Source organism: uncultured Agrobacterium sp. (assembly GCA_913777615.1).
GTDB lineage: Bacteria > Pseudomonadota > Alphaproteobacteria > Rhizobiales > Rhizobiaceae > Agrobacterium.
This window is the reverse complement of record CAJYTK010000017.1, coordinates 113,844-167,899: the sequence shown is the minus strand read 5'-3', so window position 1 is coordinate 167,899 and position 54,056 is coordinate 113,844. Positions and strand designations below refer to the sequence as shown.

The window sequence follows — 54,056 nt, the reverse complement described above, 5'->3', positions numbered from 1 at the left end:
TTTAGAGGGCCTGGCTTGAGGTAAGCACCTGGCCCCCTCGCGTCACCTCGGCATAACATCCTCCGCCTCTCTTTTTAACCTTCTCTGCCTGCTCTGAACGAGCCCGGCCATGTGATGCGATCCATGAGAATGGAAAAACAATCTCTCGATTTTGAAAAAATTATAGATAATTTTGCATTTTTACCTCCGATTTAGCCTCTTGACTCTCCGTAGAGTCTGATTACCCTTATCATCATCGATAAATTATCTATAATTTAGAGAGCTTGATGCATAAAGTTGAGACTGCCTTTTTCAGCGCCAAAAACCGTAGCTTGCCGTTCCGGACGGTTGCCGTTGTCGCTGGTGTCGTCCTGATGACGCTTGCCGCAAAAACGCAGGTACCGTTCTGGCCGGTACCGATGACGCTACACACCATGGCAGTGATGGGTTTTGCGATCATCCTTGGACCACGAATGGCCGTTACGATCTTCGTCGCTTATCTGTCGGCGGGCGCTGTGGGCCTTCCAGTCTTCTCCGGCTCTCCCGAGCGCGGCATCGGAATTGCCTATATGATGGGACCGACGGGTGGTTACCTAGCCGGTTTCCTTGTTGCATCCTGGCTTACAGGCTGGCTGTCGCGGAGTGGAACCCTGCTGCGGAGAACCGTTGCCATGATGGCGGGCCTGGTCGTGATCTACGTCTTTGGCATGGCATGGCTGCTCGCCTTCCTGCCCGCAGAAAAAATCTTCTCTATCGGCGTTGCGCCATTCATTCTGGGCGATCTCGTCAAAATCGGAATTGTTACTGCCGCGTCGCTTCTTCTGCCCAAAGTGAAGACGGTGGAGAATGCTGCCAATGACTGAAACGCTGCCAGCCGACGGCAAGATACGGCATGACTGGAGCGTTGAGGACATCGCTGCGCTCTACCGGCTCCCACTTCTCGAACTGGTGGGGCGCGCCAATGCTGTCCATCGGCACTATCACGATCCAAACTATGTGCAGAAGGCCAGCCTTCTCTCGATCAAGACGGGCGGCTGCCCGGAAAATTGCGCTTATTGTCCGCAATCGGCCCATCACCGCGAGGTCGATCTGACACGCGACCTGCTGATGGACCCTCGAAAGGTTCTGGACATGGCGACCACGGCGAAGGCGGCTGGCGCAGAGCGCTTCTGCATGGGAGCCGCTTGGCGACAGGTCCGCGACGGTAAGGAATTCGACGCTGTCATCGAGATGGTGGAGGGCGTGCGCGAACTCGGCATGGAGGCCTGCGTCACGCTCGGCATGCTGAAGCCGCATCAGGCCGAGCGATTGGCGAAGGCTGGTCTAACCGCCTATAACCATAATCTAGACACCAGCCCGGACTTTTACTCCCGCATCATCACCACGCGCACATATCAGGACCGGTTGGAAACATTGTCTACCGTGCGCGCCGCCGGCATCGAGCTTTGTTGCGGCGGAATCATCGGCATGGGAGAAGGCGTCAATGACCGGGCGGCGATGCTGCAGGTGCTGGCGGGCTTCGCGCCTCACCCAGAAAGCGTACCGATCAACGCACTCGTCCCCGTCGAAGGCACACCCCTTGCGAAACGTCCTCGAATCGATCCGCTGGAACTGGTGCGTATGGTGGCAACCACGCGCCTCGTCATGCCGCAATCCACTGTGCGCTTGTCAGCCGGTCGCTCACGCCTGACGCGGGAAGCGCAAATCCTCTGCCTTATGGCAGGCGCGAACTCCATCTTCTATGGCGATACACTGCTCACCACGCCCAATGCCGGCATCGGCGAGGATGCCGAATTGTTGACCGCCATCGGAGCTGTGGAAGAGACGGTTGAAACCGCACTGGCGTCGTGACGCAACGCGTGTCGACAGGGCAGCGTTTTCGCTGCCCTGCGCTTCAGCTGGCCGCAAAAGCAAACCCCTCATCCGCCCAACCAGTCATGCCGCCGATCATGATCTTCACCTTGCGTCCCAACCGAGCAAGATTGAGCGCTGCCCGGTCCGCTCCATTGCAATGTGGACCAGCGCAGTAGACGACAAACAAGGTGTCCTTGGGCCATTCCTGCATCCGCTCTTCAGTCATATCCGCATGGCGAAGATGGATCGCTCCGGGGATGTGGCGCCTAGCGAAGACCTCGGCCGACCCCACGACATGAAGAAGCACGAAGTCCTGCTGGCCTTTCTCCATTGAAGCCCATACGTCCCAGCAATCGGTTTCCACTGACAGTCGCATAGAAAAGTGGTCGATAACAACGTCTGCCGGGGCAGCAGAAATGTCAGTGACATAGCTCATGGTTCATCTCCTTTTTGTCGAGTGTCCCGAACTTAAAACGTCACTTGCTGACTTGGCAGGTGGCAGGATTGCCATATAGCGTAAAGATCATGACAAACCCTGCAGAAATTGCGAAGCCTCCCAATCGGCTCGTCGTAGCCATTGCCTATGATGGACTTTGCACGTTTGAATTCGGTGTTACGGTGGAGGTCTTCGGTCTGGCGCGTCCAGAAATGGGTGACGATTGGTACCGCTTTGCGGTGGCGGCGGTGGATGATGGGGAGATGCGCGCAACAGGCGGTGTGCGCTTCGTTGCCGACGGAGGCATCGAACTCATAGAACAGGCCGGAACGATCATCGTGCCTGGTTGGCGTGGACTTGACGCCGACGTGCCGGACGCGCTTCGCCTCGCCTTGCGAAAGGCGCATGAAAATGGCGCCCGGCTTCTTTCCATCTGTTCGGGCGTCTTCGTTCTGGCGGCCAGCGGGGTTCTCGACGGCAGGCGTGCGACGACACATTGGCGCTATACACAAGCGTTGCAGGACCGCTATCCTGCGATCACGGTGCTGCCGGATGTGCTGTATGTCGATGAGGGCAATGTCCTGACCTCTGCCGGAAGTGCTGCTGGCATCGATCTTTGCCTGCACCTGATACGCCGGGATTTTGGAACCAGGGCGGCTAATATGGTGGCGCGCCGTCTCGTGGTTGCACCACACCGCGATGGAGGACAGGCGCAGTTCATCGACAAGTCCGTGCCGGAGCCGCATGAGAAGGCACGGCTTGGGCCTCTGTTGGATATGATGCATGCCGATCTGTCGAGAGCCTACACAGTTGCAGACCTGGCTAGAATGGCTGGCATGAGCGCGCGCACGCTGCTACGCCGCTTCGAAGCGGCGACCGGAACGACGCCCGCCAAATGGCTTCTGTCGCAGCGACTGTCAAAGGCGAAAGACTTGCTGGAAAGCTCGGCATTGACGATCGACGCTGTGGCCGAAACATGCGGGCTGGGATCATCCGCCAATCTTCGTCACCACTTCCGCCAGCATTTTTCCACGACCCCTGCCGCCTATCGCGGTCGGTTCGGCTCTGAAAAGCTCAAGAAGGAACCCTGAGCTCCATTGTGGTCAAGTCCAGCCAGCGTCCGAATTTCTTGCCGACTTCCGAATATTGTCCTGCGATCCGAAAGCCGAGCTTTTCATGCAGCCGGATGGATGCGACATTTTCGGATTCGATAGCGCCGATGAGCACGTGGACGCCAGCTGCCTTGGCGTGTTCGATGAGCGACAGCATCAGCAGCTTGCCAATCCCATGACCGCGGGCTTCCCTATGCACATAAACCGAATGCTCGCGCGTGTGCCGATAGCCGTCGAAGGCACGCCAGTCACCGAATGAGGCATAGCCTGCGACCACGCCATCCTTGATCGCGACAATCACCGGAAAGCCGCGCTCCTTGCGCAGCTTGAACCACTCCTTGCGGTTCTCGAGATCGACGAGGACCTCGTTCCAGATAGCAGTCGTGTTCTCCACGGCGTCATTATAGATGTCCATGATGCCGCTAAGATCTTCGACTGCGGCGTCGCGTAGTTCAATGCTCATTTCCGATATCCATTCACGATGAATCTGTGCCGCGACCATAGGCACGGCTGCGGAGCCTGTGAAGCAGTTTCAGGGACGTTGAGGCATTAAAACGAGATCAAGAGCCGACGCCGGGCGTGATGCTGAAGCTCGTCATCACGGCCGAGTAATGTACGGCTGCCGCAGTAACTACGAAGCCATGCCAGATGGCATTCTGGAACCGCAGGCGCTCCCAGACGTGAAAGATCACGCCCATGGAGTAGATCACGCCGCCAATCACGATCAGCCACATGGTGATAGGTGCGAGATGATTGGACAAAGGCTGCGCAACCATGACCCCACTCCAGCCCATGCCAAGATAAAGCAGGATAGCAAGCCGGTCGTATCTACCTGGATAGAAGCATTTAAGAAAGATGCCGCCCAGCGCCGCCACCCAAATGCCCGCCAGCGTCAGAGCAATCAAAGGATCTTCGATTCCGCGCTGAAGAAAGGGTGTGTAAGTGGCTGCAATCAAAATGAAGATGGCAGAGTGATCGAGCCGGCGCAGCAGCCATTTCGCTCTCGAATGTGGCCAGATATTGTAGGTGAATGAAATGGAGAGGCAGAGAACGAGGCCAAGCGCGTAGATCCAGGCTGCCGCAATTGCGCTAAGACTGCCCCAGAGCGTTACATAAAAGATGAGCGCGGTTGCGCCTACAAGCGCGAAGGCGATGCCGATGCCATGCACGATGCCATCGGCCACAATTTCATGCAGATCGTACCGGCGGCCAAACGGCCAAATCTCGCTCATTTCATCTTCCCATCAGTCGTCATGTTATCATGGCGGCAATATGAGACAGGAACAAGACGAGCGATCGCCTTGAACTTCACTTTCCGTTCACGGCCGTTGCAAAAGAGGAGACATATCTAACGGTCTACCAACACCGAGCACTTGGCATGACGCACGACACGGTCTGCCGTAGCGCCGATGAAGTAGTTGGTGAAATCTGGCGTGTGCGAGGCGATGATGATGAGATCCGCGCCCGCCTCTTCCGCAACAGCCAATATTTCGCGAGCGGGCGCGCCGCTTCGAATTTCAGTGGAAGAGATTCGAGCCGATTTTTCCTTCAACACGGCAAGCTGGCTCTTGGCATCTCGTATGGCATTTTCGATGATGTCCATGGGCACGTCGATGGCTAGATAATTCGGAAGGTCTTCCACCACGTTCATCAGCACGATCTGGCCGCCTTGGTCGAGAAGCGCTTCGGCTTTCCTGACCATGCGCTCTGCCTTGTCGGCGTTGCTGAGATCGACCGGCACCAGGATTTTCGCATACATAGGTTGCTCCCTTCGTTTGGAAGCAAATGCGCTGCTTCCTCACCGGAATGATAGCCCCTTACACCGCAGCCAGCCATAACGGACGTCAAGTCGGCAAGACTTACCGTCAACGATTATTAGACAGTTTATCGCCAATCGATGAGCTTTCGCGAACGATCTCTTCGCCGCATATTGACGGCAACGGGCTCGCAATATGAGCAGACGACATGGAGATTTGCCAATGAACACAGAGAAGCAATTTGCCTTCACGCGTCCAGGCTATGTGGGCCAGGCGCATTTGGTTGTGAAGGACCTTGCGCAGGTGTCAGGGTTCTATCAAAAGATTATCGGCCTTTCGGTGATTGAGCAGAGCGCAAGCGGCGCCGTTCTAGGCGTCAATGGTCTGCCGCTCCTTACTCTCACAACCTCGAGAAACGCTGAAAAAGCTCCGGCCACCGCAGCGGGACTGTTTCACACCGCCTTTTTGCTCCCGAGCCGAAACGATCTTGCCCAGTGGCTTGCCCATGTAGCGCAAAACGGCGTCCCGCTCGAGGGCGCGTCGGATCATCTCGTCAGCGAGGCGATCTATCTTTCCGATCCGGAAGGAAACGGCATCGAGGTCTATCGCGATCGCCATCCAGACGAGTGGAACTATCAGGAAGCGGGCACGGTGCAGATGGCGACGAACAGGCTGGACCTCCAGGCGCTTTACGAAAGCGCGCCCAAAACTCAGTTCACACAGGCAATGGAGGGAACGGCCATCGGCCATATTCACCTTCAGGTCGGCGCACTGCCGCAGGCGGATGCTTTCTACCAGGACGTTCTGGGATTGAAGATCATGGCGCGTTATCCGGGCGCAAGTTTCTTCGGCTACGGCGCCTATCATCATCACGTCGCCGCCAATATATGGAACAGTAGAGGTGCTGAAGCGCGTAAGAGCAACATGACCGGCCTTTCAGGTTATTCCCTGAAATTCAACGAGCAAGCTACGCTGGATAAGGCCCTCTCCGCATTGGATCGCCTGGAAATCCCATCCGAACGCCAGGACGAAGGGATTGCCGTGAAGGACCCGTGGGGTATCGGTTTGAAGCTCTCGGCCTGACCGAACAAGGGAGGGTCTCAGATCCGCTCTGGCATATTTTAGCGACACTGGAACTGCGCTCTTCACGATGAGTTATAGCTCATCACGAGGGGTCGGGAACATGAACAGTCACGTTTTTAGCCGTAAGAAAAAGAAAACGGAGCCGCCAACGGTCGAGCAGAATCGCGATCCCGCCCTCAAGAGCGCGCTCGCGACTGCTCAGGACGACGCGCGCAGCCAGCAGCCGCTTGGACGTGAAGCGCTCGATGTCGCGGTCGCCTGGTCCGTCGTCGGCCTCTTCGTCATCGTGCTGATGGGCGTGATCCACATGCTTTCGCTGGTCCTCATTCCCATCGTCATGGCGATCGTCGTCGGCATGATACTTGGCGTTGCGGCAGAGAAGCTCGGCTCCTATGGCATCCCGGGGTTCGCAGTCGCACTCCTGTTGTCTTCCGCAGTGGCACTCGTTCTTTTTCTCGTCATCAACTCACTTGTCGGCCCTCTTTCGTCGCTAGCAAGCGAAGGGCCTGAACTTCTCGAGCGAACACTCAACCGATTTCTCCCCTATCTACAGGGCTGGCGTTTTATCAACATCACTGCATCGACGTTCAGCCTGGGCAATATGTCGATGGAATCGTTGATGTCACGCAGTGGCGAAATCATTTCGGTCGTGGGGGCTAACCTCACCCCTGCCATCATTCAGGGCTTGATCTTTTTCGCAGCGCTTCTGCTCTTCCTCTACAGCCGGCTGCGACTGCGTAAAGCCGTCATCATGGCCTTTCCGCAGCGCCATCAGCGATTGCGAACCATCCGCACGATCGCCTCGATCGAAACGGTACTGAGTTCCTATTTTACCACCGCGTCCCTGCTTTATGCCGCTCTTGGGGTGTCTATGGCGCTGATCGCCTTTCTGGGCGGCCTTCCCATGCCGTTCCTTTGGGGGCTCTTTGCCTTCCTGTCTAGCTTCGTGCCCTTTCTTGGCATCACGGCGATGACGCTGTCACTCGCCGTCGCAGGCATCATCACCCATGACAGCCTTTTTCTGGGGCTGCTTCCGTCCATCGTTTTCTTCACCATCCATCTTCTGATGGAAAATCTGGTGTTTCCGGCAGTGGTCGGCAAGAATATGGAAATCAATCCATTCCTGGTTTTCGTGGCGATCATTTTCTGGACATGGATGTGGGGAGCAGCAGGCGCAATGCTGGCACTTCCTCTATCCCTGATCGGCATGACCATCGCCCGCGAACTCTTTCCGTCGCGTCGGGTCGTACCAAACCTTCCGGCGTAGTGCGCTGGCCAGACTGATCCGATCAATTGGAGGGCATATTGAAGGCTGGATCGTCCAGCCTGACGAATGTCACTCCGCGCGCCTTCAGTGCCATCAGGCCTTTAACCACACCCTCGCCGGCCTCATGCGTCGGCTGGTTGATGTGGGAGATCACCACGTCACCATCCTTGGCGGAAGCAATGTGCTTTGAGGTGGCCGTCGCGCCGAGCAAGGAGCCGCCATCGCCGTTGATAGAATAGCCGGCGACGCGTTCACCCATCCTATTAATCGTCGTCATGGAGGTGGTGGTGTATTTTGCCGTGGCCCCACGAAACCATTGCGGCTGCCTGCCGGTCGAAGCGACGATGGCCTGCCTGCCGCCCTCGACCTCCTGAACCACGGCTTGCTCGGAACCGGCTGCGGCAATGCCATAGATCGACACTGGCTTATCGACTGCGGGAATGTGGTTTTCGCCGTGGTTTTCGATTTCGAACAGATCGGGATGCGCCAACAAAATCGCCAGCGCATCGCTATTGTGTTTCAGCCAACGGGCTGTGACGAAAATGGTCGCAGGGATTTTTTCCTGAACCAACGTATTGAGAATGCGAAAATCCGTTTTGCCCATGCAGGCATCGAGAGTGATTGCCACTCGAATGGGAGCACCTTTGGTCTGAAGCTTCTCGCCGTGCATCTTAAGGCTCGGCTCCAGAAGCCCGGTCCCCGCGAAAGCAGGAATGGCGACCGTCGCGAACATAGCGGCAAGAGCAATGGGCTTTATCATCTCACATACTTTCCATCGAAATCTCAACGGCAATGCCGCTTGTAAAACGCCAGAATTATGGCGTTGCGGCTGGCAGCGCGTCGAGTTCGGCGAGCTTTGCCAGCGCTTCCTCTACACGCTGGGTATCGCTGACGCCAAGCGGCATGATGGGCAGTGGCGGCTGATGATGGGTCAGCGACAGCAGGTTTGCAGCCGCGTAAGTGACGCGATAGCTACCGAAGGACTTGTAGAGCGTCCACAGCGGATCGAAAAACGCCTGCAATCGTTGGACTTCCGCTTTATCCCCCGCCTTCGCCGCAGTGTAAAGCCGTTGCGTCGGCGCAGGCAACAGCCCGCCGATGACGCTATACCAGCTATCCGCGCCCTGCAGCACGGCATCGGCGCAGCCCCAGTCGCCGCTGTAGCCGATGGCGAAATCGTCTCTCAGTCGAAAACGCAGTCGTTCCAGTTCCGCCTTGATATGCAGATCGGCTGGAAGCGGCATCTTCACAGAAAGAATGGTTGGAATATAAGCGAGCTTCACCAACAGTTCTTCGCCGAAAGTAAAGTGTGTGGTGGATGGGTTGTTATAGGCGCAGAGCGGCAGCGCGGTTGAACCGGCGACCGCTGCGAAGTGATGATAGGCTTCCTCCTGCGTCAACGGCGTGTATGAGACAGGCGCTAACAGAAGCGCGTTTGCGCCGGCCTTCTCCGCATCTTGCGCCAGGGCGAGAGACTGATCGGTACGCAGTGCGCCTGCGCCTACCATCAGCGTGCGCCTGCCACTCAGGCACTCGACAGCGGCCTGAACCGCACGCAATCGTTCCTCACGACTAAGATAGGCGTAACTGCCGGTGCTCCCCAGGAGGCCTATGGAATCAACACCCGCCGCATCCAGTCGCTCGATGAGACGAGATAGCGCCTCGACATCTACTCTGCCATTTTCATCTGCTGGCGTCAGCGGAAATGCCGAAAGTCCGTGAAACCTGCTGCTCATGTGAAGTCACCCCTGAAATCCCTCTTTGGACAGGATTAGGGGGCAAACGATAAAACGACAATAACGATTTGAAATCACTGAGATATCGTTGCCGATCAGCAACTGTCGCTTTGGATGTCTGCTTAGGTTCCGCAGAATGTACGGAAGACCCGCTCGTGGTTCATCGGGGCCTGCATGTAGACGGCGTAGTCGGGTCGCTCCTCGAAAGGGCGCGCGATCGCCTTCACCATTTCATGGAACGGCTCAAAATCGTCATCCTCTACGGCCGCTGCGATGACTTCCTCGATGCGATGATTGCGCGGAATGACGGCAGGGTTGACAGCACGCATGGCTTTAGCCTGCTCATCGCCAGAACGCCCCTCCTGAGCAGAACGCGCTTGCCAGCGTTTCAGCCATTCATCAGCGGCGGCAATGTCGATAAACATGCCACGGCAGGCCTCCGCTTTACCTTGCGCTGCACTGCAAAGGCTGCGGAAGGTCAAGGTGTAGTCCACCTCGGAACGCTGCATTAGTGCCAACAGATCCTGAACCAGTTGCTCATCGCCCTCTGCCTCGCTCGCTAGACCGAGCTTGGCGCGAATACCGGCAAGCCAGCGCTTTGGAAAAGCCTTGGCAAAATCGGCAAGCACGCTGTTTGCAAGATCGACGGCCTTGTCCTGATCTTCATCCAGAAGCGGTAGGAGGCACTCGGCAAGCCGTGCGATATTCCATTGGGCTATGCCTGGCTGGTTGTTGTAGGCATAGCGCCCCTGGGCATCTATCGAGGAAAACACCTTGTTGGGATGATACTCATCCATGAAGGCACAGGGGCCGAAATCGATCGTCTCGCCGGACACGGCCATATTGTCCGTGTTCATCACGCCATGGATGAAGCCTACCATGAGCCACCGGCAGACGAGATCGCACTGCCGTTCGGCGATCGCCTGCAACATGGCAAGATAAGGCCTTTCAGCCTGGCGTGCTTCTGGATAATGCCGATCGATGACGTGGTCCGCCAGTGTTTTCAACCCTTCGGCGTCTTCCCGCGCTGCAAAGAACTGGAAGGTCCCGACGCGCACATGGCTTGCCGCCACCCGGGTAAATACGCCACCGGGAAGCCCGATCTCACGCTGGACACGCTCGCCGGTCGTCACAGCAGCAAGCGCCCGCGTAGCGGGAATGCCGAGCGCAAACATAGCCTCTGACACGATATACTCACGCAGGACAGGTCCAAGAGCCGCACGTCCATCGCCTCTGCGAGAGAAGCGCGTTGGGCCGGAACCTTTCAACTGGATATCACGCCGCCCGCCCTTTCGGTCCAAGACCTCACCCAGAAGAACGGCACGGCCGTCGCCCAACTGGGGCACGAAATTGCCGAACTGGTGTCCGGCATAGGCCATGGCCAACGGCTCGGCGCCCTGAGGCACCGCATTACCGGAGAAGATTGCAGCCAGACGCTCATCGTCCACACCATCCAAATCGATCCCGAGTTCTTCCGCCAAGGCGCGATTGAACGCGATAAGCCGCGGCGCCTTGACCGGCGTCGGAAGAACCGCAGCACTGAAACGTTCAGGCAGACGGGCATAGGAATTGTCGAATTGGATCACAGGCTTGCTCCCTTTGCCCTTATATTGTGTCTGGGTGCCGCTTTTGCCAGTGTCGTGGTCGACGCGGTTCAAGACCTTTTGTAAGCACCTGGTGTCGGCGTCTTCGGGAAAATGCCCGTCAAATTGAGCTGTTTCTTGGTCCACACCAAGAGAAATTTTGGCGGCTGACACCGAGAAATCAGAGTGCCCGCCCCCTGCTGATGCCCCGTCGCCCCGTTTCGGCCAGTGAACTTTACCCTGCCATTTTCATTCCTATGATTGAGGCTGATTTGGTACAGGAAGGATATTGGAATGAATGACATCGCTGCTCCTGCCGAAAGCGAAAGCGCAATCCGCACCATTCACACCGATCTTCCCGTCAATGCCATTTTTCATGTCTGGCTCAAGGCGAAGAAACCGGAAGATCCGGGCGCGGTTTCGTTTTCCAACGCCAATGGCAAGTTCGGCGAAGTTTCGTCCTCCAATTTGGAAGAGTACAGCTTTCGCATTTACCACGTCTTCGGAGGCGGGCGGGTCGATATCAGCTACGACACGATGACGACAGCTGTTTCGGTGATCTACTGGTTCATCGCGTCCGATGTGCTGGAAACGGGCATCACCGTCGTCCATACCAAGCCTGACAATGCGCCACCGGATTTGCCCGACAGTTACCACTTCCGCCCGCCCTTCGGCTGGATGAACGATCCGAACGGCTTTGGCCGCTTTGAAGGGCATCCGCATCTTTTCTACCAGCACTACTCCCACGGGCTGCGCTGGAACACCATGCATTGGGGTCACGCGATCTCTTCCGATTATCTGCGGTGGCGGCACCTGCCGATCTTTCTGTTCCCATCGGAGGACCTGACCACCAGGCCAGACAAGCGCGGTGGCGCTTTCTCGGGCTCGACAATCCCTCTGGTTGAAGGAACGGGCATCCGCGTCTTCTTTACCGAACAGGTTCAAGATCGCATTCCTGAACAACAGATTCAGCTGACAGCAACCTCCTCCGATCTGATCACGGCGGGTCAGGCGCAGGTCATTTTGGGCAACCGTCCCGACGGACAGGGATTGACGCCGGACTTTCGCGATCCCTACGTGCTGCGTGGTCCGGACGGCAAATGGAAGATGCTGCTCGGAAGCCAGAGCGATAGCGGCGGCGTCATTCTCCTTTACGAAACACAGGATCCGACAGCCGCCTCCGGCTGGACTTATGTGGGCAAGCTGTGGGTGGAAACGCGCTACAAGACCACCGCTATCGAGTGCCCCTGTCTTCTTCCGCTGGATGGACCCGCCAATGCCCGCTCGACCCGCTGGGTACTGACCTATGGACTGATGCATTCGGAAGACCCCGCGACGGGGCGCAAGAACCTCACTATGGCCGATGTTGGCTGGTTCGACGGCAAGACCTTTACCAAGGAGTTCGGCCAGGAACTGGACTTCGGCACTGACAATTATGCCTTCCAGGCCTTTCTCGATGGTGACAGCATCGTCGGCATCGGTTGGCTGGCGAACTGGGCGGATGCCACACCGGAGATCGACTTTCCCACCGCCATGACCTTGCCAAGGCGGATGCATTTTTCCAACGGTGCGCTTCTCACACCCCCGATCGGCGCTGCGGAAAGCCTGCGACACCGCATTCTCGACCGGACAAGGCTGGCAGCGGGCGAGCGTGTCGACCTGTCGACGGGCGCCGTCGAGTTGCTGTTCGAACTGAACAAGCCCGGCCTGCCGTTCGAGTTGGAACTCGATCATCCGGATGTGCGTCTTGGAGTGGTCAGCGACGAAAGAGGCCTTTGGATTCGCCATGAAGACGGTCGAGATGGGACGAAGCCCCGATATCTTGCTGAGGGCGCTCGACCCTACAGGCTGCGCATCTTCATCGACTATGGCTCCATCGAGGTGTTCGCCGACAAAGGGCGTTACGTCGGCACCAAACGTATCGCGAGCTTCAAACCGGTGCGAGCGGCACATCTGAAAACGAGCGAAGGCGTGGTGTCGCACGCCACTATCTGGAGCCTGAAACAGTAAATTCAGGAACCTTTGTCGAGCTCACGTCTTTCCTGAACGAGCCTATCAAAAGGAGACTTATGATGACGCGGATTCAGGAAACCGACCCCGTTCACTTCCCAACTCAGCCTAATGAGAACAAAGGCGAGAAGCGCCGGGCGGGCAAAGGTATCGTCCTGGCGGTCGTCGGTATCGGCATCATGGCTTTCGTCATCTATATGGCGGCAATTCTGATTGCTACCGTCCAGTCGTAAAAAGACACGCTTTAAAACGGAGGAATACCATGGACCCGCGAGCCCCGCTTCTGGAAAGTGAAGATGCATTGGATCAGGCCGTAACAGGCATCGATGTCGAGGAGCTTCCGGCCAAGGGAGAAATCCCGCAGAAGCTTGAGCACGACATTCAGGATGCCGAGCTCGAAACCGAAGACGATCCCTATCAGGAGAGTGATGAGGCGCTGCCAGACGACATGGAGGAGCGGGTCATCGATCGCAACCCGTCTCGCGAAGGCGGCGCTTTCGACGAGGTTTAACCTGCCTACAGGGCTAGAATAAAACCGCCCGGAGCCGATCAACCAATGCGCTTCGGGCTGTACCCAACTTCCTCCATCGCCGCCATAGCTTTCTCACCGTCTTCCTCAACGATCACAGTGTGAGACGCCAGGTCGACACTGACGCCGACCCCCGGCATAGCCTCCGATAAGGCGCCCCGAATGGTCTTCTCGCAATGCGCGCATGTCATGTCCGCAACGTTGAACGTGGCCCTAGTCATGATTTGTCCTTTCTGTGGTTTGCACTGATAAACTGGCTCCTGCCAGATCGTCCAATATCGGGCAGTCGGGGCGGTGGTCGCCTCCGCAGCAGTGTGCAAGATGAGACAGCGTCTTCACCATGCTCTTCATCTCGTCTATTTTGCGCTCAAGATCGGAGATGTGCGCCAACGCTATGTCCTTGACCGCAGAGCTTTCCCGCTCCTTGTCCTGCCACAGCTTCAGGAGTGCCTGAGTTTCCTCCAGCGAAAACCCTAAAGTTCTCGCGCGTTTGATGAAGCGCAGATTATGCACCTCCTGTTCGCCGTAGAGCCGATAGTTGTTATCTCCGCGCGTGGCGGGAGAGATCAGGCCGATCTGCTCGTAATAGCGGATCATCTTGGCAGAAACGCCGGAGGCCTGGGAGGCTTCACCGATATTCACGACCGGTCCTTTCCGCTTGAGACACGGGCGCCTTTAAGACGCAGCGCATTAGCGACAACGAAGACGGATGAGAGAGCCATTGCTCCCGCTCCGATCATCGGCGACAATGTAATGCCGAAAGCCGGATAAAGGGCGCCTGCCGCAAGCGGGATGAGAACGACGTTATAGCCAAACGCCCAGAATAGGTTCTGTCGAATGTTGCGCATCGTAGCGTTACTCATTTCGATCGCGTGAACAACGCCCATCAGATCGCCGCCGACCAGCACCACATCGGCACTCTCGATGGCGATATCCGTTCCGGTGCCGATGGCGATGCCGATATCGGCTTCGGCAAGCGCGGGTGCATCGTTGATGCCGTCACCTATGAAGGCGAGCACCTTGCCCTGCGCACGGAGGTCGTGGATCGCCTTCACCTTACCCTCGGGCAGCACGCCCGCGACGACCTTGCCGATTCCAACTCCAGCAGCGACAGCATTCGCCGTGGCTTCATTGTCGCCGGTGACCATGACGACCTCGACCCCCATGCCGTGAAGGGTCTTGATGGCATTGGCACTTGAAGGTTTCAAAGGATCGGCGACAGCGATCACCGCTGCCAAAACACCATCGATTGCAGCATAAAGAGGCGTTTTACCCTGCCTGGCAAGGCTATGTGCGGCTTCAGTGAACGGTGTGACGGACAGGCCGAACCTCTCCATATATCGATCCGCACCGATCTCCACCTTGCAGCCGTCCACAACGGCGCTGATACCGTAGCCGGTCACGCTCTCGAAATTTCGAACATCCAGTGGCTTAAGCCTTGCAGGGATCGTAACCTGTTCTTTGGCTGCACGGGTGATTGCTTCGGCAATAGGGTGTTCGGAATGGGCTTCGACCGCAGCGACCATTTGCAGGACGTCTTTTTCGTCAAACCCATTTGCTACAATCAGGTCGGTCAACTCAGGCCGACCCTTGGTGACAGTGCCGGTCTTGTCGACCACCACGATATCCGCGCTGCGCAACTGCTGAAGCGCTTCCCCTTTGCGGAATAGCACGCCGAGTTCCGCTGCCCGCCCGGTGCCCACCATGATGGAGGTGGGTGTTGCAAGGCCCATGGCGCAGGGACAGGCTATGATGAGCACAGCAACGGCATTGATCAGAGCGAAGGTATAAGCGGGATCTGGACCAAAGATCGCCCATATAATGAAGGTCAGCACTGCGATGGCAATGACGGCGGGCACGAAAAGTGCCGTTACCCGGTCTACAAGAAGCTGGATGGGTAGCTTCGACCCCTGAGCGTGCTCCACCAGCCGGATGATCTGGGACAGCATCATGTCGGCACCGACCTTCGTCGCCCGATATTTGAACGCGCCGGTCTTGTTGATCGTGCCTCCCACGACGCCAGCGCCTGCGACTTTTTCCACCGGAACCGGCTCGCCGGAAATCATCGATTCATCCACATAGGAATGACCTTCGATGACCTCCCCGTCCACCGGTAGTCGCTCTCCGGGACGGATAACAACAATATCGCCTTCCCGAACCTCTTCTACCGCGATCTGACTCGTCTCGCCGCCACGCTCTACTCGCGCAGCCTTGGCTTGAAGGCTGGCAAGCTTGCGGATTGCATCACCGGTTTTGCCGCTGGCACGCGCTTCAAGCAATCGGCCGACAAGGATGAGCGTAACGATGACGGTAGCCGCTTCGTAATAGACATGCCGGGCATTTTCCGGCAGCAGGTCGGGGGCAAATGTCGTGACGATAGAATAGAGATAGGCCGCGCTGACGCCGAGCGCGACGAGCGAGTTCATCTCCGGCGCACCATGAGCCAGGGCCGGAAAGCCACTCCTCAGGAAGCGCCGACCTGGTCCGAAGACAACCGCTGTCGCCAGAAGGAAATAGAAATAATAAAGGTTTTGCGTGTCGATGACACCCATCAGCCAGTGGTGCATCGGGGGATACACATGCCCGCCCATTTCGAGCACGAAGAGCGGCGCAGTCAGCACGGCGGCGATCGTCGTGTCGCGCTTCAATGTCGCTTCGTCACCTAAGTGGTGATTATGATCGTGCGCAGAGCCGATCGAATGGGAATGGTCGCCGTGTGCGTCTTTGTTGGCGGAGAGCGTAAAGCCAGCAGCCCGTATGGTTTCGATCAGCAGATGACGTTGATGCGGGCCGCCCATTGTTTGCACAACGACCTTACCGTCGGCATCGACATCCGCATTGACGATGGTTGCCAACGCTTCGAGCTCGCCTTTCAGACGCTGGGCTTCTTCGCTACCTTCTACGCCATCGACAAAGAATTCGTGCCGCTCGGGCTCGATTTCATAACCGATCTTTTTCACCGCGGCAGCCAAAGTCCGGGCAGAAAAACCTTCTGCGGGCTCCACCGTCAGCTTCTTCGTTGCGAAGTTGACGGAGCTCGAAGCGACACCCGGAACCTTCGCTGCTGCGGTTTCCACACGTCGAACACAGGACGCGCAGGTCATGCCATCCACTGGAATGGACAGAGGCTCCTGCAACTGGTTCTGTCTCACGGTCTTGTTCATCGCACTCCCCTTTCGAGGCATTGGCTCAAGCGTCGCGGGCAAAACAGGGGTTGTTTCCAACCGGCGCAGCACCAATCTAGGGCTTCCCATTATGGGAAGGTCAAGGGAGAAAACAGTCTTTTGTGATGAGGCTATTGGATAAGGCCCCGACGGGTTAGCTCTGCCTTGGGCCAGGCGTCCTACCGGTGTGTCGCGTAGCGCTGGATATCGCGGAGAAATTCTGCGCGCACCACCTGCCCCATGGGCTGATCGGAGGGCTTGTCGCCGACACGCAGGCGAACGAAGACGATATGCTGGCCCTCCCGCTCCGCCCAGCCGACGAACCAGCCGAAGGGCCGGTTAGGATCGGGCTTGCCATCCGGCCCCTTCAAATTGCCGGTGCCCGTCGTGCCATGCGCACTCCAGGCTTCCGCGCCATCGAATACCGGTACGATAGCCTTTGTCTTATTCTGTGCATCGCGCGAAAATGGCAGGTTATTGGCCAGTAGACGGCGCATGAAACCCACTTGCTCTACCGGCGAGATTTCCAGTGATGTGCCGACCCACGCATCCGTCATGCCGTTGTCCTTGCCCGGTTCACCTGCAACGTCGCCATTGCCGAAGCCAAGCCGCCGGACGTAAGACGCAAACTTCTCCTGGCCGAGGCGACTGGTGATCTCGCGCGAGTACCAGCGGATCCCCTCCTTCTGCCATGTTGTGGGATCGACCTTCTTGCGCTCCTGAGGGGCTGCCTCCATTCCCTGCTGCCAATCCCACGCAGGGTTGAACTCATCCTGTAAAATACCTGCATCGTAACCGATCAGTGCCAACGGGACCTTGAAAGTGGATGCGGGAGAAACCCGCCGGTCACAGGCGCCCTGTTGATTGATGACTGCGCCGGTTTCCACCGATGTCACGAGCGTACACTCGAATGGCTGCTGCACGACTTGAGCACGCGCCGGCTCGAAAACCGCTGCAATAAGGCAGATCGGAAGAAGAAGCGCTAGGCTATGGCGCATGCGGGGTCCTTGGTTGTCCGGCAAAGCATCATAACCATAACCGGGAACGGGTAGAAAAGAGAAGCTAGCGCAATACAGAGGGGATGCGGCAGGAATAGGACGGAGCGTGCGTGCAGGCACGAAGGAACCTCAGCGTCCGGCTCCCTACGCTCAACGTGGTTTCTGCGCTTCCGGACGCTCGCCCACCGTCAACGGCCAATCCACCACATAGTCTTCGAAGTCTTCTACATCGACGTCCTTCTCGTTGATCGTGCGATCACGCGCAGAGATACCCGCGACATGCACCGTTTCAGGATCGCCCGAAACCAGGTGATGCCACCAGTAGAGATCGTGTCCGTCGCGTACCAGCGCATAGGCGCAGGTCGGTGGCAGCCAGCCAATTTCGTCCACCAACTTGAGATTAAGCTGGATGCAGTCCGGCACGGTGGCGCGCCGGTTGTCATAGTCGGAGCAGCGACAGCTTGTGCCATCCAGAAGCTGGCAGGCGACGGAGGTGAACACGACCTCGCCCGTATCCCAGTCTTCCAGTTTGTTGAGACAGCAAAGGCCACAGCCATCGCACAGGCTCTCCCACTCGCTGTTACTCATTTGCGCCAGCGATTTGGTTTTCCAGAACGGCGCGTCACTCATCGTTAAGATTTCCGTTTCATTTTGCATCGTCGGGCCTCAAATAGAAAAGCCCGTTTTGTCTTATCGCCATTGGCCCGATTATAAGATAATTCTTAAATCCGGCGGAGTGGTGGTGAGGAATGACCCGCGCAAGGTTACCGCGTCAAGCGTTCGCTCGCCACATCGAACAGGAATACGTTTCAGGTGCAGGAAGACAACAACAAGAAACCGGCGCGCCGTAAACGCCATATTCTGCTTCGGATCGATTCATGGATCGATTCCAGCCTGTGGACTGCTGCATCTCGCGCATTCGATTTCTGGGAAGAAGTGACGATCGCCTCCCGCAAGCTGCATGTGCGCGGATGGAAGAAATTTGTCGTCAACATGACCTGCAACGCGCTGACCGTCGGCACGGCTGGGTCCGTCGTTCTGTTGGCACTTGCCCTGCCCGCCTTCGAGGAAACCAAGAAGGACTGGCGCTATCGCGGCGACTTTGCCGTGACTTTCCTTGATCGCTACGGCAACACTATCGGCCATCGCGGCATCATTCACGAAGATTCCGTTCCGATCGACCAGATGCCGGATCACTTTATCAAGGCTGTTCTGGCGACCGAAGACCGTCGCTTCTTCGACCATTTCGGCATCGACTTCATCGGCCTTGCGCGCGCCATGAGCGAGAATGCCCGTGCAGGCGGCGTCGTTCAGGGGGGCTCGACGCTGACGCAGCAGCTTGCCAAGAACCTGTTTCTTACCAATGAACGATCACTGGAGCGCAAGATCAAGGAGGCCTTTCTGGCATTGTGGCTGGAAGCCAATATGTCGAAGAAGGAAATCCTCGCGCTCTATCTCGACCGCGCCTATATGGGCGGTGGCACCTTTGGTGCAGCAGCAGCGGCACAATTCTATTTCGGCAAGAACCTGACGGATGTGACACTGGCGGAATCCGCCATCCTCGCCGGCCTGTTCAAAGCTCCGGCAAAGTACGCGCCGCATGTCAACCTGCCGGCGGCACGCGCACGCGCCAACACGGTTCTTTCCAACCTCGTCCAGGGCGGATTGATGACTGAAGGTCAGGTCGTTGGTGCACGTCGCAACCCTGCAACCGTCATCGACCGCGAAGAGGTGCAGGCACCCGATTACTTCCTCGACTGGGCTTTTGACGAGGTGCAGCGTCTGGCCAAGGACGGCAAGATCAAGGACCATACGGTCGTGGTCCGCACCACAATCGATACCGGCCTGCAACAGGCTGCAGAGCAGGCGATGGAAGGCAGTCTTCGCGAATTCGGCGAAGGCTATAAGGTCAAGCAGGGCGCAATGGTGATGATCGAAAATGGCGGTGGCATCCGCGCCATGGTCGGTGGTCGGGACTATGGCGAAAGCCAGTTCAACCGCGCGACAGCGGCCCTTCGCCAACCGGGATCGTCATTCAAGGTCTATACCTACTCCGCCGCCATGGAAAAGGGCTACAAGCCGGAGACGCTGATCTCCGATGCGCCGGTCACATGGCGCGGCTGGTCGCCGCAGAATTACGGCCGCTCCTATGCTGGCAAGGTAACGCTGCAGACCGCACTGGCGAAATCCTACAACACCGTACCGGTGCGTCTTGCCAAGGATGTGCTTGGCACGCAGATCATCGTCGACACGGCAAAAGCCATGGGCGTTGCAACGCCGCTTCGCAGCGACAAGACCATTCCACTTGGTACCTCAGAATTGACGGTGCTGGATCAGGCTACGGGCTACGCCGTCTTCCCGGCCAATGGCATGCAGTCGCGCCGTCATGGAATCGAGCAGGTTCTCGATTATGAAGGCAAGGTGCTCTACGACTTCGACCGCGACGAGCCGCCTGCGCATCGCGTGCTTTCAGAAGAGGCGACGTCCAAGATGAACCGCATGCTGGTGACCATTCCGGTGGAAGGCACCGCACGGCGCGGCGCGCTCGACAACGGCATCGTCTCCGGCGGCAAGACCGGCACGTCGCAGGCCTACCGCGATGCCTGGTATGTCGGCTTTACCGGCAACTACACGACAGCCGTGTGGTTCGGAAATGACGACTTTACGTCAATGAACAACATGACAGGCGGCGCCCTTCCCGCCATGACCTTCAAGCGGCTGATGGACTACGCCCACCAGGGCATGGAACTGCGCCCTATCCCAGGCATCCAGAACCCGCTGCCGACGGGCTCTCGCCCGCAACCCGGCGCGAATGGGGCGCAGATTGCTTCCTCCGATGCAAGCGCGCTTCCGGCGCTTACACGCCCTCGCTCTCTTTCGGCCGAAGCCACGCGAATTCTACGGGCGGTTGGCAAGCAGCTGAAAGAGGCCTCGGCCCCTACTCTTGCACCGCAAAAGGTGGCCGAAGCCGGAAACTAGTGTGCCGGTCACACCTGAAGAAGCAATGTCACACCGCGGCCCAATCGGGGGATGCGAAAGTCTTTAAGTATGGCGTGATGTATTCCCTTACACGCCTCATGCCTTGTCCTGCTTGAAGTCGCATCGCGACGCCATCTGACACCTTTGCACGACACGCTGCAATAAGTCTGAACTCAAGCAGACCCGAGTATCTTTCTCTTCTCTGTCTCAAACTCTTCCTGTGTCAGCGCGCCACTCTCACGTAGCTTCATGAGTTTTTCGAGCGCTTCAACGGTATCCTTGCCTGGTTTGACGGTCGTGCCTCGCGTCAACGCAGCTCCATCGGGTGCCGGCGTGCAGTACCACACGATCAAAACCACCCAGCCGATAGGCAAAATGAGCCAAAGAAGCTGATGCCATCCACTGCGATTGATGTCGTGAAGGCGCCGGGTATTTTGCGCTATAGTCGGCGTAATCGTGGCGAACGAAAATACGATGCTAAGAAGCCCGGACCGATCGATTACGTTAAGGACGGTAGAGGCCAAAATCAAAAACAAGACACAATACCAGAATTCCGACCGGCTCGCACGCGTCGAAAAATTGGTGTAGTTTTTGAAGAAGGTCGATACCGCCGTTCCAAAATCCATGGCGTATGGCAAGCCACCGAAGCGGTTGGGACCTGGAGGTGGACTTCTCATCGCGAAAATCACCGGAATGATGGCGATAATGCCGAGTGCGATCACCCAGTGCCAAATCGAAAAACTACCCATGCCAAGCCCTTGAATGCGTCTGCAAAGCCTTGCTCATGCAAGCAAAAGCTTCGCTCTACATCTCCATCTGCGGCCCTTACCTTCGCTAATCGATCTCGATTGTTGGGTGGTGCTGCAGATACCCAAAAATGCAATCTTGGGGCTGTTCATGTGGGGAGTACAACACTCGATCGTGTGATTTTTGTATTGAGCGACGTTTTTCCACACGAATAATCGACAGACATCTCTGGGTGTGTCTGTAAGTACGACAATTGCAACCAGATGACCTCTTGAACCGTTCGCAATATCATAGTGGCGCTCAAAGCCTATTGGAACGAGAGCGCTCCCTTCAATACCGGTTGGAGCAATGACATGAGTGATGCATCCCACAGGGAAGCTTCCGCCTATCCTTTCCAGTTGCTGTTCGTGCCTTTTCCGTTCGTGTGCTTTTCTCTGGCGCTTGGAACGGACATTGCCTACTGGCGCACAGCCAATCTGATGTGGTCAAATTTTTCATCATGGCTTTTATTTGCGGGACTGGTCGCTGGCGGCATCGCAATTCTCGCCGGTCTTATCGATCTGCTTCGCCGGCGCACGCGGCCCATGCGCCCGTCCTTTGCTTCCATCGTCCTCTTTATCGTGATGCTGCTGCTCGCTTTCACCAACAGTCTCGTTCATGCCGGTGACGGCTGGACGGCAGTGGTCCCTTACGGACTTTTGCTTTCGGCCATCACCTTTGTCGTGTCGCTGATGGCGGTTTCCGCCTCTTCCCGAAAGTACACGCGCCTGGCCTGGAGAGTATAATCATGGTTTCTCGCATTCTCACACCCGTCCTAGTGCTTGCGGGCGTTGCACTTGTCCTTCCTGCGTGCAGTGACCAGAACGACAATTTCGACATCTCGCAGCAGATCGGTCCCGATCCTGTTTTGCCGGAGCCAGCCATGAGCCTGATTCCCGACCTGAAGGTCGCGGAGGTCGTCGGTTGGAAGGATGGTGAAATGCCGAAGGTGCCGGAAGGGCTGAAGATTTCCGTCTACCAGAAGGATCTCGTCAACCCGCGCACTGTTCATACCTTACCAAACGGCGATGTTCTTGTGGTGCAGTCGCGTGGGCCACAAGGCGGACAGTCCTCGTCGCGCCCAAAGGACATCATTCGCGGCTTCATCATGTCGATCGCGCATGGCGAAACTGGCGGACCGCCGAAGGAAAGCAATATCATTACCCTGCTTAAGGACACCAACCGGGATGGTACGGTGGACGAGCGCCACGATCTTTTGAAAAAGCTCGACTCCCCCTTTGGGCTGGCCTTCGCCGACAATACGCTTTACGTGGCGACCGCCAATGAAATCCTCGCCTATCCGTATCAACTCGGTCAGAACGAGATAACCGCAGAGCCGCGTGTGCTGACTCAACTTCCGGGCGGACCGATCAACCATCATTGGACGAAGGACTTGGCGCTTAGCCCAGATGGCAAGTTCCTCTATGCGTCGGTCGGCTCGAATTCCAATATCGTCGAGAACGGGCTTGAAGCGGAAAAGAACCGCGCCGCCATTCTTCAGGTCGACCGCCAGACAGGAGCGTGGAAACTCTTCGCCTCGGGCCTGCGCAATCCCAACGGCCTTGCCTTCAACCCGCAGAGCAAGGAGCTTTGGGCCGTCATCAACGAACGAGATGAACTCGGTCCCAATCTTGTGCCGGACTATATGACATCCGTCAAGGAAGGCGGATTTTACGGGTGGCCATGGAGTTACTATGGCAACCATGTGGACAATCGTGTCCATCCGCTGCGGCCCGACATGGTGGAAAAGGCGATCAAGCCGGATTACGCTTTGTCCAGCCACGTCGCTGCGCTCGGACTTACTTTTTCGCTCAACTCCGCCTTGCCTGCGCCGTATAAAAACGGTGCCTTCATCGGAGAACATGGCAGCTGGAACCGTACTGCCTTCAATGGCTACCGCGTCACTTTCGTGCCGTTTGACAACGGCAGGCCGGTCGGGAAAACGCAGGACGTGGTGACAGGATTTATCCAGGGTGACAAGGCCAGGGGCAGGCCTGTTGGCGTCGGCATAGACGGCACCGGCGCGCTGCTTGTGGCGGATGACGCAGGCAACACGGTTTGGCGTGTGGCAGCCGCCGACGGCACTGTCACTGCCGCGCCTATCGCGACGGACGATGTCTCGGGCTCCTCTGTAAGCGCAGCACCACCTGCAGCGCCTGCGGGCTCTGCTCAGCCGGCACAACCCTCGATGCCTGCGGCTACAGGACAGCCAGCACCCGCCAATTAAAGCGCTGCGCGTCCCCTGGTGCGCATAAATGACGCTCCGTCTTCTTTAACACCGCATCATCCCGAACGATGCGGTGAGACAGCGACAGTCAAGCGTTTCGCGCCCGCGACATAATACCGTTGAGAACGCCTGCTTATCGTGTTCGACCGCGTTCTGCGGCGTGCGCCTCGTTAAACGCTATGGCGCGCGCTATGAGCGCACTCAAAGCCTCTTCATCGACCTCCTCACCTTCGCGAATGTCGATGGCTCGACGCGTGTCGCCTTCAAGCGACGCGTTGAAAAGACCCATTGGGTCTTCCAAGGACGCACCGTGAGCAAACGTCATTTTGACGATGAAGCGATATGTCTCTCCGGTACAAATTATACCGTCACGAGACCAGACCGGCACGCCCCGCCACTTCCAGTCCTCCGTTACCCGTGGATCCGCGGCCCGGATGATCGACCTGATCTTCGATAATACCTCCGCCCGCCAATCGCCCAACTCCGCAATGCGCGCGTCGATCAAACGGGACGCGGGAGAGCTGTCCTCATCCCCCTGCATCACGTCCGCGGCAAGACCGGAAAGTTCAGCAGAAATCATATGTTTTCCTTCGCTCCGAGAACGCCGCCTCTTTCAGCATTAGCATATACGAACTCTGCCAGAGTCAACAAACGGCTTAAGGTAGCCTCTAGTCAGAATAGACGCCTGCCCGATGGCAAAATCCCAAAAAAGGTTCGCCCATCAATCGCGAAATCCAGAGGCTTCGCGGTAGGATGGCTTGAAACTCCAATACGAAACCGTCCAATGGAGTTTAGTGATAACATGGCTTTCGGGGGGACAATCATGAAAAAATTGAACACGATACTCACCGCTGTGGCAGCTCTTGTGTGCGCGTCCGCAGCGGCACATGCAGACGATCTGACGTTCACGCTGAAGAACGGCACTAACTCGGTTTTGACGCGGTTCTATACATCACCGGTCGGCGTCAACGAATGGGAAGACGACGTCTTTGGCGAGCAGGTTCTGGAGCCTGGCGAAAGCATCGAGATCACCATTGCAGATGGCCGCACGGTCTGTCGTTACGACATGCGCTTCGAGTTCGAGGAAGGCTCCGATCTCGATACGACCGAGGATAGACAGGACCTGTGCAAACTTGGTTCCTATACGATCCACGAGTAAGCCTCACCTGGTTAACGGCCAGCATGTCGGCAGCTTTGCGCTGCTTCCTCGTGCATCGAATGGTTCGGTATATGTGGGACCTGTGTGTCATGCGGCATGCGTCTTTGAAGGTGCGGAGGTGACGGCGAGATTGCCGCCGTCACCTCCGCATCGCCTGGTTTCCGCATCGGTCGCGAAAAGCTGTTCATCGCGAGGTTGAAATCGAGACCGATGAATTTTCTCTCTAGCGTTCATGATCCTTTACGCTGAGCCATTTCCCCGCGTCGAAATCAATGCTAACCGTGGCGCTGCTCCAAATCGGGAAAGCAGCGTGTTTCGAGTCCCATTTCTTGTCGCCCTTTCATTGGTCATTGCCTTTGGCGGTGGCATCGTTTCCACGCTTGTGGCACTGGAAGCCACGTCCGGCTTCGGCTCCATCAAGATCGGCGCCTGGGACGCCTTTCCAGAGTCGCAGACGATCGAAGCAGACCCTTATGCGAAAGCGCACCGGGCTGATGCGGGAAAATTGCTCTACGGGACTGCAGAGGGCTTGGCTTTCACCGCAGCCATGGACAGCGGCGGTCAGCGACTGACGGGTCAATGCCGGTATACTCTGAGCGGAAATCTGCCGCCCGCGCGCTTCTGGACACTGTACATAGCCGATCAACAAGGCAATCTGCTGGATGATGGCTCAGGCCGGCCAATCGCTCTCAACTCGCGCAACCTGCTGCACGGCCCGCAGGGCGGCGTATCCGTGACGCTTTCGGCGACTGCCACTCCGTTCAACTGGCTGGCAGTGCCGCCTGCTGGCAATTTCAAACTGGTTCTGACCCTGCTGGACACGCCGATTGCAGGCAGCACCGGCCTTATCGACATTACCATGCCAGCCATCGAAAAGATGGATTGCAGTCATGCTTAGGCTCCTCCTGTCTATCTTCACGGGTCTGGTCGGAGCCGCCGTTCTGCACCTCGTCATCCTGTTTTCCATCCCGCATTTTTCCAACCGCGACGCTTATACGCGTGCTGTTGCACAGGGTGTGCAAAACCGTTTCCATATGGTCGAGCCCAAAATTGACCGGCCCGGCCAGAACAAGGCAGAACTCGTGAGCGAAGACCCGTTCATGCGGGTGGCTGTCTGCACCTTTGATATCGAGGAAAAACCGGTTAGGCTCTCGGCCTTCGGCGCTGTTCCCTTCTGGTCCATTGCGGTCTTCGACAGCGCATCGAATGAGATTTTCAGCATGAACGACCGCACGTCGGCGGGTGGAGAGCTGGATATTGCCATTGCCAACGCCGAACAGAGCGGCGCCATTCGCAAGACGCAGGTTCAGGCGCTGTCGAAATCCATTCTGGTAGAAGCAGGGCATGAAAAGGGCTACGTCGTTTTACGAACGATGGTCCGGCAGGCAAGCTTTCTCGAAGAAGCGGAGCGGTTCCTGGGAGCGGCGACGTGCGAGCCGACAGCGATCAGATAGACGGCATGTCGATGCCGCGCGCTGAAATATCGGTTGTCCTTTCGATAAGGACGTCTGGGTGTGCGCAAAAGCCAAAGGCCGGTTGAGAATATCAGACTGCTCCACGCAGGTTTTAAGTGCTCAAGAATTTATCGCACTGTCCTGTCCTGCAACTGCGCTGACTTTGCGTTTGCGTGCCTTTACCGTTTTGGCTGCGTCTGTTCGTTCATAACGCACGCCGGTGAAAAACAGGATCTGCGCTGGTCCACCAGCACTGATATGCGCGTCGTCCGGCTTTCGTGGACGGCGTGTTGCCGTCGAAATCGAAATTATGTCTGCCATTGCCATCTCCTTCCACTCGGCACGACGGAACTTGTTGACCGGATTGCCATATACATTGTCGCATGCGACCGTCCGGTATGAGCAGGCGCCATATCGAGCTTTCAGCAAAAATCTGTTTTTGATCTTTGTGCCGGGTCTTTGAGACAACGGCATTGAGCCGATATGGAATGCCAAGTACCACTACATCGGGCATTACCAGTCCACGGACTGGGCAGAAACACGGGGTCCGGGATGCTTCTCCCGCCCTCATGGGCTTTGCTTCGCTTCAGGACCATATCACCGAATGCTGCACTTGCCCACGCTATAGAATCACGAGAAAGTTAAGCAAGCGTTAATCCTAATATGCCTTGTGCAGAACAGCTTTACTTTCGCACGGCGACCTATTTCTTCCGATCGACCTTGGCAAACGCGAAACGTATGAGCTCGGTTCCATCGGAACGAAAATTCCTTTGGTTAACAAAATAGCTGTGAATTATCGAAAAAAGCCTCTTCTCGGGACCCGTGGTTAACAGGGCGTCAACGCATTCATTCTATTTTGAGTGCTCCTGTAGTTTTGCGTCTTGTTGGGTATTGCGTTGACAGACCGATTTCGAGAACTGGAACGGCCAAGGGCCGAGAGGAAGAAAGACGTGGTATTGATGGCGACCGTCTCGAGTTTCGAAGGGCTGCCTCATCCATCCAGATCAGAGCTGCGACAATTTGCAGAGCTTTTTCTGCCGCTCTTTTCTGCCTCCACCACCGAGGCGAAGCGAGAGGCGATCGCTGCCCTTTCACAGAACCCTCATGTGCCTTCAGCCGTCGCATTCTTTATCGCTAGCCAGCCGATTTCGCTGTCTGCGCCCTTCCTCGTGTCCTCCAAGGCGCTGAATGACGAGACATTGATCGCGATCGCCCGAACGCAAGGTGGCGCGCATGCCAGAACGATCGTCCGGCGCGAAGATCTGTCCCCAACCGTCATCGATGCGCTGGTTGGTTTGCGACATTCACGCCATGGCGCGGGCGTCACAAACGAGGATATCCGCACCTCCCAGTCAGATGCGGCGAGAGCCGAGCGCGAGGAGAAGCTGCGAAGCCAGCTTCGCACGATGGCGCGTCAGCTCAACCGCCCTGCGGGCGATACGCTCGGCGTCCGCCGCCTGACCGAAGTGCAGGAAGCACTACTGGTCCGGTTCGCGCGCGAGCGCGATGCGAGCCGGTTTGCCGCAACCCTTTCGGATTCACTCTCCACCAGTCACTGGCTGACGGAGCGCATCCTCCTCGATATCTCCGGACGCCAGTTGGCCACGACACTTGTGGGCATCGGCATGGATATGAACGACGCAATCTTCATTCTGGAATGTTTCTATCCGCATATGAGGAAGCTTGCCGGCGATACAAGCCGTGCCGAAGCCATGCTCGAGTCACTCGACACTGTCGAATGTGAAGAGCGGATCGAAAGCTGGCGCCGCGCGGATCGTTACACAACAAATCCGCAGAGCAGTGACAGCGCGCATTCGCCTGAACCTGCCGCAGTTCACAAACTGGTTGTACGCCGCTAAAGAGCCGTGCGTCTCGTTGCAGGCGTGAAGGGCACTTCGCCGATTTGGATCTATGCAGCGTGCTTTGATGGGTCGAGGCTTTAATGCGTGCCAAAACGCAGTGGTTTCCGATCACAGGAAGCATTCCGGCGCATCCAAGGAACGTCAGGCCACAAGGGTGAAGAGGTCGTCAACGCTCTCGGTTTCCAGTTCGACGACCCAGAGGTCCTCGTCGAACCGGCGTTCCTTGTCCAGAAGACTGTCCACTTGTAGGGCGGTCGCCTCTTTAAGCCGCTGTTCGAACCGACGTTCTGAACGGATCTCATCATCTTCTGCAAAGCTTTGAGGGGCCGGGCCAAAGAGATTTTCGCGACCGTCGCGCAGTCGCTGGCGGATGAAGATCGCGCCCGCCTCCTCCGCTCCCTTTCGCTCAATGGCGGCAAAGTCGCCTGCTGCGAAGACGCGACGCATGAGAGCGGATATGAAGATTTCGGACTTGAGACGCATGAGGAGACTTATAGAACGCGCAATATTGCCAAGCTATTCTTTTTCCGGATGCAGAACCAAATCGGCGCGAGAGGTTGGAAAAAGAGCGTGTCCACCCAACGCTTTGACCAAGAACGCTTACAAACTGATTCACAAAAGCCGGGTTGTGTCGACGAACCTTCAGAAAAAGATTCCGTTCGCTCTTACAAAGCCCCGATAGATTTGAGCTTTTTCAACACCGCTTCACTCGGCTCTCCTGTCTCGGGGAGGCGATAGTGCTTCTCGAAATTGCGGATGGCCTGGCGCGTCTGTTCACCAGCCAAACCATCTACTTTCACATCGGCGTAAGCAATGTTGACAAGGCCCTGCTGGATTTTTGAAACAAGATCCTTGCCCGCAGGATTGGTGCCGCTTGTCGAAGACAGAGAGACATTTTGCGGCTTGAGCGGCTTGGCCTCCGCATTGCGGATTGCGGCAGCGACCGGATCGAGCGCCACCCCTCCGCCATTGGCCGCAGCGGGGCGATCTTTTGGCAAAGCCTTAGGGATGGCTGCAACGGTCGTTGCGCTATCTATTCTCAGCGCGGACAGGACCCGGCTCGTCGGTTCCCCCGTCTGCTCCATGCCGACGGTTTCTTCGAAGAAAAGGATCGCCGCTGTTGTGCGTGGGCCCGTCAAGCCATCGGCAGGACCATCGTAGAGGCCGCGGCGCGCAAGCTCACGCTGGATTTCCGCAACCAGCTCGGAAGGTGGATGGCTGGCAGGCTGTTGACCTTGTCCGGCGGTTGCTCCCTGCCCTGCTTCTGGCTGAGCCGAGGCCTGTTGCGCATCGATCTCCTGAGCATCCGCCTGTCGTTCTATGCGGAAGGTCGTAACGTTACCGTGCTGGCCGAGCGTCGACGTCATGCGGTAACCCGCGATACCATTTGGATCATCCTCATCTCGGGTGCGCAGGAAAGGTGCCGGATGATGGCCGGGTTGGTACCAGAGGGCGTTGGCGGAAACGAAGCCGAAAACAATCAGGAACGCGGCGGAGCCGCCAACCAGTTTCGGATGAGACAGAACCTGTTGGCCCATGGCGCGCGCAGCCACAGACAGCAAGCCAGGCTCCTTCCGGACAGTTTTTTTCCTAGGCGATTTTCGCTTTGGCGCGGCCATCCGCAGTGTCCTTCCTCTTTCTCATGTCGGCGCCACCCGCATTCTCTCTCAAGCGCGGCGGAAACTCCACAGGCGCACCGGCATCTTCGCAAGTACTGCGCGGCTCGCCGGAGCCATCGGCAGGCAGCAGGATCGTGACGACTGTTCCTTCGGCCTGCTTGCTGGTGATTGCAAGTCTGCCGCCATGAAGTTCCACAAGTCCCTTCACTAGCGATAGTCCCAGCCCCGTGCCCTCATAGCGACGGGTATAATCATTCTGGACCTGCATGAAGGGCTGGCCCAGGAATTCGATCTTATCGGCGGCAATGCCAATGCCCGTGTCGCTGACCGTTAGCTTTAGCATATCATCCTGCATTGATGCATCGATGACAACCACACCACCGGATTCGGTAAACTTGATGGCATTGTTCGCCAGATTGATCAGAACCTGCTGGACGGCCCGCTGATCCGCGACGATCTCGCCAAGATCGCGCTGAACGCGGCTCGTCAGCGTCAGACCCTTCTGTTTCGCCTGGAGACCAAGCATGCCTTCGCATGACGCGATGACATCGCTGATGCGGAAAGGCTCCATCATCAACTCGTAACGTCCCGCCTCCAGCTTGCTCATATCCAGCATCGTGTTGACGACGGAGAGCAGATGGCCGCCAGACTGACGGATCAGCTTAACATATTCGCGCTGACGATCGTTCTCCAACTTGCCAAAATACTCGCCGGCAAGAATGTCGGAAAAGCCGAGTATGGCGTTGAGTGGCGTGCGCAATTCGTGGCTGACGGCCGCCAGAAAGCGCGATTTTGCCTCGGTCGCAGATTCCGCCTCTGCGGCCTTTCGGGCCATTTCGCGGCGTAGAACTTCCATTTCGCTGACATCGCTGAGCTGGCCGATGACGCGCACGAGCCGGCCGGTCTGATCCCGCTCCGCCGTCATGTCTATGCGGGCATAGATGAACTGAATCTTGCGACTGACGTGACCGTTCTCGAACCGCAGGTCGGCAACCGCATGATCTTCTCCTTGACGCAGTGTATCGAAAGCCTGCATCAGGCCAATGCGGTCGGAAACATGCACCATTTCGGCAAAGACATGTCCTGCGCTGTTCTGGATCTGCAACGGAAAGCTCCGCCGGTCGCGACCCGATACGGCCTCGACGACGCCCTGTTCGGTGAAGAACAACAGTAAACCCGGAACCTGCGAGGATGCGATTTGCTCGCGGTTGATGACCGCAGCTGCGATCTCCCTGGTTGGCTTATAAATTGTCAAAAGCACCGCGCACGATGCCAGGAATACCGCGACCACCAGCGCTACGCCGAGCGGCAGTGCAACCGATGCCGGGAGAATGAAGCAGATGATGGCAGGAGCGATGAATAGCGCGACGAGACCAAAGGCGGCAAGACGACGAACTGCGGCAACGACTGCCAGTCTTTCGCTGGCATCGTCTTCCATGCGCGACAACCACATGCCCGCGACATGATCGACAACCGCAATCGCTTTTTCCGCTATGTTACGCAATACCAGGACACCGCACTCTAAAACGCAGCAGGATTAACACCTGCCTTCAATCATGCCTGACAATAGAAGCACGCGGCTTAAGGAATGGATAAAAGCGAGGGTGACGAAGCCGCTCCAGTCACCGCGAAATCCCATTTCGGCGCAAATATCCGGTCCTTTGCCAATCATGGTTAACGGTGGGTAAGCGAAGGATTTTCTTGTATTTTTTTGGTTGCGTTAATATTTGAGGCGAGGGATGCGTGCCCAATCGCCTGCATTGTCGCCCCACTGCCGCAATTATGCTTAACATCGACCGTTAAAATTCCTGAGATCAGGGTTTCATCGACTTTTGGGGGGAACAAGTCGTTACAATTTGAATTAAATCTCGCGGTTTTCAGCAAAGGGCTGTTGGGCTCTCGCCGCTAGGGTGTTTGCAAGCCCGGACAACAGGGCAACAACGGATGATCCGAAAAGGACGCCGGTCAAACAGGGTAGTCTTGCAATGTGGTTTCTCATCAAAGGAACGGTCTGGTTTTCGCTGGTGCTCGTCGCACTGTCCTACTTTGGCGGCAACAGCACAGACAGCCAGAACTCGCAGATGAATGTCGCTGGCGCGATGTCCGCCGCCAGCGAAGCATACCGCTATGTCAGTGCCATCTGCGTCGAAAAGCCTGACGTCTGCATCAAGGGCGCCGAAACATTCCATGCGCTTGGTGAGCGAGCCCGCGAAGGCGCCAAGGTTGCCTATGAACTGATCGATTCCCATCTCAACGCAACCGATGAGCCCAAAATCGCCAACGCGAACGTTCCTGCCACAAAGGTCGAAACGGTGACAGCCGGCGACGATATCAAAACCGGCACCATCAAGGTCGAAAATACCATTCCCCTGCCGCAGAAGCGTCCTGCCCTCTGACTGAATAGCCAGACGCGCAACGCCACAGCAGAACCGATACAGATTTGAGTGACACTCTCAACATCCCTTGCGGCGCATCCCGCTATAGATGCGCTGCCTGACTGCCCGACTCCTGACGCCCTGCCCGAAGTGAAAGCTTCGCCGCAGGGCTTTTTTCTTAGCGGCAGCGGTTCAATTTACCCTGCCGTTGACCTATATCGGTGCAGCAACATGGATGGCAGGCAAATGGCTTCTCTCGACAAGATCATGGACGACTTCTCCTTTCTCGACGATTGGGAGGACCGCTACCGCTACGTGATCGAGCTTGGGAAGGAACTGCCGGATCTGGCAGAGGACAAAAAGACGGCGGAGAACAAGGTACAGGGCTGCGCCAGCCAGGTATGGGTCGTAAGCCATAGCGATGGCGCGCCTGATCCGGTGCTGACATTCGAAGGCGATTCAGACGCCCATATCGTCCGGGGACTCGTCGCTATCGTCCTTGCTACCTATTCCGGCAAAAGGGCCTCGGAGATCGCCGCTCTCGATGCCATCGACGTGTTCGGCAAGATCGGCTTGGTGGAACACCTGTCCTCCCAGCGAGCCAACGGCCTTCGCTCCATGGTGAACCGCATTCGCGAGGAAGCGCGGCTCTTGTCGGCGTGATCGCGGCGGTCACCCGGGCCGCCGCGCCGATTTTTTTGCTCAGTCGTAGAGATAGTGCTTCGCCCACTGCGATTCCGGCACCTTGTCGCCCACCTTGTAATCGAAGTTGCGGATGCCGAGCGTTGAGGGTGCCACTTGGCACTTGTATTTGAGGCGATACCACTCACCAGCGCTGCGGAACACCGCGCCCGAAGCCTTGATCGAATCCTTGGCAACATCGGGATCGCCGAAGGCATAGGCAATAACCTTATCGGGCTTCATGCCTTTCTGTTCCTTGGCAATCCGCTCCATCGCCTCGATATCGCAACGCTGCTCCAGCCGCTCCTCGGGCGCAAGCTGGTTCAACTGTCTTATGACATTTGCATCGATGGCGTAGGACGGAAGCGAGAACGAGAGGACGGAAAAGGCGGTCAAAAGTGCGATCGATAGTGGCTTTTGCATCGGATTTTATGAGGCTTTCTCAAGTCTTCTTGTCATTCTTTGCAGGGAGGTATCTGCAGCGGCTTCTCGACGCAGCAGACTGTGTCGTCGTCTAACGCCAGAATGTGATCGAAACCTGACCAAAATGTGCCCTGCCGATATTCGGTCGGGGACAATAGAAACTTGATAGCGCGGCAGGGGCACTTTACATCATGAAAAAGCAGAGTGATTTTCTTACGAAAGCGAGTTTGTCTTGACCATTTTCAAGAACCTGCCCACCCCACCCCATGCGCAGAAGAAGCCGGTGACGGATACCCATCACGGCATTACACGCACGGATGACTACGCCTGGTTGCGGGCGGATAACTGGCAGGCGATGTTCAAGGACCCCTCCCTGCTCGACCCGGCGATCCGCACGCATCTGGAGGCGGAAAATGTCTATATGGAAGCGGCGATGGCGGATACGAAAACGCTTCAGGAGAAGCTTTTCGAAGAAATGAAGGGCCGCATCAAGCAGGACGATTCCTCGGTGCCGGTCAATGACGGGCCCTATGCCTATGGCACACTCTTCGTGACTGGCGGCGAGCAGCCGCATTATTTCCGCACCCCGCGCAATGGTGGCGAGAAGCACGTTCTGTTGAACGGCGACAAGGAAGCCGAAGGCAAGGACTATTTCCGTCTCGGCGGCCTCGATCAGTCCTCCGACCACAGCCGCGGCATCTGGAGCTATGACGACAAGGGCTCGGAATTCTACACGCTGCGCATCCGCGATCTTGCCACCGGTAAGGATCTTGACGACGTGGTGGAAAATACCGGCGGTGGCGGCGCATGGGCGCCTGACGGAAAGAGCTTCCTCTATACGCTTCAGGACGAAAACCACCGACCGTCCAAGGTCTTCCACCACATCGTCGGCCAGCCACAATCTTCCGACCGTATCGTCTATGAGGAGAAAGACCCGGGCTTCTTCATGGGCGTCGGCGCCTCAGTCCTTGATGACTTCATTTTCATCGATATTCATGATCACGAGACCAGCGAATACCGTCTCCTCTCCACCAAGGATCTGCTGGCCGAGCCGCAGATCGTCGCCGAGCGCGAAGAGGGTATCGAATATTCGATGACGGAAGGCGGAGACGTCTTCTTCATCCTCACCAATGACGGCGACGCCAAGGATTTCCGCATTGTCGAAGCCCCTGTTGGCGCGCCGGGCAAAGAGAACTGGAAAGAGGTCGTGCCGCATGAAGCGGGTCGCCTCATTCTCTCGGTCGATGCCTATGCCCACCATCTGATCTGGCTGGAGCGCCGGGACGGACTGCCGCGCATCGTCATCCGCGATCGCTCGACAGGTGAGGAGCATGCGATCGCTTTCGAGGAAGAGGCCTACTCGCTCGGGCTGCATGGTGCGGCGGAATACGACACCGACGTCATCCGCTTCAGCTATTCCTCCATGACGACACCAAGCCAGTTGTTCGACTACAACATGGTGACACGCGAGCGCACGCTTCTCAAAACTCAGGAAGTGCCGTCCGGGCATAATCCGGACGATTATGTGACACGACGCGTCATGGCGCCTTCGCATGACGGTGCGCTGGTGCCAGTGTCCCTGCTCTACCGCAAGGATACACCACTCGATGGTTCGGCACCCTGCCTGCTCTATGGCTACGGCGCGTATGGCATTACCATTCCCGCTTCATTCAGCACCAACAATCTGTCGCTCGCCGATCGTGGGTTTATCTATGCGGTCGCGCATATTCGCGGCGGCAAGGACAAAGGTTTCGAATGGTATGAAAACGGCAAGATGGAGCACAAGCAGAACACCTTCAAGGACTTCATCGCCGCCGCCGACCACTTGGTAAAAGAGGGTTTCACCTCCTATAGCGGTATCATTGCCGAAGGCGGGTCCGCGGGTGGCATGTTGATGGGCGCTGTCGCCAATATGGCGCCGGAGAAATTTGCCGGCATCATTGCCGCCGTTCCGTTCGTGGACGTCCTGACCACAATGCTGGACGACACGTTGCCGCTGACCCCGCCCGAATGGCCGGAATGGGGCAACCCGCTGGAGTCGGAAGAGGAGTATCGGTGGATTGCCGCCTACTCGCCCTATGACAACGTCGGTGCAAAGCCCTACCCGCCTCTGCTCGCGATCTCCGGTCTCACCGATCCGCGCGTGACCTATTGGGAGCCGACGAAGTGGGTAGCAAAGCTGCGTGAGAAGACCACCGGCAGCGCGCCGATCCTGCTGAAAACCAATATGGCGGCAGGTCACGGCGGCAAATCGGGCCGTTTCCAGCGACTGGAGGAAATCGCCTTCGAATATGCCTTCGCTCTCAAAGTAGCAGGCAAGAACCAATCGTGAGGCGAGGCAGGATATTCCGACAAGAGAAGCGACGCGAGAACACGCGCCGCTGACTTGAGAGCGCCATAAGTCCTGCAGGACGAAAGATGGCGCTCTCTCCTCGTCGATCGATGAACCGTGCTCAAAATCGAATTCGATTCTCGTGCGGATGCTTCAGCGCTAACCAGCTTAATTCCCCGTCTAATGCAGTTTCGGATGGCGTCCTATCGTCAAAGAATCGGCGTTTGCGGGGTTTCTGCTGTTTTGCAACCCCCTGAATTACAAAAACGAAGCAGGGGTTTGCCTCATGTCAAGCACCGTAAGCGCTCCAAGCATGAGTGCGGCAAGCTTCGCGCAAGCTTCAGCGGTTAAAAAAGCGTTAACAGCTTGAAGAGGCTCCCGATGAATATCGACAACAACATTGGCGGATCGCTTTACCACGGTCGCTCACAAACCATTGAGAAAGTGCAAACGGACGCCGTCGTATCGGAAGTTTCGTCGCCGGGCTTTAGCGGCAGCACGATTTCTTTCGTCAACGCGCTGCAGGCAAGTTCGCTGGCAAGCGTGCTCTGGACCGTCAACCGCGACGCGGTAAAAGAAGCCGCTCCGGCACCAACGACGGCTCCGCTTTCGACAGCGGAAGATCCTGACGCCGCCTGGGTCTACCAGGCCTATACGGAGCACTAATACCGCCGGACATATCCGGCGGCGGCCTTGCCAGATCTGGCACGATCCGCTTTCACGTGAAGCCAGATGCCATAATTGGGCATGCTTCGCGGATCAGGCAACTGCATTGACCTCGATCGTTACGTGGGACAACTCTTCGATCTTAGAAAGCTTATCGCGATAAAAAGCGGAAGACTTTTCACCAGTTGTCGATAGGCATACGATTGCCGCATGATGTCCTGGACCGACTTGCCACACATGCAGATCGGTTATGTTCTCCTCCCCTGTTTCAACGGCTCCACGGATTTGCGAAATGAGCGAGCGATGTCCAGGGATGGCATCCACCAGCACTGCACCCGTGGTTCGAAGCAGGCTCCAGGACCAACGCGCTATGACGACGCCACCTACAATGCCCATGGCGGGATCCAGAAGGGTCCAGCCATTCCACTTTCCGAGAAGAAGCGCTCCTATAGCGAGAACCGACGTCAACGCATCCGCAATTACGTGGAGGTAAGCGGCGCGTAGATTGTTGTCGCGGCTCTCATGGTGTGCGTGCGATCCATGCGCTTGATGAGCGTGAGTCCCACGATGATGATCGTGGCTTTCATCCGGATGGTCATGATCATCGGCGCCATCGTGATGGTCGTGGCGGTGGCCGTGATGATGCCCATGATGGTGATGATCGTCCTTAAGCAGCAAGGCGCTGACGATGTTGACGACAAGACCAATGACCGCGACGATAATGGCCTGGTTGAAGTCGATCTCCACCGGCGAGACGAAACGCAGCACGCTTTCCCACGCGATCAGTAGAGCGACGACGCCGAGCACCACCGCACTGGCGAAGCCGGCAAGATCGCCAAACTTTCCCGTACCGAAGGTGAACCTTGAATCATGCGCATGTTTGCGGGCGTAGAGATAAGCAAGCGCCGAAATGAGCATCGCGCCCGCATGTGTCGACATATGCCAGCCATCGGCTGTCAGCGCCATGGAGCCAAACCAATGGCCAGCGGCGATTTCCACCACCATCATGACGGTTGTCAGGGCAATGACCATCCAGACGCGGCGCTCGTTGCGCTCATGATCGCTTCCTAAAAAAACATGCGTATGCGTGCCATCCGTATGACTGTGTTCCATCATGGCCATCGTCTTCACCTTATCGAATGTAGGTTTTCAGAACCTGCGCCAGCTCTTCTGCGGCTTTGGCGCGTTCCTCGTCATTTTCGGCATGCAGAACATGCTCGTGCAGATGCTCCTGCATAACTTCACCCGTCAGACCGGAAAGTGCGCCGCGCACGGAGGCAAGAAGCTGCAGCACGTCACCGCAGGGTTTGCCGCCTTCAAGCGCACGCTCGACCGCTTCCATCTGACCTTTCATGCGGCGGATACGCGCCAGGAGCTTATCCTTGTCTCTGATCGTATGGGACATCTGCTTATCCTTTGCATAGTATAGGGGGGTATACTATATTGCTCGAAGTGAAGCCGCAAGCCTCTCCTCGCTACGAGGGACGGGGCGAATGTCTGTGGAGGGATTTGGAATCAGGTCTTCAACGCATCGAACAACGGCATGCTGATCACCGCAGCAGTCGCGATCATCGCATAGCAGATGCGGCGAAAGGTTCTTTCCTCTGCCAATCCAAACATTCTACTGCCCAGCCATACGCCAAGTCCGTAGGTCGGTGCGACCAAAACCGCCAAGGCTAGGATTTGAAGGGTGATGAGCCCGCTTCAAAAATAGGCCGTGGCGTTGAGGACTGTGGAAATCGCAAAGTAGACGATGATATTGGCCCGAACGATGGTCGCCGGGACCGCCCCACCCAACCAATAGGCGACGACCGATGGTCCACCAATCTGTGCCACGCCGGAAAACACGCCGGCAATCAGACCAACAGTTGCTGTCAGAATTGCCTTTGGCTTATCACGGTATCGCCACCCGGATATCAAGAGCGACAGCAGCACCACGACGATGACGACAATGGCCTCGCGTATGATGACGGGGTCGAGTGTTATCAAAAGGTGGACACCAAGCGGCACGCCTATGATGGCGCCGACCGCCATGGTGAGTACGTCGCGGTGATCCGCACGGCGTACAGCAGCCGGTATCATACCCAGCGTCATCACCCCATCGACCACGAGAAGAAGCGGAACGGCAATCTGAGGTCCCATCACCGAACTCGCAAGTGGTACCAAGATCAGCGCCGCACCGAATCCGGAAAAACCGCGAGCCAGGCCTGCGCTCAAAGCAACGAAGACCAGAAATCCCAGAGCGGGAACGGAAAGATCGGTCGATAAGATACAGGGCACGGCGATAATCATTGAAGTGAGGCGTTCTCGTCATACTCCACCAGCGCTCGTAAATAGCCAACGCTTTTCTCGAATGCCTGACGGCGGGAGACGGCAGAAGGATTGCGTCCTGATTGGCTTAAACCTATATCTCTACAAGCTATAGCTATGAGGATGAGGACATGTATTCCATCGGCGAATTATCGAAGCGGACCGGCGTGAAAGTCACGACCATCCGATATTACGAGCAGATGGGCTTACTCAACGAGGCGGACCGCTCCGAAGGCAACCAGCGACGGTATGAGAAGGCTGATCTCGAACGTCTCGCCTTTGTTCGGCACGCCCGAGATCTTGGTCTCAATATAGACGCGATAAGAGAATTGATTGCCCTTAGTCAGCATCGCGAAATGCCGTGCGCAGGTGCAGACCGAATTGCGGCAGATCATCTCGCCAACGTGCGGGAAAAGATTGCCAAGCTGAAGAAGCTCGAACACGAGTTGGAACGCATCGTCTCCCACTGCGACGGGCATTCGATCGAAGACTGCTATGTTATCCGGGCACTGTCAGATCATGGTCTGTGCGATCACGATCATTGAGATGTCATGCTGCAGAGGACAGTCGCCATCGCCTGCGACTGTCGTCTGCTACGCACTTAACGGTTATAGACCGCTGTGATCTTTGCCGTGGCAATAGTGTTAGCGCCAATCATAAAGCCAGCTAGAGCATTGCTGGCATTGTCCGGCAGATCCAGATGCTCTACGCCGAGGGCATGGACGGTGAAAATATAGCGGTGGACCTCACCGGGCGGCGGGCATGCTCCGCCAAAAGCGGCGACACCGTAATCGTTGCGGATTTCCAACGCTCCTGCTGGCAATTCTTTGTCGCTGCTCGCGCCGAGTTCGAGCGACGTTTGAGAGGCGGGAATATTGACCACGTTCCAGTGCCACCAGCCTGAGCCTGTGGGGGCATCTGGATCGTAGGTCGTAATGGCAAAGCTCTTCGTACCGGCGGGCGCATCTGACCAGGCGAGCTGCGGCGATTGATTTCCGCCCTCGCAGCCGAAGCCCTTGAACACGAAGGTGGACGCAAGTTGCTGGCCCTCGGCAATCGACGTACTCGACAATTTAAAATCCGCTGCGCTCGCGGTCGTGGCGCTGAGCAAGGCGAGCATGAAGCCGGCTACGACGTTCCTTTTCAGCATGATGAGGTGTCCTTTCCAGACGTTGATCATGCTCAATGAAATAAACCGGCCAGGAATTTCGAGCTTCCGGCTCGCGATCAAAGACTATCGAAAAACGATCAGAATTCGGCTGTTCGGATAGAACGTGGTTTAAGACCGAACCTTTTGCGGAAGGCCTCTGAGAAATGCGAAGGCGTCTTGAATCCACATTCCAGGGCGATGTTGGAGATGGAAACATCCGTCGATTGCAACATCTCTAGCCCCTTCTCCAATCTCGTATTTAACAGGATCTGCGAAAATCCAGGACCGGATTTCGCCAGCCACCGTCGGAAACTGGCTTCACTCATGGCAAAATGCCGGGCAACGTCTTCCACCCGCCAAGGCTGGCTGATGTCGGTCTCTATCAGCCGCCGCACTTGGTTCCATGGCTGGTCTTCACCTCGCTTCGGCAAATGGACTCCGTGATGGCGAAGCCAGACCAGGGGTTCCAAAAGGCGGTGGCGCTTGATTGAGATGGGCGAAGCGTCATCATCCAGTGCTCGCCGCGTGATCTCCACGACATCATAGTCATCGCTTTGTGCCTTACGAATGATCTGAACGCCGGGCGAGCCTGCCGCGCGTGGCTGATCGGAGAAAACCGAGTCAATCAACTCATGATCGAAGTAGATGCCGGTCGCCCTATAATTCGCGGCACTGACGGGACGGTTTTCCAAGGTGACGATAGAACCAGAGGGGAAAATCAGAACGTCACCGGCCTCGCCAACCAGCTCGCCGTTCACTGGGCAGACGACCCTTTTGCTCCCCGCACAGATAAAGCACAGGAAAGTCAGACCGATGAACAGATCCGTGAATGTCGCTGCCGTTGCTTGGGTTATGGGAAACAGCGAGACGCCTGCACGATGAAAACCCAACTGCTCTACCGATTGCGTGGTCATAAATCTCGTTCGTCCCTGCCTGCACTTTGGTTGAATATCTCGGCGATGCACATAGCGGCTTGAGCGGGACCGATGTCAATCAAACACTCGCTCCCGTGAGTCGGATGGAACTGGAGTGGCCGGAATGCTGAAACCACCCCTTGACAGCTTTCCGATTCGAGCGCATTGAATCGCCCATGATCAACGAACGCGCACCCATCTCCTGCACGTATTTTTGGGCCTACCTGTAAAGGGCGGCTCGACAGATCTCTTTGTCAACAAGCCGCCGTTAGGCGGCTTTGTTGTTTTCCAAGCGTCCTGACGGCAAAAGACCAGAAAACCCGAAGGACCAGACCAATGACCGAAGACAGCCTTTTGACACTGCCGAGACCGCCCGTCGTCACCATACGTGGCGCGCGCCCGGCGGATTTGCCCGAACTCAACGAAATGATCACGCTGCTTGCCGCTCATCATGGCGATGCCGCCGCGATCACGCCTGAGAAGCTGGAGCGCGATCTTTTCGGCCAGGTCCCCTGGATCACCGCACTGGTGGCGGAAGCTGCAGGCGAGCTTATCGGCTACACCATTCTCGTGCCGCTCTACCGCGCCCAGGAAGGCCGCCGCGGAATGGAACTGCACCATCTCTTCGTGCGTGACGGTCATCGCGGACACGGCACCGGCCAGCACCTCGTGGCGCGGGCGCGTGACGTTGCCAAGCGTTGCGGCTGCGACTTCCTGTCCGTCGGGGCTGCAACCGGCAACTTCGCCGCGCACAAGTTCTACGAAAACATGGATTTCATTTCGCGTCCCGTCACAGGCATGCGCTTCATGCAGGCGATCGCCTGATCCGCCTTCTGATCTTTTGGAGGATGACATGGCCCGTATTGCAATTGCCCTGACAGAAGAGTTTGCCGATTGGGAGCCTGCGCTGCTTGCCGCTGCGGCGCGGGGCTATCTTGGTGTCGAGATCGTAACGGCATCTCCAGATGGCCTACCCGTGACGTCCATGGGTGGGTTTAAGGTCGCGCCCGAAACGGCTTACGACGCCCTTGATCCTAGCACTATAGACGCCCTCGTCATTCCTGGCGGCCTGTCTTGGGAAAAGGGTAAGGCTCCCGATTTCAGCGATCTGGTCCATCGCTTTCGGGAAAAAGAACGCGTCGTCGCAGGGATCTGCGCTGCCGCGAGTGCGCTAGCAGGCACCGGCATCCTGAACCACGTTGCGCACACGGGGAACTCGCTGGACTCGCACCAGCGATATGACGCTTATGATGGGTCAGTGCTTTATCGCGACCAGCCGAGGGCTGTCAGCGACAAGGGCATCGTCACCGCGCCCGGCAACTCGCCGGTGAGCTTCGCGACAGAGGTATTGGAAGCCCTTGGTCTCTGGGGACCGGAAGCCGAAAGCGAACTTTCGGTGTTTTCCGCAGAGCATCGATAGGGCGCCATGCCTCTCTCTGAAGCCACAAAGGCCGCTCTATGCAAGTCCACTCATCGTGCTTTCAACGGTCCAGAACACGGCAGAGGCGCGCCGGTCCTTGCGCGTCTTCTACCGCCATGGCGCGGCGTAAATCACGGCTGTTGATGTGGAGGCTTCGGTCGGATGGAATTGTCATCCGCTCGATCTTCTTTCGCGCAGCATCGAGAAAAGCGTCCCGGTTTTCCAGGAAGTAAGCCCGGCACGTCTGCGCTGTCGGCGCCTCTTGCAGGAGCGCCTTGAAGGCAAGACGATGCATGGCGCAAAGCGCGCCATGACCGGGAACCGGAAAACGCAGGCAATCGAGCTCATCGCTCCAGTCGGCTGCGTTTCCCCCTGTGATCATCTTACTTTGCAGCTTCGAAACGCTTGAGGAACAGGCCACTCAACGAGCCGAGGATCAGCCAGAAGACGAAGCTGGTAACGGTGGCGAGAACAACGAAGCGGCGTTCCAGCGGCAGAGGTGCCAGCGCGTGTTCACCTGCAGGCGGCAACGGCGCACCGACGACATGCGGCGCAACAATCAGCACGACAGCAAGGATCACCGCCCAAGGCTCTGAACGGCGAAACGCAAGAAGCGCAATGCCACCGGCCGTGGCTGCCGCGGTTGCGATCCACCATATCTGGCGCGCACCGAGATCGGCAGCAGGGCTGCCCGGCAGTTCCGGCGGCAGGCCGATCATCGGGGCCAACATCACGGTGGCAAAGCCCGCAAGCCCCCAGAAGAGCCCCTCGCGCCAGCCACCCTGCGCGCCGCGAAGCGAGATCAGGCCGGTGAGCACGAGCGCATAGCCGATGGCAGTCAGCACATTGGCGGCCACGGTGTAGGCGTTGCGCTCGAACCCATCGGCGGGGGCCCAAGCTTCAGCGTCGTGGTGGTGATCGGCAGGTGTTGCGGCATCATGCGAATGGCCTGCTTCGCTGCCGGCACCCTCGAACGTTTCCGCCTGAAGAATGAGCGGCGTGGTGCCAACCGCTTGCATGGCACTGACGGCCAGTCCGGTAATCAGGCCGACGAGCACAGCGGTAAAAACGATATTTCTGAAAAACGACATCTCAGCTCCCCTCAATGGCAGGGGAAGGCATTGGCGTGGCGCGTATCATGCGCCGCATTATGCATGGCCTCGACATGCGAGAAGCCGACGAAACCGACGATAAACAGTCCGAGCGCTACAGCGGTCAGGGCTTGAAGGAGTTTAGAAGTCGTTGAGGAAACGGCGCTCGACGCCGTGTTCTGTTGGATAGACATGGTGACCCTCTTTTTCAGCGGCGCGCTGTTTTCAGGCAGCCGGACGCACGCGTTCAACATTCACCACGGGGAAAGACAAACAGGGCTTTTCGGACGGATGATTCCAGCCCGAAAACCGTGCTCTTCCGGACACCCCGCCGGCATTGACGACACTTCGTGATGGCAGGTCTCCTGGCTCGCGGGTCGTAGCTTTGAAAACGCCTTCCCGATGCAAAAAAAGCATCAGTGGCTTTCGTCTTCAGGCTCGCCGCTCACAGTTGCGGGGGCAGCCACGAATGAGAGCGAAGCTCCTATCGTGTTCCCTTTTCACTTTCCGGCAGGACCGGAAAGACCATCACCTGTCTGTTATCAGTCAGAGGTTGTGTAGAGTCAATGCGAGAAGCGCCGCCTCCTGCATTCAGGATTTCAGCGCGCCGGAACTGCCTTGAGATAAGCGGCGATCGCATTGCGGTCATCGGTAGAAAGCTTCGCCATGTTTTGCTGCACCTTGACCATGGAGCCGCCGACACTGTCGAACTCCGGCGTGAAGCCGGTCTCGAGGTAGTTGGCGATATCTGCTGCCGTCCAGGAGCCGATGGCCTGCGAGCCGGGCGTGATATCGGGGATCGTCCCCTCGCCTTCCGGGTTGGGGCCGCCCGCCAGCCACTTGTCCTTGATCAACCCGCCAAGTGCCGTGCGTGGCGTATGGCATTCGCCGCAATGGCCTGGACCTTCCACCAGATACTGGCCGCGCGCGACATCGGCGCTGGCATTGGCAAGCTGCACGCGCGGCGCACCCTTGTCGAAATAGAGGAACTTCCAGCCACCGAGAGCCAGTCGCATGTCGAGCGGGAATGGTAGATCGTGGGCAGGCGCATCATTAGCGCTGGTGGGCAACGTCTTCAGATAGCCGAAGAGGTCGTTGATGTCCTGCGCCGTCATGCGGGCATAGGAGGTATATGGGAAGGAGGGATAGAGATGTTCGCCATTCTTTCCAACGCCTCTGGTCATGGCGTCACCGAATTCGGCCACTGTCCAGTTGCCGATACCGTGCTGAGGATCTGGCGAGATGTTGGGAACGTGAAAAGTGCCGAAAGGGCTCGGCAAGGCCTGGCCGCCAGAAAGCGTTTTGACGGCGTCTCCGGTCGCATCCGGGGCGGCGTGGCAGCTTGCGCATCCACCTGCCCAAAACAGAGTCTCGCCATTGGCAAGATCCGGCTCGCCCAGATTGGCCCAGTGGCTTGGTGGTTGGCGCTCAGGTGCCGTCACCCACATGAAGATACCGAAACCGGCAATCCCCGCGACCGCAATGCCGCCTGCCAGCTTTGCCCATATGGATGCCATCCGCCTCTCCGCCTAATCGATAAAACATCAAAAAAAAGAATAGCCCGCCGCTGAACCGGCGGGCGTGTCTTCGTCGTCTTACTTCTTCAGACGATAGGCCTGATGGCAGGAGCTGCAATCGGCGCCGAGCGTCTTCAGGGCAGCACCCGTGCTGGCCTGATCAGTCGGCAACTGTGCGAGCACCGCGTCAGCATCGGCGCCAAGCTTCTCAGACTTCGCCTTGAAGTCGGCGAAGTTCTGCCAGATGGCAGGCGACGCTGCACCGCCTTCGGAGCCCGCCGGGAACTGGTCCGGGAATGCCTTGGCGTTGGTGCTGATGGTGGTGACAGCGGTCTTCACGGTCTCGGCGTCGTACGGCTTTTCGCCCTTGGCGATCGCGCCGAGTGCGCCCATGGCGCCACCGATCTGCTTCATCAAGCCTTCGCGCTTTTCAACTTCGCCGGCCGCGGACACCGCTCCGGCGCAAAGACAGCCTATAAGAATGGATGCGGCAATCGTCTTGAATTTCATGCTCTCTCTCCTTGTTCCGGTGTCACCGGAGGGTGGTTGTTCGCCGTCCCGCATCGATCTCACGACACGCGCATGCGTGCCGGGCGGCACACCGAGTCGAACAGAGATGAAGATGCAGGCTACACGTGGCAAAAAGAAGTCACATTCAGGTGATTTTCCAAAGTAAAATCAGGTACCTAAACTTGTCTTTTTCAGTTTCCTTTCAACCCTTCCCAAAGCGTGAAGACGGCAACAAAAATCAGCAGCAGCCCGGCGATCCTACCGATGAGAATTGTCGCTCTAGGGGATGACACCAGAAAATCACGACTTTTGCCAGCGGTTAGCGCCAGCGTGCCATAGACGGCCAGTTGAGTCCCAGCAGTCATCAGCCCCATGACGATGCCTTGAACCCATATCGGACCATAGGCGGGTTTGAGAAATTGAGGGTAGACAGCCATCATGAAGAGATAGGCTTTCGGGTTGCTGAGGCAGGTAATGACTCCGCGCCGAAAGGCCCGCCAGGCGGAAGCGCTAGCACTGACCTCATCTGCTTCGATGACAATCGAGCTTCGTATCAGGCTGAACCCGATCCAGATCATATACGCCGCACCGAAGATCATCAGCGGCGTGAAAAGAACGGGAATGAGCGTCGCCAGAAGGGCAATGCCGATGGCGCCATAAAGTGAATGCACCGCTCCACCTGCGATGATGCCGGATGTCGCGGCAAGCCCGACGCGTCTCCCGCCAGTCAAGGAACTGGCCAGGACGAGGAGCATGTCTATTCCTGGCAGCATGATGATGCCAAAGAGCAGCGTGAAATAGAGCCAGAGGTTTTCAGTATAGGTCATGTCGGTCCGGACACATGGCGCGGAGAGAGGATCGCGAGAAATTCTCGAAACCTTATCCACCCGGTGGAGGGACGGTATCAAATGAATAAGTGTGGTGGATTCAACTCGCTGACGAGAGGCTTTTCAAAAGCGTGTAGTGATCTCTCAAGTCAGCTCATAAATTTTATTTTTATCTCATGTCGGCAGCGCAAAAACCGCTGCACACTTTTGCACAACATGCTTTAGCGTGCATCGTTGGCTCAAAACACCAGAACGCGGCTCGTCTCGCGGCCAAAACCACGAATGGCGATGCGATCCGGATGGACGTCGGCGATCGCAAAGGCATTTTGGTCCAGCGTGTCCACCATGCCTTTGATGTTGACGAAATGGGTATTGCCGATCGCGCCGTAATTGCCTTCATGATTGTGCCCGCAGAACCACGCCTTGACGCTGTGGTGGGCTGCAAGCAGTTTCAGCACTTCGGGGGCATCCCACATATTATGCGCGTTTTCCGGAAAGAGCGGATAGTGGCAGAACAGAACGACATGTTCCTGCATGGCATCGGCCTTTGCGAGCGTCGCCTGTAGCCAGGAAAGTTGCTCATCGCTGAACGAGCCGTTCCAATCCTGCGCATTCAAAGCCCCGGCCTGCCGCAATGCCTCCAGGCGCATCTTTGCAAGCTCTCGACGGGGATCGCCCAGCGGAGGCGCGAAGGTGCTGACATCATTGCCATCGAGCACGATGAAGCGGAATTCACCGAAACTAAAGTCATGCCATCTGGCCGGCATGCCGAGCCGCTCATGTACCTTTGCCAAATGCTCAGGCTCGACGGCGAAGTCGTGGTTGCCAGGAAGGAGCACGCAGCGATGCTTCAGCTGGTCATAACAGCCAAGGATGGCGTCGAAGCTATCCCAGCCTCGGTCGATAAGGTCGCCGAGGGTGACGACAAAAGCGAGATTCTCCTGGTTGAAGGCTTTAATCGCTTCCGCCAGCTTCTTCGTACTTTCCGCATAAAAGCGGTTCATCTCCGGTCTTGCAGGTATATCGGCATATTGCGGGTCGGCGACGATGCCGAACGAAAAGAGCGGTGTGGCGGGTGTATCTGTCATGGTCGCTACCGCTTAAAAGCGCCGCATGACAGCGGTGTGACAGGCATTGTAGAGGAAGGCTCATTCAGGCTGCTTGTGGGAAGCGGAAGAAGCCGGAAAGCAAAACACCCGGCGCGAAGGCCGGGTGCTGCTTATCCGATCCAATCGGAAAATTACTTGGATGCGGCTTCGTAGCGCTCCAGGACGTAATCCCAGTTGATGAGATTATCGACGAAAGCTTCGAGGTACTTCGGACGCAGGTTGCGATAGTCGATGTAGTAGGAGTGTTCCCACACGTCGACGCCGAGGATCGGCTCTGCGCCGTGGACCAGCGGGTTTTCACCGTTCGGGGTCTTGGAGATTTCAAGCTTGCCGTTCTTGACCGAAAGCCAGGCCCAGCCGGAGCCGAACTGCGTGGTGCCGGCTGCGATGAAGTCAGCCTTGAACTTGTCGTAACCGCCGAGATCGGAAGCGATCGCCTGCTCGAGCTTTCCAGGCAACTTGTTGCCGCCGCCGTCCTTCTTCATCCACTTCCAGAAATGGACGTGGTTGTAGTGCTGGGCAGCGTTGTTGAACAGACCAGCATTGGTGCCGAAGGACTTCTTCACGACTTCTTCGAGCGACAGGTCGGAAAGACCGGCTTCTGCAGCCAGCTTGTTGCCGTTGTCCACATAGGCCTTGTGGTGCTTGTCGTGGTGAAACTCCAGCGTTTCGCGCGACATATAAGGCGCAAGCGCGTCGTAGTCGTATGGGAGTTCGGGAAGTTCAAAGGCCATGGTTTTACTCCTTGTTGCAGCGGCTGGGCCGCTCCTCGAAACCTAGTGGGCGGACCATAGGATCAGCTATCAATTCAGGCAACCTGTGAATTATCAAAATGTTCCAGCAAAAGAGAAAATTCCTCTCGTGCCTCTTCAAAAACATGATTGCGACCCAGTTTGCCGTACCGATTCCGAACGATCCGTTCGGCTGATCTCGTGAGAAACTATAACAAGGACATGGCAATGAAACGACAGGCTCTGGTTTTGATCTTGGCATCCTTCGTGGCACTCCCAGTAGCCGCCTCGTCCGACGGCGCATGGGAAGAGTTCGTCGCCGACGTGCAGGCAAAATGCCTCGACGCGGGTGCGAGGCTGATGGATGATCCAAAGGCCGTGGTCGATCCGACAGGAAGCGAGAATTACGGTCTTGCGATCCTGACCGGAAAGGCAAAGGGAGCAGACGCCACTATCAGCCACATCTGCGTCTATGACAAGAAGACCAAGGCCGTTGAACTGGGAAGCGAACTTTCCGCGGATTCCGTCAAGGTCGAGCTTCCCGGCTCCACCAAGCCGTAAGACTTAGAATCTTGGCGTCGTGTCCGCCTCGCCGAGCGGTCGCTGCATGAGAACAATATCCAGCCAGCGGCCATGCTTCCAGCCGACGGATTTTAGCGTACCCACCATCTCGAAACCCGTGGCGCGGTGAACGCCAACCGATGCCGCGTTCTCAGAATCGCCGACCACCGCTACCATCTGGCGAAAGCCCCGCGCTGTTGCCTCGTCAATGAGCGCCAGCAGCAGGGCCTTGCCAATGCCAAAGCCCTTTCGGTTCGGATCTACATAAATGGAGTCTTCCACCGTGGCGCCATAGGCCGGGCGCGCGCGGTGTGGTCCGGCATAGGCATAGCCGACGACCGTGCCTTCCATCTCCGCAACGATATAGGGAAAGCCGCCGGCGAGAAGCGTTGCCCGGCGTTCACGCATGACGTCAGCCGTCGGCGGCTCGATTTCGAAACTGGCGCTGCCATGGAGAACGGCGTCGCGATAAATTTCGACGATCGCGGGGATGTCACCCTCTTCGCTGGGGCGGATGATCAAGGCGGCTTTTGTCGGGAAGGTCATTGATGGGAGTCCTGAAAGGGTATGCGTCTCGTTGCAATCTGCACCAGAGACATACCCAAATAAAGATTATAGATCTTATGCAGAGCATAAGGATTTTTTTGTCATGGATTTGGACCTCCGACAGTTGAAGAGTTTCATCGATGTTTCCGATCTTGGAAGCTTCTCCGCCGCGGCCGAGAAGGCAAGGCTGACCCAGCCCGCCATCAGCCTCCACATTCGATCGCTTGAAAAGCAACTCGGCGTTCGACTCATTGAGCGTGTTGGACGCAAAGCGCAGCCAACGCCCGCAGGCCGTGATCTACTGGTTCATGCAAGACGCATATCCGACGAGGTATCTCAGGCCATCGACACAGTCGCGCCGCATCGAGGTGGCCAGAGCGGCCGTTTGCGCATCGGCACCGGCGCAACGGCCTTGATCTACTTTATGCCGGCAATATTGCGCGAGATGCGCTATCGAATGCCTGGCATCGAAATTAGGGTGGAAACCGGCAATACGCCGGATGTCGTTCGCCTTCTCGAAAACAACGAAATCGACGCCGCGATCGTCACGCTCCCCGTCACCGGTCGCAGCCTCGATCTGCGCAAGGTCCACCAGGAGGAGTTGCTCGCAATTTTTCCGCATGACGCGTCAGACATTCCTCAAGTCCTAGATCCAGACTATCTCTGCGCTCAGCCGCTGCTGCTTTATCAAGGCGGCAATACCCGGAAGATCGTGGACGGGTGGCTGAAAGAGAGAGGTGGACGAGTTCAGCCCATCATGGAGCTGGGAAGTGTCGAGGCGCTGAAGACGCTGGTGGAAGCCGGTCTTGGCGTCGCCATTGTGCCTGCAATGGCCGTTGGTGACGTCGAGCGGAGCAAACTGCAAATACGATCGCTTGTGCCGAAGCTGGATCGTGCCCTCGTGCTGGCACTCAGGCGCGATAAGCACATGAGTGCGCCGCTCCGCGCCCTGGTCGCTGCGCTTAACCGCCAGTCAGAAGCGTAAGCGCAATTAGCCACATGACCAGCGCGATGATACCTTCCAGAATGCGCCAAGCGAATGGATTGGCAAAAACGGGTCGCAACCAGCGCGCACCATAGCCAAGCGAGAAGAAAAACACGCCCGACGCCGTCGCCGCACCGGCTCCGAAGACCGCTTCCTTGCCGGGAAACTGCGTCGAGATCGTGCCGAGAAGAACGACCGTATCGAGATAGACATGCGGGTTCAGCCATGTCAGTGCGAGACAGGTCAGAAGCGTTGGCGCGAAAGGAGTGACGGTGCCGGACGCAGCGGCCAAAACCGCCGAAGAGCGAAGCGCCGATTGCAGGCTTTTTGCGCCATACCACACCAGAAACGCGGCACCCGCATAGCGCATGGCGGGCTCGATTGCAGGCATGACCGTGGCGATCTTCCGGAACGCTGTGACGCCGACGGTAATCAGGATCGCATCCGAAAGCGCGCAGGCCAGGCAGACGGCGAAGATATGATCACCTCTAAGCCCCTGACGCAGTACGAAAGCATTCTGCGCACCGATGGCCATGATCAACGTCAGCCCCATGGTGAAGCCTGTGAAATAAACCGAAAAATCCATGCGATGCCCCTTGTGCCTCAGCATCGAATAGTTGGCGGAACACCATTAATACAGTTAAAGATACTTACTTCGATTAAGCAGGACTAAATCTATGGACTATGCATCGCTTCGCGCAGTGGCAATGGTGGTGCAGACCGGCAGCTTCGAAAAGGCGGCACTCGCCTTGCACGTCACGCCATCGGCCATCTCTCAGCGGGTTAAGCAACTGGAAGAGCGGCTGGGCGCCGTCCTCATCCTGCGTGGAAATCCCTGTACCGCCACCGAGAAAGGTGCGTGGGTCTGCCGCCACATGGAGCATGTGGGGATGCTGGAGTCGGAGCTTTTCAGCCAGCTTCCCGCGCTCCTCTCTTCGGATGAACCCAGCAGCCGGGTAACGCTCCATATCGCCACCAATGCCGATAGTCTCGGTACTTGGTTCCTGAAGGCGGTTTCCGCTTTCACTCGCCAGTCTGGCTTCCTCCTGAATGTGGCAGTGGACGATCAGGACCACACGGCCGAGTGGCTACAGCGCGGACGCGTGCTCGCGGCAGTGACGAGTCTGGAGAAGCCGGTCCAAGGCTGCCGCGTCACGCCGCTCGGCTTTCTGCGGTATCACGCAACAGCGAGCGCAGCGTTTGTCGACCAGTATTTTCCCAACAGCGTGACTGAAGCCGGACTTGCACAAGCACCTGCCCTCACCTTCAACCAGAAAGATCGGCTTCAGCAGCAATGGATCGGCCAGATTTTTGGCGCGGCGATTGCCTACCCAACCCACTGGCTTCCCTCCACCCAAAGCTTCGTCGATGCAGCCTTGTTGGGCATGGGCTGGGGCATGAACCCGGACCTTCTGGTGCGAGAGCATCTGGCGAGCGGACGATTGGTAGAGCTCAAGCCCGGCACACCGCTCGATGTGCCGCTGTTCTGGCAGGTCAATAGACTCGCTGCGGATCGGCTGAAGCCCTTGACGGATTCGGTCGTCGAGGTGGCACGTCGAGAACTGGTGCAGGCAAAGGGCGAATAGAACTCCCTGCGACGTCGAATTTACCTACGTCCACAGGGAGGGTTCACGCCATATCCTCACTCCGCCGAAACGGTGGATTTCGCCCAGTCCAGGTAAAGGTCGAGAGCTTTGCGAGCCACGGGGCCCGCCTGGAGTTCGCGGTCATCCAGCTTGATGACCGGGGAAACCTTTGAATAGTTGCCGGAGCAGAAAATTTCGTCCGCGTTGCGGAAGTCTTCGACTGAAAGTGTCGCCTCACGCACGTCGAAACCGGCCTGACGCAACAGCGTCATCACGCGTGAGCGGGTGATGCCCGCCAAGAATGTGCGGTTCGGCATCGGCGTGTAGACAATGCCGTCTTTCACCATGAACACGTTGGAGGACGCAGACTCGGCGACATTGCCGTTCATGTCGCGCATCAGAGCGTTGTCGAAACCGCGCGAACGGGCTTCGATGATGGCGCGACCGCTGTTGGGATAGAGGCTTCCAGCCTTTGCGTCGGTCATCGCGGTTTCCGGCGAAGGGCGACGAAGCGGCGAAACCGTGAGCGTCAGCGGCACGCCGGCATCCATCGGCGCCTCGAACAAGCATAGGGCAAAGCGAGTAGACTCGGCATCGGGCGCCACGACGGAGCCGCGCATGCCATGCTCCGCCCAGTACATCGGCTTGATGTAAATCGCCATATTGCCGTCGAACTTCTTCACGCCTTCCAGCGCCAACTGCTCGATTTCTTCCGCAGTCATGGTCGGCTTCATGCCCATATTGACGGCGGAGCGGTTGACACGCTGGCAATGCAGATCAAGGTCCGGCGCCACTCCGTCGAACCAGCGCGCTCCATCGAAGACGGTAGAAGCAAGCCACATGGCATGCGAGGTCGGTCCGATGAGCGGAGGATTGCCAGGAAGCCATTGACCATCGACATGGGTCCAGGTGGTGGAACGGGGTGCGGTATCGACGGACATGGCATTCTCCTTCTTGAATGCGTCGGAATGAATGCCCGTGCGGCTATGAGGTCAAGGTGAAATTCCCGACAAAACGCAAAAGGAAGGATTATTGCCCGAGTATTGTAGTGAAATGTGCATTTGTTGCGTGCAGCCAAGAGCTTGGTCTGGGCGTTGACGCTCCGATCGCGTTGATCTGGCGGTTGCAAGAACGCTGTGTCATCTTCGGTATCATACGAGCGCAGGGAGAGACGGAATGGCATGGTCGGCACAGCAATATCTGAAATTCGAAGACGAGCGGACGCGACCGGCGCGTGACCTTCTGGCGCAGGTTCCACTGGAGCGCGTGATGACGGGCTTCGACCTTGGTTGCGGCCCAGGCAACTCGACACAGCTCCTGACGGAGCGCTACGGCGTCAACGTCATCACGGGGGTCGATAGCGACGACAACATGCTGGAAGAAGCAGCGGTCAGGCTGCCGATGACGCAATTCGTTCAAGCTGATCTTTCATCCTGGCTTCCGGACGAACCTGCCGATCTGCTCTACGCCAACGCTGTGTTCCAATGGCTGCCGAACCATATCGACCTTCTCGAACGGCTGATGGATCACCTCAACCCCGGAGGGGTCCTCGCCATCCAGATGCCGGACAACCTTAATGAGCCCGGCCATTTGCTGATGGAGGAAACGAGCCGCTCCGGCCCATGGAGCGTGAACTTCGAGGGGCGGCAACTGCGCCGCCAGCCTCTGCCTTCTCCCGCCGACTACATCGATCGGCTGGCGCCGAAAGCGCTCCGTGTCGATGTGTGGCACAGTATTTACAATCACCCCATGGCCGATGCCAGCGCCATCGTCGAGTGGGTGAAAGGTACGGGCCTTCGCCCTTATCTGGCAACGGCCGGCGCTGAACATCAGGACGCTTTTCTAAAGGATTACCAGCAGCGGATCGACGCTGCCTACCCGCCTCTTGCGGATGGGAGACGCCTCCTGCGCTTTCCGCGATTGTTCATCGTCGCGGTCAGATCCTGATCATCGATGACCAGGCACCGTGGCGATGCCTGGCCATCCGAGCACGATTAAGCTTCAGCCGTGGAAGGCGTAGACACGCAGACGATAGCCATCCGGATCCGCCGCCAGAAACGTGCGGCCAAAATCCATCACTGTTGGCTCTTGGAGAATTGTCAGCCCTTTGCTCTTCCACTCAACATGACATACATCCACAGCATCGTCCGAGTGTAGAACAAAGGCAATTTCGACAGCGCTGCCGTCGGACGATAGCGGCGGCGCGACGCTGTGGCGAGACCACAGCCCAAGCCGCATGCCGCTTTTCAGATTGAATAAAGCAAATGTGTCCGAGAGTTCGACAGGTTCTGCGTCAAGCAGATTGCCATAGAAAGCAGCGCTCTGGCGGGGATCTTTGGCGAAAAGAATGATGAAGTTCGGATGTTCCACGATCGGTCTCCTTTGTTGATGGAAAGACCTTAGCGAAGCACAGTGTCAGTTTCTGTCAGCAGCTCCTGCCGCGCCGTCATCATCTTTCGCCAACCGCTCAGCAGTGCCTCGCGACGCTTTGAATAACGCGTCTCGGTCGAGGTAAAAGACAAGATGCGGTCCGCACGGAAACTGCGATAATCCTGCCGGAGTTCGCACCATGCCAGCAACACCCGCACCTGATCGAAAAAGGCCAATGCGAAGGGCCAGATAATCCGGCGGCTGCTGCGTCCCTGTTCATCGGCGTAATCGATTTCCATCTTCGTCTGGCTGCGAATGGCATTTCTAATCGTACCGAGATCGACATGCGGCATATCGA

Annotated in this window: 63 protein-coding genes and 1 riboswitch (1 of these 64 only partly in view); of the genes, 26 read left to right on the top strand and 37 right to left on the bottom strand. The window is 57.3% G+C overall.

Features of this window, described 5'->3' with window-relative positions:
• Window positions 1-266 precede the first annotated feature (266 nt).
• Together QZ862_RS15405 and bioB are read left to right on the top strand one after the other, a co-directional pair.
• Window positions 267-842, top strand: a complete 576-nt coding sequence (locus QZ862_RS15405) for a biotin transporter BioY (RefSeq protein ID WP_296100834.1) — start codon at window positions 267-269, stop codon at window positions 840-842.
• Complete coding sequence (bioB, locus tag QZ862_RS15400) at window positions 835-1,830, top strand: biotin synthase BioB (protein ID WP_296100833.1); 996 nt, start codon at window positions 835-837, stop codon at window positions 1,828-1,830. The genes QZ862_RS15405 and bioB overlap by 8 nt, the downstream gene beginning before the upstream one ends.
• Before the next feature lie 43 nt (window positions 1,831-1,873).
• On the opposite strand, the gene QZ862_RS15395 is transcribed toward bioB, so the two are convergent.
• A complete protein-coding gene (locus tag QZ862_RS15395; RefSeq protein WP_296015557.1) occupies window positions 1,874-2,269 on the bottom strand; it encodes a rhodanese-like domain-containing protein in 396 nt (131 codons plus the stop codon).
• Window positions 2,270-2,337: 68 nt separating this feature from the next.
• Here QZ862_RS15395 and ftrA point away from each other — a divergent pair, with 68 nt between their 5' ends.
• Complete coding sequence (gene ftrA / locus QZ862_RS15390) at window positions 2,338-3,360, top strand: transcriptional regulator FtrA (RefSeq protein ID WP_296100831.1); 1,023 nt, start codon at window positions 2,338-2,340, stop codon at window positions 3,358-3,360.
• Here ftrA and QZ862_RS15385 read toward each other — a convergent pair.
• From QZ862_RS15385 to QZ862_RS15375, 3 genes are all read right to left on the bottom strand, one after another.
• Complete coding sequence (locus QZ862_RS15385) at window positions 3,344-3,844, bottom strand: GNAT family N-acetyltransferase (RefSeq protein WP_296037012.1); 501 nt, start codon at window positions 3,842-3,844, stop codon at window positions 3,344-3,346. The genes ftrA and QZ862_RS15385 overlap by 17 nt on opposite strands.
• A 97-nt stretch (window positions 3,845-3,941) precedes the next feature.
• Window positions 3,942-4,613, bottom strand: coding sequence for a hemolysin III family protein (locus QZ862_RS15380; protein WP_296077665.1), 672 nt, complete (start codon window positions 4,611-4,613; stop codon window positions 3,942-3,944).
• 116 nt (window positions 4,614-4,729) lie between these two features.
• Window positions 4,730-5,140, bottom strand: coding sequence for a universal stress protein (locus QZ862_RS15375; RefSeq protein ID WP_296077667.1), 411 nt, complete (start codon window positions 5,138-5,140; stop codon window positions 4,730-4,732).
• Window positions 5,141-5,333: 193 nt separating this feature from the next.
• Between QZ862_RS15375 and QZ862_RS15370 the strand changes: the two genes are divergently transcribed.
• Window positions 5,334-6,221, top strand: a complete 888-nt coding sequence (locus tag QZ862_RS15370; RefSeq protein WP_296100830.1) for a VOC family protein — start codon at window positions 5,334-5,336, stop codon at window positions 6,219-6,221.
• Between the two features lie 100 nt (window positions 6,222-6,321).
• Complete coding sequence (locus tag QZ862_RS15365) at window positions 6,322-7,488, top strand: AI-2E family transporter (protein ID WP_296037017.1); 1,167 nt, start codon at window positions 6,322-6,324, stop codon at window positions 7,486-7,488.
• A gap of 22 nt (window positions 7,489-7,510) precedes the next feature.
• Here the strand turns inward: QZ862_RS15365 and QZ862_RS15360 are convergent, their stop codons facing one another.
• The 3 genes from QZ862_RS15360 to QZ862_RS15350 all read right to left on the bottom strand — a co-directional run bounded on the left by QZ862_RS15360 (window position 7,511) and on the right by QZ862_RS15350 (window position 10,807).
• Window positions 7,511-8,248 carry a polysaccharide deacetylase family protein gene (locus QZ862_RS15360; protein WP_296100829.1) on the bottom strand — a complete coding sequence of 246 codons (738 nt, stop codon included), beginning with the start codon at window positions 8,246-8,248 and terminating at the stop codon, window positions 7,511-7,513.
• A 55-nt stretch (window positions 8,249-8,303) separates the two neighbouring features.
• Window positions 8,304-9,224, bottom strand: a complete 921-nt coding sequence (locus tag QZ862_RS15355; RefSeq protein WP_296100828.1) for a dihydrodipicolinate synthase family protein — start codon at window positions 9,222-9,224, stop codon at window positions 8,304-8,306.
• Window positions 9,225-9,346: 122 nt separating this feature from the next.
• Entirely contained in the window at window positions 9,347-10,807 is a 1,461-nt protein-coding gene (locus QZ862_RS15350; protein WP_296101024.1) for a protein adenylyltransferase SelO, read from the bottom strand.
• A gap of 294 nt (window positions 10,808-11,101) precedes the next feature.
• On the opposite strand from QZ862_RS15350, the gene QZ862_RS15345 reads away from it, so the two are divergent.
• The 3 genes from QZ862_RS15345 to QZ862_RS15335 all read left to right on the top strand — a co-directional run bounded on the left by QZ862_RS15345 (window position 11,102) and on the right by QZ862_RS15335 (window position 13,328).
• A complete protein-coding gene (locus tag QZ862_RS15345) occupies window positions 11,102-12,817 on the top strand; it encodes a GH32 C-terminal domain-containing protein (RefSeq protein WP_296077678.1) in 1,716 nt (571 codons plus the stop codon).
• A 62-nt stretch (window positions 12,818-12,879) separates the two neighbouring features.
• Window positions 12,880-13,050, top strand: a complete 171-nt coding sequence (locus QZ862_RS15340) for a hypothetical protein (RefSeq protein WP_296015574.1) — start codon at window positions 12,880-12,882, stop codon at window positions 13,048-13,050.
• 29 nt (window positions 13,051-13,079) lie between these two features.
• Window positions 13,080-13,328, top strand: coding sequence for a hypothetical protein (locus QZ862_RS15335; RefSeq protein WP_296100827.1), 249 nt, complete (start codon window positions 13,080-13,082; stop codon window positions 13,326-13,328).
• Between the two features lie 38 nt (window positions 13,329-13,366).
• On the opposite strand, the gene QZ862_RS15330 is transcribed toward QZ862_RS15335, so the two are convergent.
• The 5 genes from QZ862_RS15330 to QZ862_RS15310 all read right to left on the bottom strand — a co-directional run bounded on the left by QZ862_RS15330 (window position 13,367) and on the right by QZ862_RS15310 (window position 18,138).
• Window positions 13,367-13,567: a heavy-metal-associated domain-containing protein gene (locus QZ862_RS15330; protein WP_296082418.1), complete on the bottom strand. Its 201-nt coding sequence runs from the start codon at window positions 13,565-13,567 to the stop codon at window positions 13,367-13,369.
• The gene (gene cueR, locus QZ862_RS15325; RefSeq protein ID WP_296082417.1) at window positions 13,560-13,988 is read right to left on the bottom strand and encodes a Cu(I)-responsive transcriptional regulator; all 429 of its coding nucleotides are present in this window, start codon (window positions 13,986-13,988) and stop codon (window positions 13,560-13,562) included. Before cueR ends, QZ862_RS15330 begins: the two co-directional genes overlap by 8 nt.
• Complete coding sequence (locus tag QZ862_RS15320; RefSeq protein WP_296100826.1) at window positions 13,985-16,510, bottom strand: heavy metal translocating P-type ATPase; 2,526 nt, start codon at window positions 16,508-16,510, stop codon at window positions 13,985-13,987. The genes cueR and QZ862_RS15320 overlap by 4 nt, the downstream gene beginning before the upstream one ends.
• 179 nt (window positions 16,511-16,689) lie before the next feature.
• On the bottom strand, window positions 16,690-17,508 hold the full coding sequence (gene blaOXA / locus QZ862_RS15315) for a class D beta-lactamase (RefSeq protein WP_296082410.1): 819 nt from the start codon (window positions 17,506-17,508) through the stop codon (window positions 16,690-16,692).
• A 150-nt stretch (window positions 17,509-17,658) separates the two neighbouring features.
• Window positions 17,659-18,138, bottom strand: coding sequence for a YcgN family cysteine cluster protein (locus tag QZ862_RS15310; protein WP_296100825.1), 480 nt, complete (start codon window positions 18,136-18,138; stop codon window positions 17,659-17,661).
• A gap of 183 nt (window positions 18,139-18,321) precedes the next feature.
• On the opposite strand from QZ862_RS15310, the gene QZ862_RS15305 reads away from it, so the two are divergent.
• Entirely contained in the window at window positions 18,322-20,487 is a 2,166-nt protein-coding gene (locus tag QZ862_RS15305) for a transglycosylase domain-containing protein (protein WP_296100824.1), read from the top strand.
• A 173-nt stretch (window positions 20,488-20,660) separates the two neighbouring features.
• On the opposite strand, the gene QZ862_RS15295 is transcribed toward QZ862_RS15305, so the two are convergent.
• On the bottom strand, window positions 20,661-21,236 hold the full coding sequence (locus QZ862_RS15295) for a DUF805 domain-containing protein (RefSeq protein ID WP_363315938.1): 576 nt from the start codon (window positions 21,234-21,236) through the stop codon (window positions 20,661-20,663).
• 351 nt (window positions 21,237-21,587) lie between these two features.
• Between QZ862_RS15295 and QZ862_RS15290 the strand changes: the two genes are divergently transcribed.
• Complete coding sequence (locus tag QZ862_RS15290) at window positions 21,588-22,019, top strand: DUF2231 domain-containing protein (protein WP_296015588.1); 432 nt, start codon at window positions 21,588-21,590, stop codon at window positions 22,017-22,019.
• Between the two features lie 2 nt (window positions 22,020-22,021).
• Window positions 22,022-23,500, top strand: a complete 1,479-nt coding sequence (locus QZ862_RS15285) for a sorbosone dehydrogenase family protein (protein WP_296100822.1) — start codon at window positions 22,022-22,024, stop codon at window positions 23,498-23,500.
• Window positions 23,501-23,633: 133 nt separating this feature from the next.
• Here QZ862_RS15285 and QZ862_RS15280 read toward each other — a convergent pair whose 3' ends face one another.
• The gene (locus tag QZ862_RS15280) at window positions 23,634-24,041 is read right to left on the bottom strand and encodes a DUF1801 domain-containing protein (RefSeq protein ID WP_296101022.1); all 408 of its coding nucleotides are present in this window, start codon (window positions 24,039-24,041) and stop codon (window positions 23,634-23,636) included.
• A 279-nt stretch (window positions 24,042-24,320) separates the two neighbouring features.
• On the opposite strand from QZ862_RS15280, the gene QZ862_RS15275 reads away from it, so the two are divergent.
• The 3 genes from QZ862_RS15275 (at window position 24,321) to QZ862_RS15265 (ending at window position 26,113) form a co-directional block, all read left to right on the top strand.
• The gene (locus QZ862_RS15275; protein ID WP_296101020.1) at window positions 24,321-24,659 is read left to right on the top strand and encodes a hypothetical protein; all 339 of its coding nucleotides are present in this window, start codon (window positions 24,321-24,323) and stop codon (window positions 24,657-24,659) included.
• Between the two features lie 310 nt (window positions 24,660-24,969).
• Window positions 24,970-25,557: a DUF1214 domain-containing protein gene (locus tag QZ862_RS15270; protein WP_296100820.1), complete on the top strand. Its 588-nt coding sequence runs from the start codon at window positions 24,970-24,972 to the stop codon at window positions 25,555-25,557.
• The gene (locus QZ862_RS15265; RefSeq protein ID WP_296100818.1) at window positions 25,550-26,113 is read left to right on the top strand and encodes a DUF1254 domain-containing protein; all 564 of its coding nucleotides are present in this window, start codon (window positions 25,550-25,552) and stop codon (window positions 26,111-26,113) included. Before QZ862_RS15270 ends, QZ862_RS15265 begins: the two co-directional genes overlap by 8 nt.
• 120 nt (window positions 26,114-26,233) lie before the next feature.
• Here the strand turns inward: QZ862_RS15265 and QZ862_RS15260 are convergent, their stop codons facing one another.
• A complete protein-coding gene (locus QZ862_RS15260) occupies window positions 26,234-26,434 on the bottom strand; it encodes a hypothetical protein (RefSeq protein WP_296100816.1) in 201 nt (66 codons plus the stop codon).
• A gap of 638 nt (window positions 26,435-27,072) precedes the next feature.
• Here QZ862_RS15260 and QZ862_RS15255 point away from each other — a divergent pair.
• Window positions 27,073-27,972, top strand: coding sequence for a DUF2336 domain-containing protein (locus QZ862_RS15255; protein WP_296074322.1), 900 nt, complete (start codon window positions 27,073-27,075; stop codon window positions 27,970-27,972).
• Window positions 27,973-28,116: 144 nt separating this feature from the next.
• Here QZ862_RS15255 and QZ862_RS15250 read toward each other — a convergent pair whose 3' ends face one another.
• The 3 genes from QZ862_RS15250 to QZ862_RS15240 form a co-directional block, all read right to left on the bottom strand.
• A complete protein-coding gene (locus QZ862_RS15250; RefSeq protein WP_296037053.1) occupies window positions 28,117-28,458 on the bottom strand; it encodes a DUF1491 family protein in 342 nt (113 codons plus the stop codon).
• 182 nt (window positions 28,459-28,640) lie between these two features.
• Window positions 28,641-29,594, bottom strand: a complete 954-nt coding sequence (locus tag QZ862_RS15245) for a peptidoglycan-binding protein (protein ID WP_296100815.1) — start codon at window positions 29,592-29,594, stop codon at window positions 28,641-28,643.
• Window positions 29,566-31,089 (bottom strand): HAMP domain-containing sensor histidine kinase, encoded by a 1,524-nt coding sequence (locus tag QZ862_RS15240; RefSeq protein WP_296101018.1) that lies wholly within the window; start codon window positions 31,087-31,089, stop codon window positions 29,566-29,568. The genes QZ862_RS15245 and QZ862_RS15240 overlap by 29 nt, the downstream gene beginning before the upstream one ends.
• Window positions 31,090-31,579: 490 nt before the next feature.
• Here QZ862_RS15240 and QZ862_RS15235 point away from each other — a divergent pair, with 490 nt between their 5' ends.
• Entirely contained in the window at window positions 31,580-31,990 is a 411-nt protein-coding gene (locus QZ862_RS15235; RefSeq protein WP_296100814.1) for a DUF5330 domain-containing protein, read from the top strand.
• Window positions 31,991-32,215: 225 nt separating this feature from the next.
• On the top strand, window positions 32,216-32,632 hold the full coding sequence (locus tag QZ862_RS15230) for a SufE family protein (RefSeq protein ID WP_144621064.1): 417 nt from the start codon (window positions 32,216-32,218) through the stop codon (window positions 32,630-32,632).
• A 39-nt stretch (window positions 32,633-32,671) separates the two neighbouring features.
• Here the strand turns inward: QZ862_RS15230 and QZ862_RS15225 are convergent, their stop codons facing one another.
• The gene (locus tag QZ862_RS15225; RefSeq protein WP_296015607.1) at window positions 32,672-33,073 is read right to left on the bottom strand and encodes a DUF930 domain-containing protein; all 402 of its coding nucleotides are present in this window, start codon (window positions 33,071-33,073) and stop codon (window positions 32,672-32,674) included.
• Between the two features lie 232 nt (window positions 33,074-33,305).
• On the opposite strand from QZ862_RS15225, the gene QZ862_RS15220 reads away from it, so the two are divergent.
• Both QZ862_RS15220 and QZ862_RS15215 read left to right on the top strand, forming a co-directional pair.
• Complete coding sequence (locus tag QZ862_RS15220) at window positions 33,306-35,405, top strand: S9 family peptidase (protein ID WP_296100813.1); 2,100 nt, start codon at window positions 33,306-33,308, stop codon at window positions 35,403-35,405.
• 381 nt (window positions 35,406-35,786) lie between these two features.
• Window positions 35,787-36,071: a hypothetical protein gene (locus tag QZ862_RS15215; protein ID WP_296100811.1), complete on the top strand. Its 285-nt coding sequence runs from the start codon at window positions 35,787-35,789 to the stop codon at window positions 36,069-36,071.
• Window positions 36,072-36,164: 93 nt separating this feature from the next.
• Here the strand turns inward: QZ862_RS15215 and dmeF are convergent, their stop codons facing one another.
• The 3 genes from dmeF to QZ862_RS15200 form a co-directional block, all read right to left on the bottom strand.
• The gene (gene dmeF / locus QZ862_RS15210; protein ID WP_296100809.1) at window positions 36,165-37,193 is read right to left on the bottom strand and encodes a CDF family Co(II)/Ni(II) efflux transporter DmeF; all 1,029 of its coding nucleotides are present in this window, start codon (window positions 37,191-37,193) and stop codon (window positions 36,165-36,167) included.
• Window positions 37,194-37,203: 10 nt separating this feature from the next.
• Window positions 37,204-37,476, bottom strand: coding sequence for a Ni(II)/Co(II)-sensing transcriptional repressor DmeR (dmeR, locus tag QZ862_RS15205; protein ID WP_113272125.1), 273 nt, complete (start codon window positions 37,474-37,476; stop codon window positions 37,204-37,206).
• A 299-nt stretch (window positions 37,477-37,775) separates the two neighbouring features.
• On the bottom strand, window positions 37,776-38,351 hold the full coding sequence (locus QZ862_RS15200) for a sulfite exporter TauE/SafE family protein (protein WP_296100808.1): 576 nt from the start codon (window positions 38,349-38,351) through the stop codon (window positions 37,776-37,778).
• Window positions 38,352-38,512: 161 nt separating this feature from the next.
• Between QZ862_RS15200 and QZ862_RS15195 the strand changes: the two genes are divergently transcribed.
• On the top strand, window positions 38,513-38,926 hold the full coding sequence (locus tag QZ862_RS15195) for a helix-turn-helix domain-containing protein (protein ID WP_296100807.1): 414 nt from the start codon (window positions 38,513-38,515) through the stop codon (window positions 38,924-38,926).
• A gap of 56 nt (window positions 38,927-38,982) precedes the next feature.
• On the opposite strand, the gene QZ862_RS15190 is transcribed toward QZ862_RS15195, so the two are convergent.
• Window positions 38,983-39,531, bottom strand: coding sequence for a YbhB/YbcL family Raf kinase inhibitor-like protein (locus QZ862_RS15190; RefSeq protein WP_296100805.1), 549 nt, complete (start codon window positions 39,529-39,531; stop codon window positions 38,983-38,985).
• Between the two features lie 98 nt (window positions 39,532-39,629).
• On the bottom strand, window positions 39,630-40,445 hold the full coding sequence (locus QZ862_RS15185; protein ID WP_296100804.1) for an AraC family transcriptional regulator: 816 nt from the start codon (window positions 40,443-40,445) through the stop codon (window positions 39,630-39,632).
• A 336-nt stretch (window positions 40,446-40,781) separates the two neighbouring features.
• On the opposite strand from QZ862_RS15185, the gene QZ862_RS15180 reads away from it, so the two are divergent.
• The gene (locus QZ862_RS15180) at window positions 40,782-41,270 is read left to right on the top strand and encodes a GNAT family N-acetyltransferase (RefSeq protein ID WP_296100803.1); all 489 of its coding nucleotides are present in this window, start codon (window positions 40,782-40,784) and stop codon (window positions 41,268-41,270) included.
• Window positions 41,271-41,298: 28 nt separating this feature from the next.
• Window positions 41,299-41,865: a type 1 glutamine amidotransferase family protein gene (locus QZ862_RS15175; protein WP_296083453.1), complete on the top strand. Its 567-nt coding sequence runs from the start codon at window positions 41,299-41,301 to the stop codon at window positions 41,863-41,865.
• A 61-nt stretch (window positions 41,866-41,926) separates the two neighbouring features.
• Here QZ862_RS15175 and QZ862_RS15170 read toward each other — a convergent pair whose 3' ends face one another.
• The 8 genes from QZ862_RS15170 to QZ862_RS15135 all read right to left on the bottom strand — a co-directional run bounded on the left by QZ862_RS15170 (window position 41,927) and on the right by QZ862_RS15135 (window position 47,653).
• A complete protein-coding gene (locus QZ862_RS15170; RefSeq protein WP_296074271.1) occupies window positions 41,927-42,247 on the bottom strand; it encodes a hypothetical protein in 321 nt (106 codons plus the stop codon).
• 1 nt (window position 42,248) lies between these two features.
• Entirely contained in the window at window positions 42,249-42,956 is a 708-nt protein-coding gene (locus QZ862_RS15165) for a CbtA family protein (protein WP_296100801.1), read from the bottom strand.
• Window positions 42,957-42,967: 11 nt separating this feature from the next.
• Window positions 42,968-43,150: a CbtB-domain containing protein gene (locus QZ862_RS15160; protein WP_296037066.1), complete on the bottom strand. Its 183-nt coding sequence runs from the start codon at window positions 43,148-43,150 to the stop codon at window positions 42,968-42,970.
• A gap of 143 nt (window positions 43,151-43,293) precedes the next feature.
• Window positions 43,294-43,501: riboswitch (cobalamin riboswitch) on the bottom strand.
• Between the two features lie 54 nt (window positions 43,502-43,555).
• Window positions 43,556-44,473: a cytochrome c gene (locus QZ862_RS15155; protein WP_296074260.1), complete on the bottom strand. Its 918-nt coding sequence runs from the start codon at window positions 44,471-44,473 to the stop codon at window positions 43,556-43,558.
• Between the two features lie 78 nt (window positions 44,474-44,551).
• A complete protein-coding gene (locus QZ862_RS15150; RefSeq protein WP_162686460.1) occupies window positions 44,552-44,983 on the bottom strand; it encodes a cytochrome c in 432 nt (143 codons plus the stop codon).
• Between the two features lie 191 nt (window positions 44,984-45,174).
• Window positions 45,175-45,810, bottom strand: coding sequence for a LysE family translocator (locus QZ862_RS15145; protein ID WP_296074257.1), 636 nt, complete (start codon window positions 45,808-45,810; stop codon window positions 45,175-45,177).
• 239 nt (window positions 45,811-46,049) lie between these two features.
• Window positions 46,050-46,898 carry a metallophosphoesterase gene (locus QZ862_RS15140; protein ID WP_296100799.1) on the bottom strand — a complete coding sequence of 283 codons (849 nt, stop codon included), beginning with the start codon at window positions 46,896-46,898 and terminating at the stop codon, window positions 46,050-46,052.
• A gap of 152 nt (window positions 46,899-47,050) precedes the next feature.
• On the bottom strand, window positions 47,051-47,653 hold the full coding sequence (locus QZ862_RS15135) for a superoxide dismutase (RefSeq protein ID WP_062425801.1): 603 nt from the start codon (window positions 47,651-47,653) through the stop codon (window positions 47,051-47,053).
• 225 nt (window positions 47,654-47,878) lie between these two features.
• Here QZ862_RS15135 and QZ862_RS15130 point away from each other — a divergent pair, with 225 nt between their 5' ends.
• Window positions 47,879-48,211, top strand: coding sequence for a hypothetical protein (locus QZ862_RS15130; RefSeq protein ID WP_296100798.1), 333 nt, complete (start codon window positions 47,879-47,881; stop codon window positions 48,209-48,211).
• A 3-nt stretch (window positions 48,212-48,214) separates the two neighbouring features.
• Here the strand turns inward: QZ862_RS15130 and QZ862_RS15125 are convergent, their stop codons facing one another.
• Window positions 48,215-48,757, bottom strand: coding sequence for a GNAT family N-acetyltransferase (locus QZ862_RS15125; protein ID WP_296100796.1), 543 nt, complete (start codon window positions 48,755-48,757; stop codon window positions 48,215-48,217).
• Between the two features lie 103 nt (window positions 48,758-48,860).
• Between QZ862_RS15125 and QZ862_RS15120 the strand changes: the two genes are divergently transcribed.
• Entirely contained in the window at window positions 48,861-49,742 is an 882-nt protein-coding gene (locus QZ862_RS15120; protein ID WP_296100795.1) for a LysR family transcriptional regulator, read from the top strand.
• Here QZ862_RS15120 and QZ862_RS15115 read toward each other — a convergent pair.
• On the bottom strand, window positions 49,720-50,328 hold the full coding sequence (locus QZ862_RS15115) for a LysE/ArgO family amino acid transporter (RefSeq protein WP_296100793.1): 609 nt from the start codon (window positions 50,326-50,328) through the stop codon (window positions 49,720-49,722). The genes QZ862_RS15120 and QZ862_RS15115 overlap by 23 nt on opposite strands.
• A gap of 91 nt (window positions 50,329-50,419) precedes the next feature.
• On the opposite strand from QZ862_RS15115, the gene QZ862_RS15110 reads away from it, so the two are divergent.
• The gene (locus QZ862_RS15110) at window positions 50,420-51,328 is read left to right on the top strand and encodes a LysR family transcriptional regulator ArgP (protein WP_296100792.1); all 909 of its coding nucleotides are present in this window, start codon (window positions 50,420-50,422) and stop codon (window positions 51,326-51,328) included.
• A gap of 56 nt (window positions 51,329-51,384) precedes the next feature.
• Here QZ862_RS15110 and QZ862_RS15105 read toward each other — a convergent pair whose 3' ends face one another.
• Window positions 51,385-52,269 carry a branched-chain amino acid aminotransferase gene (locus QZ862_RS15105; protein ID WP_296100791.1) on the bottom strand — a complete coding sequence of 295 codons (885 nt, stop codon included), beginning with the start codon at window positions 52,267-52,269 and terminating at the stop codon, window positions 51,385-51,387.
• A gap of 235 nt (window positions 52,270-52,504) precedes the next feature.
• Here QZ862_RS15105 and tam point away from each other — a divergent pair, with 235 nt between their 5' ends.
• A complete protein-coding gene (gene tam / locus QZ862_RS15100) occupies window positions 52,505-53,275 on the top strand; it encodes a trans-aconitate 2-methyltransferase (RefSeq protein WP_296100790.1) in 771 nt (256 codons plus the stop codon).
• Between the two features lie 54 nt (window positions 53,276-53,329).
• Here tam and QZ862_RS15095 read toward each other — a convergent pair whose 3' ends face one another.
• Both QZ862_RS15095 and QZ862_RS15090 read right to left on the bottom strand, forming a co-directional pair.
• The gene (locus QZ862_RS15095) at window positions 53,330-53,698 is read right to left on the bottom strand and encodes a VOC family protein (RefSeq protein ID WP_296073762.1); all 369 of its coding nucleotides are present in this window, start codon (window positions 53,696-53,698) and stop codon (window positions 53,330-53,332) included.
• Between the two features lie 29 nt (window positions 53,699-53,727).
• A protein-coding gene (locus tag QZ862_RS15090) for a YafY family protein (RefSeq protein WP_296100788.1) crosses the window boundary here: on the bottom strand, window positions 53,728-54,056 show its 3' portion. 391 nt of this gene lie beyond the right edge of the window; 329 of the gene's 720 nt are visible here — the last part of the coding sequence; the start codon falls outside the window, past its right edge — the gene reads right to left on this strand; its stop codon occupies window positions 53,728-53,730.

What these genes read in the sequence shown, in the direction of transcription:
- QZ862_RS15105 (WP_296100791.1), bottom strand. Translation starts at nt 52,269, where the DNA reads ATGTCCGTCGATACCGCACCCCGTTCCACCACCTGGACCCATGTCGAT.
- QZ862_RS15365 (WP_296037017.1), top strand. Translation starts at nt 6,322, where the DNA reads ATGAACAGTCACGTTTTTAGCCGTAAGAAAAAGAAAACGGAGCCGCCA.
- dmeR (WP_113272125.1), bottom strand. Translation starts at nt 37,476, where the DNA reads ATGTCCCATACGATCAGAGACAAGGATAAGCTCCTGGCGCGTATCCGC.
- QZ862_RS15230 (WP_144621064.1), top strand. Translation starts at nt 32,216, where the DNA reads ATGGCTTCTCTCGACAAGATCATGGACGACTTCTCCTTTCTCGACGAT.
- QZ862_RS15405 (WP_296100834.1), top strand. Translation starts at nt 267, where the DNA reads ATGCATAAAGTTGAGACTGCCTTTTTCAGCGCCAAAAACCGTAGCTTG.
- QZ862_RS15335 (WP_296100827.1), top strand. Translation starts at nt 13,080, where the DNA reads ATGGACCCGCGAGCCCCGCTTCTGGAAAGTGAAGATGCATTGGATCAG.
- QZ862_RS15185 (WP_296100804.1), bottom strand. Translation starts at nt 40,445, where the DNA reads ATGACCACGCAATCGGTAGAGCAGTTGGGTTTTCATCGTGCAGGCGTC.
- bioB (WP_296100833.1), top strand. Translation starts at nt 835, where the DNA reads ATGACTGAAACGCTGCCAGCCGACGGCAAGATACGGCATGACTGGAGC.
- QZ862_RS15115 (WP_296100793.1), bottom strand. Translation starts at nt 50,328, where the DNA reads ATGGATTTTTCGGTTTATTTCACAGGCTTCACCATGGGGCTGACGTTG.
- QZ862_RS15215 (WP_296100811.1), top strand. Translation starts at nt 35,787, where the DNA reads ATGAATATCGACAACAACATTGGCGGATCGCTTTACCACGGTCGCTCA.
- QZ862_RS15165 (WP_296100801.1), bottom strand. Translation starts at nt 42,956, where the DNA reads ATGTCGTTTTTCAGAAATATCGTTTTTACCGCTGTGCTCGTCGGCCTG.
- QZ862_RS15120 (WP_296100795.1), top strand. Translation starts at nt 48,861, where the DNA reads ATGGATTTGGACCTCCGACAGTTGAAGAGTTTCATCGATGTTTCCGAT.
- QZ862_RS15255 (WP_296074322.1), top strand. Translation starts at nt 27,073, where the DNA reads ATGGCGACCGTCTCGAGTTTCGAAGGGCTGCCTCATCCATCCAGATCA.
- QZ862_RS15125 (WP_296100796.1), bottom strand. Translation starts at nt 48,757, where the DNA reads ATGACCTTCCCGACAAAAGCCGCCTTGATCATCCGCCCCAGCGAAGAG.
- QZ862_RS15265 (WP_296100818.1), top strand. Translation starts at nt 25,550, where the DNA reads ATGCTTAGGCTCCTCCTGTCTATCTTCACGGGTCTGGTCGGAGCCGCC.
- QZ862_RS15290 (WP_296015588.1), top strand. Translation starts at nt 21,588, where the DNA reads ATGAGTGATGCATCCCACAGGGAAGCTTCCGCCTATCCTTTCCAGTTG.
- QZ862_RS15140 (WP_296100799.1), bottom strand. Translation starts at nt 46,898, where the DNA reads ATGACAGATACACCCGCCACACCGCTCTTTTCGTTCGGCATCGTCGCC.
- QZ862_RS15175 (WP_296083453.1), top strand. Translation starts at nt 41,299, where the DNA reads ATGGCCCGTATTGCAATTGCCCTGACAGAAGAGTTTGCCGATTGGGAG.
- QZ862_RS15195 (WP_296100807.1), top strand. Translation starts at nt 38,513, where the DNA reads ATGTATTCCATCGGCGAATTATCGAAGCGGACCGGCGTGAAAGTCACG.
- QZ862_RS15385 (WP_296037012.1), bottom strand. Translation starts at nt 3,844, where the DNA reads ATGAGCATTGAACTACGCGACGCCGCAGTCGAAGATCTTAGCGGCATC.
- QZ862_RS15225 (WP_296015607.1), bottom strand. Translation starts at nt 33,073, where the DNA reads ATGCAAAAGCCACTATCGATCGCACTTTTGACCGCCTTTTCCGTCCTC.
- blaOXA (WP_296082410.1), bottom strand. Translation starts at nt 17,508, where the DNA reads ATGCGCCATAGCCTAGCGCTTCTTCTTCCGATCTGCCTTATTGCAGCG.
- QZ862_RS15330 (WP_296082418.1), bottom strand. Translation starts at nt 13,567, where the DNA reads ATGACTAGGGCCACGTTCAACGTTGCGGACATGACATGCGCGCATTGC.
- QZ862_RS15340 (WP_296015574.1), top strand. Translation starts at nt 12,880, where the DNA reads ATGACGCGGATTCAGGAAACCGACCCCGTTCACTTCCCAACTCAGCCT.
- QZ862_RS15135 (WP_062425801.1), bottom strand. Translation starts at nt 47,653, where the DNA reads ATGGCCTTTGAACTTCCCGAACTCCCATACGACTACGACGCGCTTGCG.
- QZ862_RS15110 (WP_296100792.1), top strand. Translation starts at nt 50,420, where the DNA reads ATGGACTATGCATCGCTTCGCGCAGTGGCAATGGTGGTGCAGACCGGC.
- dmeF (WP_296100809.1), bottom strand. Translation starts at nt 37,193, where the DNA reads ATGGCCATGATGGAACACAGTCATACGGATGGCACGCATACGCATGTT.
- QZ862_RS15160 (WP_296037066.1), bottom strand. Translation starts at nt 43,150, where the DNA reads ATGTCTATCCAACAGAACACGGCGTCGAGCGCCGTTTCCTCAACGACT.
- QZ862_RS15180 (WP_296100803.1), top strand. Translation starts at nt 40,782, where the DNA reads ATGACCGAAGACAGCCTTTTGACACTGCCGAGACCGCCCGTCGTCACC.
- QZ862_RS15150 (WP_162686460.1), bottom strand. Translation starts at nt 44,983, where the DNA reads ATGAAATTCAAGACGATTGCCGCATCCATTCTTATAGGCTGTCTTTGC.
- QZ862_RS15155 (WP_296074260.1), bottom strand. Translation starts at nt 44,473, where the DNA reads ATGGCATCCATATGGGCAAAGCTGGCAGGCGGCATTGCGGTCGCGGGG.
- QZ862_RS15320 (WP_296100826.1), bottom strand. Translation starts at nt 16,510, where the DNA reads ATGAACAAGACCGTGAGACAGAACCAGTTGCAGGAGCCTCTGTCCATT.
- QZ862_RS15170 (WP_296074271.1), bottom strand. Translation starts at nt 42,247, where the DNA reads ATGATCACAGGGGGAAACGCAGCCGACTGGAGCGATGAGCTCGATTGC.
- QZ862_RS15345 (WP_296077678.1), top strand. Translation starts at nt 11,102, where the DNA reads ATGAATGACATCGCTGCTCCTGCCGAAAGCGAAAGCGCAATCCGCACC.
- QZ862_RS15145 (WP_296074257.1), bottom strand. Translation starts at nt 45,810, where the DNA reads ATGACCTATACTGAAAACCTCTGGCTCTATTTCACGCTGCTCTTTGGC.
- QZ862_RS15295 (WP_363315938.1), bottom strand. Translation starts at nt 21,236, where the DNA reads ATGGGTAGTTTTTCGATTTGGCACTGGGTGATCGCACTCGGCATTATC.
- QZ862_RS15235 (WP_296100814.1), top strand. Translation starts at nt 31,580, where the DNA reads ATGTGGTTTCTCATCAAAGGAACGGTCTGGTTTTCGCTGGTGCTCGTC.
- QZ862_RS15130 (WP_296100798.1), top strand. Translation starts at nt 47,879, where the DNA reads ATGAAACGACAGGCTCTGGTTTTGATCTTGGCATCCTTCGTGGCACTC.
- QZ862_RS15380 (WP_296077665.1), bottom strand. Translation starts at nt 4,613, where the DNA reads ATGAGCGAGATTTGGCCGTTTGGCCGCCGGTACGATCTGCATGAAATT.
- QZ862_RS15260 (WP_296100816.1), bottom strand. Translation starts at nt 26,434, where the DNA reads ATGGCAGACATAATTTCGATTTCGACGGCAACACGCCGTCCACGAAAG.
- QZ862_RS15285 (WP_296100822.1), top strand. Translation starts at nt 22,022, where the DNA reads ATGGTTTCTCGCATTCTCACACCCGTCCTAGTGCTTGCGGGCGTTGCA.
- QZ862_RS15395 (WP_296015557.1), bottom strand. Translation starts at nt 2,269, where the DNA reads ATGAGCTATGTCACTGACATTTCTGCTGCCCCGGCAGACGTTGTTATC.
- QZ862_RS15310 (WP_296100825.1), bottom strand. Translation starts at nt 18,138, where the DNA reads ATGAGTGACGCGCCGTTCTGGAAAACCAAATCGCTGGCGCAAATGAGT.
- QZ862_RS15250 (WP_296037053.1), bottom strand. Translation starts at nt 28,458, where the DNA reads ATGCGTCTCAAGTCCGAAATCTTCATATCCGCTCTCATGCGTCGCGTC.
- QZ862_RS15360 (WP_296100829.1), bottom strand. Translation starts at nt 8,248, where the DNA reads ATGATAAAGCCCATTGCTCTTGCCGCTATGTTCGCGACGGTCGCCATT.
- QZ862_RS15190 (WP_296100805.1), bottom strand. Translation starts at nt 39,531, where the DNA reads ATGCTGAAAAGGAACGTCGTAGCCGGCTTCATGCTCGCCTTGCTCAGC.
- QZ862_RS15375 (WP_296077667.1), bottom strand. Translation starts at nt 5,140, where the DNA reads ATGTATGCGAAAATCCTGGTGCCGGTCGATCTCAGCAACGCCGACAAG.
- QZ862_RS15370 (WP_296100830.1), top strand. Translation starts at nt 5,334, where the DNA reads ATGAGCAGACGACATGGAGATTTGCCAATGAACACAGAGAAGCAATTT.
- QZ862_RS15280 (WP_296101022.1), bottom strand. Translation starts at nt 24,041, where the DNA reads ATGCAGGGGGATGAGGACAGCTCTCCCGCGTCCCGTTTGATCGACGCG.
- tam (WP_296100790.1), top strand. Translation starts at nt 52,505, where the DNA reads ATGGCATGGTCGGCACAGCAATATCTGAAATTCGAAGACGAGCGGACG.
- QZ862_RS15245 (WP_296100815.1), bottom strand. Translation starts at nt 29,594, where the DNA reads ATGGCCGCGCCAAAGCGAAAATCGCCTAGGAAAAAAACTGTCCGGAAG.
- QZ862_RS15355 (WP_296100828.1), bottom strand. Translation starts at nt 9,224, where the DNA reads ATGAGCAGCAGGTTTCACGGACTTTCGGCATTTCCGCTGACGCCAGCA.